A 57,530-nucleotide genomic window follows, 5' to 3' on the forward strand; every position below is an offset into this window, starting at 1 on the left:
TGCCGGCGATCGTCAGCAGCAGCGTGATGTCGTGCTCGGCCAGCTCCTGGGTGCAGCACCGGAGCAGGATGTTGAAGTTCGGGTCCTCGAAGAGCCGGTCCTGCGGTTCGGAGAGAATGAACGCCACCGAGTCCGAGCGCTGGGTAACCAGGCTCCGGGCGTGCTGGTTGAGCACGTACCCGGTCTTGCGGATCGCCCGCCGGACCGCGTCCAGGGCCGGGCCGCTGACGTTGTGCCCGCCGTTGAGCACCCGGGAGACGGTGCCCCGGGAGACCCCGGCCACCGCCGCCACGTCGTCCATGGTCGGGCGGGGCCTCGTCCGGCGGGTACGGCTGCGGTCAGGCGCGGTCACCCTGTCATTGTCCCCGCGCCGGCACCCGGCGGCGGCACCGGACCTTGTGACACAGCTCGCCCCCTTCCCCATCCGGTGGCTACGCCTTGGTCGCGCCGGAGAGCAGGTCGATCCGCCAGTAGCGTTGCAGCGACAGGAAGAGCACCACCAGCGGGATGATCGACAGCAGCGCACCGGCGATCACCAGCCGGTAGAGCGCCGGCTGGGTGTTTCCCTGGTTGAGCAGCGTGTAGAGGCCCAGCGTCACCGGGAACCTCTCGTCGTTGGCGAGCATGATGAACGGCAGCAGGAAGTTGTTCCAGATCGCCACGAACTGGAGCAGGAAGACGGTGATCAGGCCGGGCACCATCATCGGCAGCGCCACCCGGCGGAAGATGCCGAACTCGCTCGCCCCGTCCACCCGGGCCGCCTCGACCACCGAGTCCGGCACCGCCGCCGCGGCATAGATCCGGGCCAGGTAGATGCCGTACGGACTGACGATGCTGGGCAGCAGCACCGACCAGTACGTGTCGGTCAGCCCCACCTTCGCCAGCAGCAGGTACTGCGGTACGGCCAGCGTGATCTGCGGCACCAGCACCCCGGCCAGCAGTACGTTGAACACCACCGACCGGCCGGGGAACCGGAACTTCGCCAGGGTGTAACCGCTCAGCCCGGAAACCGCGGCGGAGAGTGCGGCCCCGACCCCGGCGTAGAGCAGGGTGTTCAGCATCCACCGCCAGAACAGCCCGTCCCGGTACGTCGACAGGTCGGTCAGGTTGCCGACCAGCGCGTCGCCGGGGGCGAAGGTGGAGCTGGTGAAGAGGGTGGCGGCGTCCTTGCTGGCGGCGACCAGCACCCAGGCCACCGGCAGCAGGCAGTAGAACGCCCCGATCAGCAGGATCGCGGTCGGCACCAGCCGGGCGATCCGGCCCTCGCGCGGGCCGCCCGTGCCGGCCCGCGCTGGTGGTGCCGTCCGCCCGGCGGCGGTGGCCCGGGCGGCGGTGACGGTGTCGGCCATCTCACTGCTCCTGTCCGAAGGCCCGCCGCTGCACCAGGCGCAGGAAGCCCAGCGAGAGGAGCAGGGTGATCGCGGCGATCAGCACCGAGGTGGCCGCGGCGGCGTACCGGTCGTCGGTGGCGAACGCGTCACGGTAGACCTTCATCAGCGGCGTCCAGGTCGACGAGATCGAGTTGGTCATCGGGGCGAGCGTCATCGGCTCGCTGAACACCTGCACCGTGGCGATCACGGTGAACAGCGTGGTCATCACCAGGGCCGGGGTGAGCAGCGGGATCTTGATCCGGAGCGCGACCTGGATCTCGGAGCAGCCGTCGAGCCGGGCCGACTCGTACAGCTCCGGTGGGATCGCCCGGAGCGCCGTGTAGAGCACGATCATGTTGAAGCCGACGCCGCCCCAGAGCGCGATGTTGACCACCGCGTAGAAGACCGCATCGGTGCCGAGCAGGTCCGGCTCGGGCAGGCCGAACCGGGCCAGCAGGTCGTTGAGCGGACTGGTCGCCGGCAGGTAGAGGAAGCCCCAGAGCAGGCTGGCGATCACCGCCGGCACCGCGTACGGCAGGAAGATCGCGGTACGGCTGAACTGTGCGAGCCGGGCCCGGGGCCGGTCCAGCAGCAGGGCGAAGAGCAGCGCCAGCCCCAGCATGGTCGGCACCAGCAGTGCGCCGTAGCCGAGCACCCGCAGCGCGCCGGACCAGAGTTCGGAGTCGGTCACCGCGTTGCGGTAGTTCTCCAGCCCGGCGAAGACCTCGGTCCGGGAGCCCCGGCCGAGCCCCAACCCGGAGATCCGGACCTTGCGCAGGCTCAGGTATCCGGCGTACCCGATCGGGGCGAGGAAGAAGGCGAGGAACAGGATCACCGCCGGGGCGAGGAAGACGTACGGGATGCCCGTACGCCTTCCCCGGCGGCGCACCCCGGGGGTGGCCGTTGGCATCGACTCTCCGTTCGGTCGGCCGGTCGCTGACGCCTGCCCGGTGAACCTTTTTCAACCTGGACCGCACGGCGTGTGCGCCCCGACTTCCGCCTGCGGCCACGACGGACCGCGAGGGGAGGTTGAAAAAGGTTCAGTGGTCAGCCGGCGATGGTGAAGCCGTTCTTGCGCATGTCGTCCACGGTTGCGGTCTGCATCGCGTCCACCGCCGCGCCGAAGGGTGTCTTGGCGGTGATCGCCTTGCCGAACGCGTCCTGGTAGGCCTCGTAGGTGACGTTGACGTTCGGTCCCCAGGTGACCCCGGCAGCGGTGTCGGCGATCTGCTTGGCCAGCGGATAGAAGTCGGTCTGGTTGGCGAAGAAGTCCGGCGGCGAGGCCAGTGCCGGCCCGGACTGGGCGTCCCGGGCGGCCGGATAGACCGCGCACTCCCGGACCAACATGGTGGTGGCGGCCGGGTCGGTGTTCAGCCAGGTGGCGAAGCGGACCGCCGCCGCCCTGTGCTTCGAGGCCGCGGTGACCCCGGTGGAGGAGCCGCCCCAGTTGCCGGTCCGGTTCTCCCCGGCGCTCCACTGCGGCAGCGGGGCCATCGCCCACTTGCCCTTGGTGGCCGGCGCGTTGCCGACCAGTACGCCGGGGGCCCAGACCGCGCTCGGCCAGGCCAGCAGGGTGCCGTCGTTGAGGGACTTGTTCCACTCCGGGGTGTACATCGGCTTGCCGTCGACCACGCCCTCGGCGACCAGCCCGCCCCAGTAGTCGGCGACTTTCTTCGTGCCGGCGTCGTTGACGGTGACCCGCCAGGACTCGCCGTCGATCCCCCACCAGTTCGCGCCGGCCTGCTGGGCCAGCCCGGCGAACCAGCCCGGGTCGTTCGCCGAGAAGGTGGTGAGGAAGTGTCTCTTGCTCTTGCCGCGCAGCGTACGGGCGGTCTGCGCGAACTCCTGCCAGGTCTTCGGCACGGTCAGCCCGAACTGTCCGAACAGGTCGGCGCGGTAGTAGAGCATCATCGGCGCAGCGTCCTGCGGGACCGCGTAGACCGCGTCGGTGCCGAGGGTCACCTGCCGCCAGGTACCCTCGGAGAACTTCTCCTGCAGCGGCCTGGCCTGCTCGGCGATGTCGGCCAGCACGTCGTTGCTGACCAGGGTGGGCAACGCCTGGTATTCGACCTGGGCGAGGTCGGGCGGGTTGCCCGCCTTGGCCGCGGTGAGCAGCTTGGTGACGATGTCGCCACCGCCGGCCTGCCTGCTGAGCGTCACCTTGGTCTCCGGGTTGTCGGCGTTCCACCGGTCGACCAGCTTCTCGATGTTGGGCGTCCAGGACCAGAAGGTCAATTCGACCGGGCCGGTCGGCTCCGCCGGGTCATCGTCCGATGTGGAGGTGCAGGCAGCGACCAGGCTGGCGCCGAGAGCCACCGCCAGGATCTTCGCGCCGAGCGTACGGGACATCTCAACCTCTCAGTTTCCGTGGTGTCATCGGTTGGTGATCGACCAGAAACAACTGGGAGCGCTCACAGTCTTGGACCCTCGATCGATCATGTCAAGACACGTTTTCGCACTTGTTCACCTTGTAGATCCGTGTGCAATCATGCGCACTACGGTTGGGAGCGCGCACAGTTCGGAGATCTCGCATGAGTCAGACCCCGCAACTCCTGGTGGCCGCCGAGGACTCCGCCGGTCGGGCCGGGCCGCTGCCCCGGCTGGCCCGCCTGGCGTACGGCGGCGACTACAACCCCGAGCAGTGGCCGGAATCCGTCTGGGCCGAGGACGTCGAGTTGATGCGGGTCGCCGGGGTGAACCTGGTCAGCGTCGGGATCTTCGCCTGGGCCCTGCTGGAACCGGCCGAGGGGCAGTTCGAGTTCGGCTGGTTCGACCGGCTGCTCGACCTGCTGCACGACGGCGGGATCGGCGTCGACCTGGCCACCCCGACGGCCGTACCGCCGGCCTGGTTCCGCCGCCGGCATCCGCAGGCCCGGCTCGTCGACCGGCACGGCCTAGCACTGGGCGGGGGTGCGCGGCAGTCGTTCTGCCCCAGCTCACCCGCGTACGCCGAAGCCAGCGCGCGGATCACCGAGCAGCTCGCCCGCCGCTACGCCGACCACCCGGCGCTGGTGCTCTGGCACTCGCACAACGAGTACGGCGGCGCCAACGCGCTCTGCTACTGCGCCACCTCGGCGGAGGCGTTCCGGGACTGGCTGCGCGACCGGTACGGCGACGACCTGGACCGGCTCAACACGGCCTGGGGCACCACCTTCTGGGGGCAGCGGTACGCCGACTGGGCCGAGATCGAGCCGCCGTCGCACGCACCGACCTCGGTCAACCCGACCCAGCAGCTCGACTTCCTGCGCTTCTCCTCCGACGCGCACCTGGGCAACTTCCGGCGGGAGCGGGACATCCTGCACCGGCTCTCCCCCGGCGTGCCGGTGACCACCAACTTCATGATCGCCAACTGCAAGACGATCGACTACTGGCGCTGGGCCGCCGAGGTGGACGTGGTCTCCAACGACCACTACCTGCGGGCCGAGGAGCCGGACAACCACATCGAGCTGGCGATGTGCGCCGACCTGACCCGGGCGGTCGCCGGTGGCCGCCCCTGGCTCTTGATGGAGCACGCCACCTCGGCGGTGAACTGGCAGCCCCGCAACATCGCCAAGCGCCCCGGTGAGCTGCGCCGCAACAGCCTGTCCCACCTGGCCCGCGGCGCCGAGTCGGCGCTCTTCTTCCAGTGGCGGGCGTCCCGGTTCGGCGCCGAGAAGTTCCACAGCGCGATGCTGCCGCACGGCGGCACCGACACCCGGATCTGGCGCGAGGTGGTGGCGCTCGGCGCCGACCTGCCCAGCCTCGAACCGCTGCGCGGCACCCGGGTGGTCGCCGACGTCGCGGTGCTGTGGGACTGGGAGTCCTGGTGGGCTGTGGAGCTGGACTGGCGGCCCTCGGTCGACCTGGACTACCGGGAGCGGATGGCGGCCTACTACGAGCGGCTCTGGCGGGACCGGCTCAGCGTGGACTTCGCCCACCCGGAGCGGGCGCTCGACGGCTACCGGCTGGTGGTCGTACCGAGCCTCTATCTGACGACGCCGGCCGCGGCCGAGAACCTGCGCCGGTACGTCGCGGGCGGCGGGACGCTGCTGGTCTCGTACTTCTCCGGGATCGTGGACGCGGACGACGCCATCCATCCCGGTGGGCACCCGGGGGCGCTGCGCGAGCTGCTCGGGTTGACCGTGGAGGAGTTCCTGCCACTGCGCTCGGGCGAGACTGTCCGGCTGGCGGCGGTCGACGCCGACCCGGCCCGGGCCGGCGCGGAGGTCACCGGGGACGTCTGGGCCGAGGTGGTGGTACCGCAGGGCGCCACGCCGGTACTGAGCTATCTGGACGGTCCGGCGGCCGGCGGGCCGGCGGTCACCCGGCACACCCTCGGTGCCGGCCACGCCTGGTACGTCTCCACCCGGCTCACCGCCGCCGGCCTCGCCCCGGTGCTCCGGGCGGCGTACCGGGACGCCGGTCTGGTCCCGCCGGACGGGGTGCCCGAGGGCGTCGAACTGGTCCGCCGGGCCGGTGCCGACGGCAGCCGGTTCCTGATCGCGATCAACCACACGGACCGGGAGGTGGAGTTGGCGGCCACCGGCACCGACCTGCTCGACGGCAGCTTCCAGCCGGGCGTGTGCCGGATACCGGCCGGCGGGGTACGCGCGCTGCGCGCCTGACCGGGCGGAGAGGCCTGGTGGCCTCTTGACATCCATCGACGGTGATGGTTCCGTGAGCGCTCACAACAGCCTCTCTCAAACCCGCGACGAGATCGCTTGTTATTCCAGTTCAACAAGGGCATGTCGTGCCTGTGAGCGCTCCCAGCCCGTAGCCTGGGCGACCGGTGTCGCCTCGGCGTTTGTCAAGGAGGAACGTCGACTGATGCAACACAGGAAGATCGCCCTCGGGACGCTCGCGCTCGTCGCGGTCCTGGTCGTACCCGATCTCGGTCGACCGGCGGCGGCCGGCTCCGGCACCGCACCGCCGGTGGTGAACCCGGGCTTCGAGGTCACCGGCGCCGACGGCTCGCCGACCGGCTGGTCGGTACGCGGTCAGCGCTCCGCCAGCGTCGTGGAGCCGGGCGGCCGTACCGGGGCGAACCGGCTCACCCACCGGGCCGACCAGCCGTACCGGGTCCAGACGTACCAGCGGCTCACCGGGCTGCGCCGGGGCGACCACACCCTCCGGGTCTCGGTACGCGCCAGCGGCGGCCAGCGCGACGCGTACGTCTCGCTCACCGGCTGCGGCGGACCGGGCCGGCGGGTCGACCTGCCCCGCACCGGCGCCGAGTGGTGGGTGGAGGTGTCCCTCACCACCCGGGTCAGCACCGGCCGCTGCACCGTCGCGCTCGTCTCGGACGGCAACGCCGGGGACTGGGCGCACTTCGACGACCTGACGCTGCGCCCGGCCACCCGGCCGGCCGGTGCCCCCGCGCTGCGGATCGCCGGAGCCGACGTCTCGCACCTGACCAAGAACGAGCACCACGGCGCGGTCTACCGGGATCGCACCGGGCGGCCCGGGGACGCGCTGCGGATCCTGCGGGACAACGGCGTCAACTACGCCCGGGTGAAGGTCTGGGTGGACCCGGCCGACGGGTTCAGCGACAAGGCGGACGTGCTGGCCAAGGCGCGCCGGGCCAAGGCGCTCGGCATGGGCCTGCTGGTCGACTTCCACTACTCGGACACCTGGGCCGACCCGGGCAAGCAGTTCAAGCCGGCCGCCTGGGCCGAACTGCCCTTCGACCAGCTCCGGCAGGCGCTCTACGACCACACCTACGACGTGGTGTCCAGCCTGCGCCGGCAGGGCACCCCGGCCGACATGGTGCAGGTCGGCAACGAGATCAACGGCGGGATGCTCTGGCCGGACGGGCGCTGGGACAACTGGGACGGGCTGGCGACGCTGCTCACCGCCGCCAGCACCGCGGTCACCGACGCCTCGCCGCGCAGCCGGGTCGCGCTGCACCTGGCCGAGGGCGGCGACAACGGCGCCCACCGGTGGTGGTTCGACAACGCGGTGAACCGGGGCGTGCCGTTCGACCTGATCGCCGTCTCGCACTACACGTACTGGCACGGCCCGCTCGGATCGCTCCAGGCCAACCTCCTCGACCTGACCAGCCGGTACGGCCGGCCGGTGATGGTGGTGGAGACCGGGTACGGCTTCACGCTGGCCGAGCACGACCACGAGACCAACATCTTCAACTCCTCGCTGCAACAGGTCGGCGGCTATCCGGCCACCCCTGAGGGTCAGGCCGACGCGATCCGCGACATGGTCAGCACCGTCGCCGCCGTACCCGGTGCGCTCGGCGTCTTCTACTGGGAACCGACCTGGACCGCGGTTGCCGGAGCCGGCTGGGATCCGGCCGACCCGACCTCCGGGGACGGCTGGGAGAACCAGGCGCTCTTCGACAACTCCGGTCGGGCCCTGCCCGGACTGCGGGTACTCGGCGGCGCCGCGCGATGAACTCCAGGTAGGCCGGCGTACCCGAGGCGGGACGGCGACCGACCTGGCTGGCCGGCGTACCAGCGCGGGTACGCCGGCCACCCATCCCCCCGACGGAAGGAAACCCCATGAGCGGTCCGTCCCATCCGCTCCGTACGGCAGCCGCCGCTCTCGGCGCCGTACTGCTCGCCGCCGGCCTGGTCGCCGGCCCTGCCCCGAGCCCCGTCCGCGCCGCTGCCACCATCACCAACCCGGGCTTCGAGTCGTCCGGCGCCGGCCAGAGCCCGGCGGGCTGGTCCGAGTCGTCCGGCTCCGGGCAGCAAAGCGCCAGCTTCACCGAGGCCGGCGGGCGGTCCGGCAACTACCAGTTGGCGCACTGGGCCTCCGGCGCCTACCGGGTCGAGACCTACCAGCAGCTCACCGGGCTCGGCGCCGGGTCGTACACGTTGCGGGCCTGGGTGCGCTCCGGCGGCGGCCAGGTCGCGGCGTACCTGGCGCTGCGCAACTGCGGCGGCGCCGAGCAGCGGGTCACCATCCCGGCCGCGTCGAACTGGACCCAGATCTCGGTGACCGCCCAGGTCAGCAGCGGGCAGTGCACCGCCGTGGTGGTCTCCGACGCCCGGGCCGGAAACTGGATCAACGTGGACGACGTCGAGTTCACCGGCGGTGGCACCGGCAATCCGGGTGGCAGCATCTCGATCCGCGGTGTCGACATCTCCACCCTGCTCAAGAGCCAGGACCGGGGCGGCGTCTACCGGGACGCCGCCGGCACCCAGCGGGACCCGCTGCAACTGCTCACCAGCAACGGGGTCAACTACGCCCGGCTGAAGGTCTGGGTCAACCCGGCCGACGGCTACAACAACCGGGCCCGGGTGCTGACCATGGCCAGCCGGATCAAGGCCCAGGGGATGCGGCTGCTGGTCGACTTCCACTACTCGGACAGCTGGGCCGACCCGGGCAAGCAGAACAAGCCCGCCGCCTGGAGCGGCTACAGCTTCAGCCAGCTCCGGGACGCGGTCTACAACCACACGTACGACGTGCTGAACGCACTGAAGGCGCAGGGTACGACGGCCGACATGGTGCAGGTCGGCAACGAGATCAACGACGGCATGCTCTGGCCGGACGGGCGCAGCAACAACTGGGCCAACCTGGCCGCCCTGCTCACCGCCGGCAGCAACGCGGTGAAGGCGGTGAACAGCTCGACCCAGGTGATGCTGCACCTGGCCGAGGGCGGCAACAACTCGCAGCACCGTTGGTGGTTCGACCAGGCCACCTCCCGGGGAGTGCCGTTCGACGTGATCGGGGTGTCGCACTACCTCTACTGGCACGGCTCGCTGGCCGGTCTCCAGGCCAACCTCAACGACCTGGCCTCCCGGTACGGCCGGCCGGTGGTGGTCGCCGAGACCGCGTACGGCTTCACCCTGAACGCCGACGACAGCGAGCCGAACATCTTCAACTCCTCGTTGCAGTCCGCCGGCGGCTATCCGGCCACTCCGCAGGGCCAGGCCGACGCGCTACGGGCGGTATTCGACGTGGTCCGCTCGGTGCCGAACGGGCGGGGCCTCGGCGTCTTCTACTGGGAGCCCACCTGGACGGCGGTGCCCGGCAACGGCTGGGATCCGACCAACCCGTCCTCGGGCAACGGCTGGGAGAACCAGGCGCTCTTCGACTACGGCGACCGCGCGCTGCCAGGGCTGGCGGTCTTCGGCTCGGTGTGACGCGAGGCACACCGGCCCGGCCGGGCCGGTGTGCACACCTGTGGCGGGGGGGGGGGGGGGGCCCCCCGGGGGGGGGCGCCGGGCGCGGGGCGGGCCCCGCCCACACCGGCCCGGCCGGGCCGGTGTGCACACCTGTGGCGGCTCCCGCCCGGATCACCGGGCGGGAGCCGCCGTCGTCGGCTGCGCGCACCGCCGCACCTAAGATAGACAGTTGTAAATAAAACCTGTTACAAGCTGTTAGCGATGGCGAGCACTAGGGATCGATGTCTCTCGATGTAACCTGGTAGTCGGCGTCCGTTTACCCACCGGCCACCGGATGATATCCAGGAGGACAGGACCCATGCCCCCACTCGCCCTCTTTGCGGCGGACATCGTCGCAGTGACCCTGCTCGTGTTCGGGCTCTACTTCCCACGCCACCGGCGCCGAGACCTGGTCGCCGCGTACCTCGGCGTCAACATCGGGGTGATGGCGGTGGCGAGTTCGCTCAGCACCAGCAGCGCCGGTACCGGTCTGGGTCTCGGTCTGGCGCTCTTCGGGGTGCTCTCCATCATCCGGCTCCGCTCCACCGAGCTCGACCAGCACGAGGTGGCGTACTACTTCTCGGCGCTGGCGCTCGGCATCCTCTCCGCCCTCGGCGGCGGTCCGGCGTGGCAGGTCCCGACCATGATGGCCCTGATCCTCGTGGTGATGTTCGTCGGCGACCACCCCCGGCTGTTCCGTAACTACCGGCGGCAGAGCATGTTCCTCGACTCGGCCATCACCGACCACCTCGCGCTGGTCGCCTATCTCGAACAGAAGCTCGGCGCCCGGGTGCACTCGGCCAGCGTCCAGCGCCTCGACCTGGTCAACGACACCACCCTGGTGGACGTGCGGTACTCGCACCCCTCGGTGCGGCAAGCGGTCCGGAACGTCCCGGTGGCCACCGGTGGGGTGCCGCGATGACCATCGCCGTCGACTGTGCCCCGCCCGCACACCTGAAACCGATCGGACTGGACGAACTCACCGAACGCGCCGCGTTGCAGACCCGGGTGGACCGCAAGTACGTGCTGCCAGTCACCGAGGCGCGGGCCGTCGTCGCCCAGCTCGATCTGGACACCCTGGCCCTGGAGATCGACGGACGCCGCTGCTTCAACTACCGCTCGGTCTACTTCGACACCCCGGAACTGACCAGCTATCTGCTCACCGCCCAGCGCCGGCGCCGCCGGTTCAAGGTACGCACCCGGACCTATCTCGACTCGGCGGAATGCTGGCTCGAGGTGAAGACGCGCGGCCGCAGGGGCAACACCGTGAAGGACCGGCTGCCGTACCGGCCGGACCACGAACGGAGCCTCACCCTCGGGCGGCAGTTCGTCGACGACGTACTCGCAAGGGAGTCGATCGAGGTCGGCGGCCGGGTCTTCGCCCCGGTCCTCGTCACGCGGTACCGACGCAGCACGCTCTTCCTCGCGGCCACGGTGAGCCGGGTGACCATCGACACCGAGCTGGCCTGGGAGGGCGACACCGGCCCGCTCCAGCTACCGGGGCTGGCGGTGGTCGAGACCAAGACCGGTTCGACCGCATCCTGCGTGGACCGCCTGCTCTGGGCGCGGGGCCACCGGCCGGTCAGGATCTCCAAGTACGCCACCGGGATGGCCGCGCTCCGGCCGGACCTGCCGTCGGCACCCTGGCGCCGCACGCTGCGCCGGCACTTCGCCTTCACCGGGGCCACCGACGGCCACCGGTCCCATTTCGACGTCGACCGATCCGGTCTCAGCCTCGTGGCGAGCGCGGTCCGTCCCCCGAACAGCTCTGGAACGGAGTAGGAATGCGCACACTCGGCTACTACCTGGCGGGCGTCCTGGTCGCCGCGGCGATGGGTCCGGCGGCCGGCCCCGCCCCGGGGCGGGACGACGGACCCGACCGTCCGGTCTCGGTCGCCCGGGGCACGGCGGCCCAGAACGGCGGGGCGGCCGCCGGACCGGTGCACAGCTCCACCGACGCGGCGGCGGAGGCCCAGGCGGACCCGACCGGTGACATCACCTTCTCGGTGCCGAGCGGCACCTTCCAGGGCGAGGTCTCGGTCGCGCTGGGCAGCACGGTGAGCGGGGCGGAGGTCCGGTACTCCACCGACGGCCAGCCGCCCGGCGCCAGCTCGCCGGTGTACTCCGGCACGCCGCTGAGGTTCACCCGCACCACGCAGCTCCGGGCCCAGGCGTACCTGAACGGCGCTCCCACCGGCGCACCCGGCACCGCCATGTACGTCGCCCGAGCGGTGAACACCAGCCACGACCTGCCGGTCCTGCTGCTGGACGCGTACGGGGCCGGCGCTCCGGGGCGGGAGTACCTCGACACCGCCGTCATGCAGTTCTCGCCGGTGAACGGGGCGACCTCGCTCTCCGCCGCACCGAGCCTGGTCAGCCGGGGTGGCTTCCACCTACGCGGACAGTCCAGTGCGATGTTCCCGAAGACGCCGTACCGGCTGGAGCTGCGGGACAACGCCGACGACGACGCCGATCTGCCGCTGCTGGGCATGCCGGCCGACTCCGACTGGGTGCTGCGCGGGCCGTACTCCGACAAGGCACTGATCCGGGACGCCTTCATGCACGGCCTGGGCCAGGACATGGGCCTGCACGCCCCGCGCTTCGCCTTCGCCGAGGTGTACGTGAACACCGACGCGCAGCCGGTGGCCGCGAACGACTACCTCGGGGTCTATCTGATCATCGAGACCATCAAGAACTCGAAGAACCGGCTCGACCTGAAGCAGCTCGACGAGGACGACACCACGCTGCCCAAACTGACCGGCGGATACATCTTCAAGTTCGAGTGGATGGCGGCGGAGGAGCCGACCCTGCCCTGCCAGGGCGCCGACGCCACCTGCTGGCACTACCTGGAGGTGGTCGACCCCGACCCGCTGCAACCGGCGCAGGCCGAGTGGCTGCGCCAGCACCTCCAGCAGTTTCACGATCTGTTGCGCAGTCCCGGGTTCGCCGATCCGGTGACCGGCTATTCGAGCTTCATCGACGTGGACTCCTTCGTCGACCAGCTCATCGTCAACGAGCTGAGCCGGGGCATGGACGCCTACCTGCGGAGCGCGTACTTCCACAAGGACCGGGACGGCAAGATCGTCGCCGGTCCGCTCTGGGACTTCGACCTGACCTTCGGGGTGGGCGGATACTTCCAGAACGACCAGATCGCCGGCTGGCAGCACCAGCAGACCCGCACCCCGAGCGCGAACGACTGGTTCCAGCGGCTGCTCCAGGACCCGGCCTTCGTCGACCGGGTCAGGGCCCGCTGGCAGCAGCTCCGCCAGGGGGTACTCTCCAACGCCCAACTCCAGGCCCGGATCGACCGGCTGACCGCCCCGCTGACCGCCGCCGCGCAACGAAACTTCCAGCGCTGGCCGAACCTCAGCACCCGGATGCTCGGCCCGTTCATCACCCCGACCTCGCCGACCTGGCAGGGACAGGTGCAGTTCATGCGGGACTGGATGTTCCAGCGGGCGGCGTGGCTGGACACCACCGGCGGCTGGGGCTCCGGCGGGCCGACCAACCCGCCGACGACTCCGCCGGCCACCACCAGGCCGCCGACCCCGCCGGCGACCACCCCACCGGCCTCGGGCCGGACGTGTACGGCGGCCTACAGCGTCGTCGGCCAGTGGACCGGCGGATTCCAGGCCAGCGTACGGGTCACCGCCGGCTCGGAACCGATCACCGGCTGGCGGGTCAACTGGACGTACGCCAACGGCCAGACGGTCAACCAGTCCTGGGAGGCGACCGTCAGCACCAGCGGCGCGACGGTGACCGCGACGAACGCCGCACACAACGGGGCGCTCGGCACGGGGGCCAGTACCACCTTCGGGTTCCTCGGGACCTGGAACGGCACCAACAGCCTGCCCACCCCCACCTGTACGGCGTCCTGACCGCCCGCCACCCCTAGCGTCATGGCGTACTCCTGCCGGCGCCGGCCTCTGGTCGGCGCCGGCAGTGTGTTCCGGATCACGCGCAGGAATCGACAACTGGGCTGACGCGTTGTCGCCGATAGTTTCCCGATATATCGTAGAGCTATCAACGACAATCAGAAGGAGGCCCAGATGGGTTTTCACCGAGGGTTCTACGCGATGCAGGAAGCCCGGATGCGGGGCTTCGGCTTCCCCCCGCCGGGTCACGGACACGGCCACGGCCGAGGTGGCGGCCGGGGACGCGGTGGTGGCCGCGGACGCCGACCGAACGTCCGCGCCGCGGTCTTGGCGCTGCTGACCGAGCGGCCGATGCACGGCTACGAGATGATCCAGGAGCTGGACTCGCGCACCGGCGGTGCCTGGCGGCCGAGCCCGGGTTCGATCTACCCGACCCTGCAACTCCTGGAGGACGAGGGCCTGGTCGCCGGCAGCACCGAGTCGGGCGGCGGGCGGCGCCGCTTCGGGCTCACCGAGGCCGGGCAGGAGGAGGCCGCGCAGGCGGCCGCACAGCCGCCGTGGGCCGAGTTCGCCCAGGACACCATCAACAGCTGGCACGACATCCGGGAGGCCGGCTTCCAGGCGATGAACGCACTGCGCCAGGTCATGATGACCGGTACGGACGACCAGCGTGAGCGGGCCGCCCAGGTGCTCGACGAGACCCGGCGCAAGCTGTACGCCATCCTCGCCGAGTCGGAGTAGCCGGAGTAAGCCGGCCCGCGCCGGTGACCGGGCCGGGCCGGTTGGTAGTGCGCCGCGCCCGGCGGAGACCAGTCGATCGGGGCACTGTAGAGCTGCCCCGCCCGTGCGCCCGGACGCCGCGGTCGGCATCGGACCGACGCGGCGCCCGGGCGCTCACCGCACTCGGGCGCCCACCGCGGGAAGGGCTGTGGATGCCCCGACTGTGCACCCCGCTCGACAGTCTCCGGAAAGACTTGCCCACGGCGAGCCGACTCCGGCGCCTCATCTCCTGCCGCCGCCAACCCGGACCACCGGGCCGGTGCCCGGGGCGGCGGTCAGTGCACCGTGACGGTGGGCTTGACGACCAGGTCGCGCAGCTCCTCGGGCAGCTCGGCACCCATTTCGTCGGCGAGCCGGACGGCCTCCTCGATCAGGGTCTCCACGATCTGACCCTCGGGCACAGTCTTGATCACCTGGCCCTTGACGAAGATCTGCCCCTTGCCGTTACCGGAGGCCACCCCGAGATCCGCCTCCCGCGCCTCACCGGGACCGTTGACCACGCAGCCCATCACCGCCACCCGCAGCGGCACCGGCAGCCCCTCCAGACCGGCGGTGACCTCCTCGGCCAGCTTGTAGACGTCGACCTGGGCCCGGCCGCAGGACGGGCAGGAGACGATCTCCAGGCCGCGCTCGCGCAGCCCCAGCGACTCCAGGATGGCGGCGCCGACCTTGATCTCTTCCACCGGCGGCGCGGAGAGCGAGACCCGGATGGTGTCGCCGATCCCCTCCGCGAGCAGGGCCCCGAAGGCCACCGCCGACTTGACGGTGCCCTGGAACGCCGGACCCGCCTCGGTCACCCCGAGGTGCAGCGGATAGTCGCACTGCTCGGCGAGCTGCCGGTACGCCCGGATCATCACCACCGGGTCGTTGTGCTTGACCGAGATCTTGATGTCCCGGAAGCCGTGCTCCTCGAAGAGCGAGCACTCCCAGAGCGCCGACTCGACCAGCGCCTCGGCGGTGGCCTTGCCGTACTTGGCCAGCAGGCGCTTGTCCAGTGAGCCCGCGTTGACCCCGATCCGGATCGGTACCCCGGCTGCAGAGGCCGCCGCCGCGATCTCCTTGACCTTGTCGTCGAACTGCCGGATGTTGCCCGGGTTCACCCGTACCGCCGCGCAGCCGGCGTCGATCGCCGCGAAGACGTACTTCGGCTGGAAGTGGATGTCGGCGATCACCGGGATCTGCGACTTCTTCGCGATCGCCGGCAGCGCCTCCACGTCGTCCTGGGACGGCACCGCCACCCGGACGATCTGGCAGCCGGAGGCGGTCAGCTCGGCGATCTGCTGGAGCGTCGAGTTGACGTCGGCGGTCAACGTGGTGGTCATCGACTGCACCGACACCGGCGCGCCGCCGCCGACCAGTACCGAACCGACCTTGATCTGCCGGCTGACGCGCCGGGTCGCCAGCGGTGGCGGCGGTACGGCGGGCATGCCGAGGCTGACGGCGGTCACTGTCTTCACCTCTGGATCAGGGTTATCGGATTGACCACGTCGGCGGTGATGGTGAGCAGCGTAAACGCGCCGCCGATCAGGATCAAAGCGTACGTTACGGGCATCAGCTTGAAGTAGTCGACCCGCCCGGGGTCGGGCTTGCCGAGCCGGGCGAAAAGCCAGGACCGGACCCGTTCGAACCAGGCGATGGCGATGTGCCCGCCGTCCATCGGCAGCAGTGGGAGCAGGTTGAAGACGCCGATGAAGAAGTTCAGCGAGATGAAGAGGAGGACGAAGATCTCCCAGAGGCCGTGCTGGACGGCCTCGCCACCGAGCCGGCTCGCCCCGACCACGCTGATCGGGGTGTCGATGTCGCGCTCCTCGCCGGTGATCGCCGCCCAGAGGGCGGGGATCTTCTGCGGGATCCGCTGGAGCGCCTTGACGGTGTTGACCGCCATCTCGCCGGTGAAGTCGGCGGTGGCACCGAAGGCGCCGATCGGGCCGTAGGTGACGGTCGGCGGAGTGCCGAGCCCGACGCCGAGGGCCGAGACCGGGCCGACCGGACCGTCCGCCTGGTCCTGCGGCGGGCGCTGCACCTCGGCCAGGTTGACCTGGGCGGTCTGGGTCGTGCCGTCCCGCAGGTACGTCACCTGCACCGGTCCCGGCTTGGTCGCCCGCACGGCGTCCAGCATCTGGCCCCAGTTGGCTACCGGGGTGGCGCCGATCGCGGTGATCACGTCGCCGCTGCGCAGGTTGGCCTGGGCCGCCGGGCTCGCCAAGTCGCCGGGCTGGCAGGCCCGGGCCGCGTTCTCCTGGACCACACAGGGCGCCAGCTCGATCCGGGCCGGCTCGTTGCGGATCTCGGCGGTGTTGGTCGGGTAGTCGGGGTTGGGCAACCCCATGAAGATCGCGGCGAACCAGAGGGTCACGATGGCGAGGGTGAAGTGCGCCACCGAGCCGGCGGCCATCACCGCGGTCCGCTTCCAGAGCGGGTACCGCCACATCACCCGGGGCTCGTCCGCCGGGTCGACGTCGTCGTCCTGCGGCGTCATGCCGACGATCTTGCAGAAGCCGCCCAGCGGGATCGCCTTGAGGCCGTATTCGGTCTCACCCCGCCGGAACGACCAGATGGTGGGGCCGAAGCCGACGAAGTAACGGGTGACCTTCATCCCGAACCGCTTGGCCACGAGCATGTGCCCGGCCTCGTGCAGGCTCACCGAGATCAGGATCCCCAGGGCGAACGCCACCACCCCGAGCAGATACAGCATCAGGCTCCTTCCACCGCTTCCGCGATGATCTCCTGGGCGTGCGCCCGCGCCCAGGATTCGGCGGCGAGCACCTCCTCGACGTTACCCGGTTCGGCAAAATCCGGGGCCGCCTCCAACACCCGTTCCAACGTGTCGACGATGCCGAGGAACGGCAGCCGGCCGGTCAGGAAGGCGGCGACGCACTCCTCGTTGGCCGCGTTGTAGATCGCCGGGCGGCAGCGGCCGACCGCACCGGCCTGCTTGGCCAGGCGTACGGCCGGGAACGCCGCCTCGTCCAGCGGTTCGAAGCGCCAGCTCTGGGCCGCCGTCCAGTCGACCGCGGGCGTGGCCCCGGCGACCCGGTCCGGCCAGCCGAGGGCGAGCGCGATCGGCAGCCGCATGTCCGGCGGGCTGGCCTGGGCCAGCGTCGAGCCGTCGACGAACTCGACCATCGAGTGGATCATCGACTGCGGGTGCACCACCACGTCGATCTGGTCGTACGGCACGCCGAACAGCTCGTGGGTCTCGATCACCTCCAGCGCCTTGTTCACCAGGTTGGCGCAGTTGATCGTGACGACCGGTCCCATGTTCCAGGTGGGGTGCGCGAGCGCCTGCTCGGGGGTGACGGCGATCAGCTCGTCCCGCGCCCTGCCCCGGAACGGTCCGCCGCTGGCGGTGAGGATCAGCCGGCGCACCTCGGCGCGGCTGCCGCCGCGCAGGCACTGGGCCAGCGCCGAGTGCTCGGAGTCGACCGGCACGATCTGGTCCGGCCGTTGGAGGGCGGCGCGGACCACCGGACCACCGGCCACCAGCGACTCCTTGTTGGCCAGCGCGAGGGTACGCCCGGCACGCAGCGCGGCCAGGGTGGGCGCCAACCCCAGCGAACCGACGACACCGTTGAGCACGATGTCGCAGGGCCACTCGGCCAGCTCGGCCATTGCGGCCGGCCCGGCGACGATCTTGGGAAGCTTGAAGTCGCCGCTGGCCCATCCCCGCTTGGCGGCCTCGGCGTAGAAGGCCAGTTGCAGGTCCTGCGCGGCGGACGCCTTGGCGACACCGACCGCCTCGACCCGGAGTTCCAGGGCCTGGGCGGCGAGCTGGGCCACGTTGCCGCCTCCTGCGCCGAGCGCGACCACCCGGAACCGGTCCGGGTTGCGCCGGACGATGTCGATCGCCTGGGTACCGATCGAGCCGGTCGAGCCGAGCAGGACGATCTCGCGGGGAGAACTCACCCGGCCATTCTCCCTGACCTTTGCTGGGCCTTCGCTGGGAGCCTCGGCTTTCCCGGTGTCACGCCACCGGCTCCGCTCGCGGGACCGCTCAACCAGGTCCGTACGCTGGGTGCGCTCGGCCTCGAAAGGACCTCGGTGGTTGATCTTGACCACACCCCCGCACAGGCCGTCCGGGAGGCCGGGCTCCGCGAGGTCTCCGAAGCGCTACCCGACATCGGGCAGGCGATCAAGCGGACGAAAATCTGATCACCGCAAGCCAGCGCACCCAACCTGATCCTCACCCCGGCCGCGCCGCTACGACTGCCCCTCGGCCGGACGGCCGTCGGCAGTGACACGGGCAGGCGTCGGGTCACCACCCGCCCCGCCCGGGAGCAGACCGCGGTCGATCAGGAAGCGGGTCAACTCGTCGGCCTGCCCGTCGGTCAGGCCGGCCCGTGGGATGTCCCAACTCGCCAGGCCACCGGCCTGCCAGAGCACGAAGCCGAAGGGATATGTCCGGGCCCGCGCGACCAGGTCCCAACTCAGCGCCGTCCGCGCCCGCGCCGACTGCCAGCCCAACTCGTCGTCGGTCAACCGGTAGGTCCGGTCCGCGTACCAGGTCGGGGGCAACCGGGCCACCAACTGCCGGGCCATGATGAACGGCTTGATCACCCAGCAGATTCCCAGGCCGAGCAGGACGCCGCTGCCGGCGGCTGCCCCGATCCGGTCCGGCTGGTAGGCCAGCGCCCCGGCCGAGATCAGCACCACCCCCAGCAGGCCGGTGAAGATCCGGCTGCGCAGCATGGTGACGGCGAAGAGCTGCCGGGCGTACGTCCGATCCCGGGCGGGGGTGAACTCGATATGCACGGCGAGACCCTACTCAGCCACGCCCCACGCACCGCATCGGCCCGGACGGGGGATTGATCTGGAGATCCGATCGGGTCCGGAGCGTCACGACGTCTCCGAGCCCCACCAGGCCGGCGTCGGCCCGGCCAGAGCAATTCCCGGCGTGAACCCGGCGACCCGGCCGCCGTCACCCCGGCCGCACCTGCCGTTGCGTCCATCGGACCGAGCCCGGTCCGGGCGGACCGATTCCCGTTACCGGCGGACCGGGACCGGTCAGAAACGACTGAGCCGGAACGTCTCCAACTCCGCACCGCCATACCAGTCGGTGCGCCGGCCGACCGAGGTCATGCCGAGCCGCCGGGCGACCGCCATCGACGCCTCGTTGCCCGGGGACACCACGGCGTAGATCTCCGGAACCCCGGCGGCGAAGCCCCGCTCGACCGCGCCCCGGGCCGCCTCGGTGGCGTAGCCGTGCCCCCACGAATCGGGGTGCAGGTGCCAACCGACCTCGACGTCGTCGGTCAGCTCCGCCTCGTCGCGTCCGGGCAGCGGCTTCAGCATCACCGTGCCGACCACCCGGCCGTCGTCCCGGCACTGCACCGCCCAGATGCCGTACCCCGGGCCGAACCCGGCGGTGCGGACGTGCCACCGGCGTACCGTCTCGGCGGCGTCGGACGGCTCGCGGAGCGGGAAGGTGGGCGCGCCGAGGAACCGCACCACCTCCGGCCGGGAGTACGTGTCGAAGACCCGGGCCAGGTCGTCGGGCTCCAGCGTCCAGTCCCGGACCACCAGCCGCTCGGTCTCGTATATCGTCACGCGGCCGGATGCTAGTCACCCGGCACCCGGTCGGCCAGCCATTTGCGGCGCGGCCCGGCACCGGCCCCGATGCCGGGCCGGCCGACCGCCTTCCGAGCCCCAGGCTCCCCGACCGTGGTTGTGATGGAGCAGACCGGCTCCACCAGGGCGACGGTATCTGGCCCACCGCAGGCTAAGCGTCAGCCCTCGTTGTTACCGAATGTAGTCGCCGCCCGCGCTTGCGCACGGCAACGGCACCTGACCGTGCGCTGTCTGCGGCTAGAGCAAGCACATCCTTCGATAACTCCAAGTCATACGGGCGCACAGTCCGCGCCATGAACTGGTAGAGGGCCCGCTAATCAGCCCGTTCAGGCGTCGTTGTGGCGGGTGGCTGGTTCAGCGTGGTCAGGTTTGCGTGGGCATCGTCGGCTTCGACCATGCCGAGGTCGGTATCAACTCGGCATGACCGTACGCAGCGAAGCTCACGTCCGTGTTGCTTTCGGGAATCGCCTCGTGAACAGCGACCCCACGGCCGCGATGGTGGACCCCGCCGTGCTGACTTCGGCATGGGCGCGTATCGGTACCTGCTCGCGCCGGGCAATCGGTCACGGCGCGGGCTCGGCCGGGCGGCTGCTGGTGTCGTAGGCGTTCTTCGCGGCGACCACGGCCGCCTGGACGTGTTCGGGATCGACGCCATGCACGTTGAGTGGCGGGTGCAGGCGCCGGACCAGTTCGGCCTCGATGGTCGCCGGCTCCGCGTCCTCGGCCCAGGTGAGACGCAGGTGCGCGTACATCCAGGCGGTCAGCCGTGCCTCGTCCTCGGGAACCAGGACAACGCGGTCGGTCCAGGTCGTCCGGTAGCCCTCGGACACGAGGAGCCCGGCCAGTGTGCGGCGCAGCGTCGAACTGCCCGAGCGCCGGAGATGGTTGCGCAGGATCCGGCCCCGAAGACTGGTCGCCCGACCGAGGTAGAGCAGTCGTAGCGACGGGACGTGCCCGTTCGGCGGCCCGGGGAGGTCGGGAAGGGTCGAGGGAGCGGCCCACCAGGCGTAGACACCACTGCCGCGGCTGAGTCCCTTGACGGCGACGTCGAGTCCGACCGGCGTGCCGGACAGCAGGCGCAGCGCCTCCGCGACCCGGGCCTCGTCGGTGCGGACGTCGTCGGGTCGCATTTCGGGAGTGTTCATCGGGACGATGCTAGGCGTCCCGTCCGGTCCTGTCGGTGCCACTGGGACTGGGGTGCTGGCCGCATGGGTCTGGCGGCGGCGGTCGTAGTGGCCCGAGCCACCCGAATCGCCATCCGGGGCTGAGTCGGCTGTCATCGGGGTATCACCGTGGAAGAGTCAGGCGAACCCACACCGGACGTGATCCAGGCGAACAGGGGTACGGCATGTTCCTGATCTTCGGTTTGCGTACCAAGTCGGAGCGGCTGGGGCTGGTCCCGATGGCCTGCCGGGTCTGCGGGCAGTCCGGCAGCATGCTGCTGGTGCGCGAGATCACCCGGTTCAGCCTCTTCTTCGTACCGCTGTTCCGGGTCCGGACGAAGCACGTGCTCTACTGCACCAACCCGCTCTGCGGCGCGCGCACCGACATCGGAGCGGGCGAGGCACGGCGCCTGCTTGCCGGAGCGCCGCGCTGACCGACGGACAGATCGGCTGCGGCTCCCGGGTCATCCGCTATATCTGCACGCTTTCCCTTCTCTTGGTGGATCTGCGCATGACTGTCTCGACGTCTTCGACCAGGCCCGTCACGCACCGGTATTCTGCGCCCAAGCGGCATCAGGCTGTGGTCGGCCCAGTTGTGGCCGTCTCGGTGGAGCCGAGTTCATCCGTCATAGCCACCGGCGAGGTCGGCCGTGACTCGCGGATGCCGTACCGGCGGTAGACCCGGGCCAGCGGTCCCGGCGCCCACCAGTTCCACCGGCCCAGCAGCCGCATCGTGGCCGGTACCAGCAGCGCCCGCACCAGCGTCGCGTCGACCACGATCGCCACGATCATCCCGATGCCGATCAGCTTGACGAAAACCACCCCACCGGTGGCGAACCCGGCCACCACGACGATCAGCAGCAGCGCGGCGGCGGTGATGATCCGGCCGGTGTACTGGAGCCCGGCGGTCACCGAGGCGGTGTTGTCGCCGGTTCGGTCCCACTCCTCGCGAACCCGGGAGAGCAGGAAGACCTCGTAGTCGGTGGCGAGCCCGAAGAGCACCGCCAGCATCAGGATCGGGTTGCTCGGTTCGATGAAGCCGGTCGGGGTGAAGTCGAGCCAGTCGGCGAGGTGCCCGTCCTGGAAGATCCAGACCACCACGCCGAACGACGCGCCGATCGAGACCAGGTTCATCAGCACCGCCTTGATCGGCAGCAGCACCGACCCGAAGGCGAGGAAGAGCAGCACCAGGGTTGCCGACGCCATGATCAGGGCCATCCACGGCAGCCGAGAGGTGAGGCTGTCCAGCAGGTCCACGTCGAAGGCGGGCCGCCCGCCGACCAGTACCTCCGCGCCGGCCGGTGCCGGGATGTCCCGGACCAGCCGTACCACCCGCTCCGCCACCGGGCCGGTCGGCTCGCCGGGATAGGTCAGCGACAGCAGGGTGGAATCGCCCCGGTTCGCGGTCACCTGCACCCCGGTCACCCCGGTGACCCGGGTCAGCTCGTCGGCGAACCGCTGCGTCTCGGCGACGGAGGCGCCGGAGACGAGTACCTCGACCGGGCCGACGCTGCCGCCCGGGAAGTCCGACTCGATCCGCTCGGCCACCATCCGAGGCACCGCGTCGGCCGGCAGTACCCGCTCGTCGAAGCCGCCGGCCTCCATCCGGACCGAGGGGGCGGCGAGGACCGCCAGCACCGCGACCACACCCAGCAGGTAGAGCACCGGTCGGCGCATCACGCTGCGGGCCAGCCGGGCCCAGGCGCCGGAGCCGCCGACGCCTGCCGTACCGACCGCGCCGGCCGTGTCCGGCCGACGCCGCCACGGCAGGCGTACGGCGAGCGCGTTGATCCGCGGTCCGAGCACCGCGAGCAGGGCCGGCAGCACGGTCAGCGAGGCGAGCATCGCGACCAGGACCGCGGCGATTCCGCCCAACCCCATCGAGCGGAGGAACGACTGCGGGAAGATCAGCAGGCTGGCCAGCGCGGTCGCGATGGTGAGCCCGGAGACCATCACGGTCCGGCCGGCGGTGCTCATGGTGCGCCGGAGCGCCTCGGTGCTCGGAAGGCCGGCGGCGAGTTCCTCCCGGAACCGGCTGACGACGAAGAGGGCGTAGTCGACGGCCATGCCGAGGCCGATCAGCGTGATGATGTTGATGGCGAAGACGGAGACGTCGGTGACCATGCCGAGCAGCCGGACGGCGACGAACGCGCCGAGGATGGCCAGCCCACCGACCAGCAACGGCGTCGCTGCGGCGACCAGCCCACGAAAGATCAGGACCAGCAAGACCAGCAGCACCGGCAGGGAGATCGTCTCCGCCCGGGCGATGTCCTCGGTGGTCTGTTCGTTCGCCTCGGCCAGGAAGGCGACCGTACCGCCGACCTCGGTGGTGATCCCGGGGGCGTCCAGGGTCGGCCGCAGTTCCCGGTACGCCTCGGACTGCTCGTCCGGGTCGGTCGCCCGCAACTGCACCGCCGCGTACGTGGCGTGCCGGTCCGTCGAGAGCAGCGCCGGGGCCTGGGTCTCGTACCAGCTCGTCACGCTGGCAACCTCGGGATGCTGACGCAGCCGGTCGAGGGTGCCGGTGACCGGTCCCCGGAACGCCGGCTGGTCGACGGTGCTGCTCGGGCTGGAGTAGAGGACGAGCAGGTCCGCGCCCTGGTTGCCGAGTTCGGCGCTGATCCGCTGGTCGGTGCGGGCCGACTCGCTGTCCGGGTCCTCGAAGCCCCCGCCGGTCAGCGAGCCGAACACCCCGGTCCCCCAGGTCGCCCCGACCGCGACCAGCAGCAGACCGGCGCCGAGCACCGCCCACCGGAGGCGGACCACCGCCCTACCCCACCACCCGAACATCGTCTCGTCTCCCCCGTCAGCCGTTAGACCCTGGTAAATAAGGGTTTCAGATAGCCGGTGGGCCCTGGTGGAGATCGACGATCGTGGCCGTATCCGGCGTGGCGGTGTGGCATGAGGACGGGCCTTCGGGTACGAGCGGTGGACTGTCGACGGCACCCTGACTCGGTTGCACAACAACCTGCGCGAACAAGTCCGCGAACAGGTCGAGAACCCCGGGGGCGGCAACCATGTTTAGCAGGCTCTAACAGTTGAAGCTGGACAGCAACCAGAACGCACCCGCGCACCGACCGCGCACACCGCCACCCGAACACGCCAGCACGCCCCACATGAGGCAACAGGGTCCTACCGGCCAGCAACCAGTGGAACGGGCTCGCCCGGCTTCGGCATCCATCCTCCGGACGGCAAGCACGGCGACGACTGGTTCGTGCCACGCGCAATGAACCTTTCAACCTACCCTTACGGTCCGTCGTGGCCGCAGGCAGAAGTCGGGGCACGCGCCGCGCGGTTCAGGTTGAAAAAGGTTCAATGGTCAAGCCGTTCATGGCAGTGGACCGTCGGTTTTCGCAGTCGCGCTGAGGCGACCCCGGATCAGCGCGATCACGGTGTCGGCGGTCCGGTCGAGGTGACTGCGACCGTCGGGTAGCCGGGCCTCCGGGCTGATGTAGCTGCGCGGACCGACGTGGGTGGCCGGGTCGAGCCGGTGCACCGTGATCTTCCCATCACGGTAGGCCCGGTTCCATCCGCTCCAGCGGGACAGCCGCCACCGCTGCGGGAACATCCAGGTGCCGACTCGCTCAATCCGGTCGCCAGTACTCGTGAGCCGGTCGAGGTGCTGGGCGTGGCTGATGTCGTTGGCGCCGTTGTGGAACCCGCCGAGAGTGATCAACCAGAGCGGGGGGCGCAGTTGGGACCACAGTTCCTCCACCGCGCCGGTGGCGACCTGGGCACCGCCGCTGTAACTGAGCAGAACCACGGGGATACCACTGTCAGGCCGATAGCCGGCGAACCGGAGCTGAGTGGCGATCTGCGAGCCGACGGCGCGGTTGTACAGGGGGCGGTACCGGCGGTCGGCGGCGACGAAGGTCTGCATCACGTTGTGCAGGAACAGCACCAGACCGATGTGGCGGCGCAGCCATATCCACACCGGCCGGTCGGCGAGCGGAAGGGCCAGCGGCGAGTACGGCTGCACCTGGCCCAGCACCCTGAGCTCCGGCGCTCCGTCGATCAGGGACTTGACCAGGCGGCCGCCGTCGCGGGTGTCGTGGAAGCGGCGTTTCCCGATGCCGTCCAGATAGACCAGGTAGGCGTCCGGGGGGCGGTCCGCGTCCGCGCCTCGGGCGGGGGGCATGCCCTTGGGGCGTACGACGGTGGGGGTCCGCCAGCCTGCGGCATAGACCAGCACCTCGTAGCGGGCGAGCAGAGCTTCGGCGAGCAGGACCGGTCCGACCCCGCCGAGCAGCAGCAGAAGCGCAAACTCCATCACGTGAGCGGCTCCGGTGCTCTTGTCGTGCTGAGCCGCACGACCAGGCGGCGAATACCCTCGACGGCGACGCCAAGCCCGATTCCCGCGACGGCTACGCAGCCGGCGGCATCCCACCAGCCGAGCCCGGCCACCGAGGCGAGCGCGGTGGCGAGGCCGGCCCCCACTCCCACCATGAGGACCAGGTGCAGTAGCGGCCCGAGCAGCGGGAACGCGAGGACTGCGGCGAGTAGCAGCGGGGCGGCCAGGCCTGGTGTCCAGACCAGCGCAGCCTCGTCGGCCGGTGAGGTGGACAGCACCAGTTCGGCAAGGGTCCACGCAGACAGTGGCCAGAGCGCGAATACCGCGCCGTCGACCACGGCGCCGCCCAGCACCATCCCCACCACCCTGGTGTGCGACACGCCGGACAGGCGTGCCACCACGGGCAGGAGACGCCCGACGGCCTCGGACAGCCCGGCGAACAGCAGCAGGATGGCAACGACAGGGGACATCGGTCAGCCCCGCGGTGGCAGATCCACAGAGTCCGGCTCAGTCAACGGGCCGGTCTGCCGCAGATAGCGCTCGAGTTCGTCGGCGGCGCGCGAATAGCCGCCTGCCTGACGCTGCGCGACCTGAAGGGTGCTCGCGGCGGCCCGGAATCGGGGCTCGTCGAGCAGACGTTGGGCGAGGGCGCGCACGACCTCCACGTTGACGTCCTCGGTGCGGATCGCGAGGCCGGCACCGAGTTCGACGACGCGGGAGGCCACCAACGACTGGTCGGCGCCCTGCGGGACCACCAGCATCGGGACGCCCGCGTACAGGGCCTCGTTGACGCTGTTCACCCCGCCGTGGGTGACGAACAGCGCCGCGCGGGACAGCACCTCCGGCTGCGGTACGGAGCGGTGGGCGATCACGTTGGCCGGCAGCGGGCCGAGCGCGGCGGGATCGGTGGGTCCGGTGGAGACGATCACGGTGCCACCCAGCGGGGCGAGCGCGTCGGCAAAGCTGCGCAGCAGCCGCCGGTCGGCCCCGAACACCGTGCCGAGCGAGGCGTAGAGCACCGGGTCCAGCAGCCGCTCGACCGGGAACGACGAGTCAACTGGGCGGGCGCCGATGCTCGGTCCGACGAACCGGTACGAGTAGTCGAAACTGTCGACCTCGGGGTGGAACGCTCGCGACGTGTAGACCAGGTTGAGCGGCTGACGGATGTTCGCCAGGTCGACCAGGGGCACCTCGCGCGTGTCGTACCGGCGGCGCAGCTCCCAGCGCGACTTCAGGTATCCCCCGGCCTGGCGGGGCAGGGCCGCCGCCGCGGCGAGCAGCTCCCAGGAGCCGTGGGTGGGGCTGGGCACATGCCGATTGAACGCGAACGTGGTGAACGACGACGCTGCCGGCACGTCGAGTTCCCGGGCTGCCACCGGCCCCCACAAGCAGAGGGAGTCGTGCACGATCAGGTCGGGCCGGGCGCCGCGCAGATCGGTGAGGACGGCGGGCAGCACGCGCACGGCGGTGCGGGCAAGCTGCTCCATCACCGTGACCGGCGTCGGCGGGCCGGAGAGGGGTTGGTCATCCCCGGAGTAGAGGAGCACGCGCGCGCCGGTAGCCGCGATCTCCTCGGCGTAGGCAGGCGTCGTGTGGTAGGTGACGGAGTGGCCGCGACGAACAAGCTCGGCCACGACCGGCAGCGTCGGGTTGATGTGCCCATGCATGGCGATGTTGAGGAATGCGACTGTGCTCATCGGCCGACCCCGGACAGGACTGGGGTCAGCGCCCGGCAACATGTAACGATCACGGTCCGCCTTTCTCGGTCACAGCGTAGACGCTGCCGGATGGCATAGTGCCGTGGACAAGGTACTCACCATGTTCTGGGGGCAGGTTCGAGCGGGTCGAGCCGCGTGGAGGCGCTCTTCCAGGCCGAGCTGGCGGCCTTCCTCCAGCAACTCGGCGGCGCGGGCCGCGAGTAGCATCCAGCAGCCAGGCGGCGCGGACCGCCGAGAGGCACGCACCGGCAACCGCCAAGCCCGCACCGGGGCAGCCCAACCGAACTAGGCTTCCCGAGCATGACCGCCGAGCTACCCTCCCGCGCCGACGTCGTGATCGTCGGCGCCGGCCACAACGGCCTGGTTTCCGCGATCCTGCTGGCCCGGGCCGGCCTCGACGTGGTGGTGCTGGAGGCCGCCGACACGCTCGGCGGAGCCGCCCGCACCGAGAACCCGTTCCGCAAGGTGCCGCAACTGCGGCACTCCACCGGCTCGTACCTGCTCGGCCTGATGCCGCCGGAGCTGATCCGGCTGCTCGACGTGAAGCTGCCGGTGCTGCGCCGGGACCCGCACTACTTCCTGCCCACCCCGGGCGGGCCCGGCTCGCCGTACCTGCTCTTCGGGGCCGACCGGGAGACGACCCGACAGCAGATGGAACGGTTCTTCTCCCGGGCCGACGTGGCGGCCGACGACGCGATGCAGGCCGAACTCGCCGCGCTCCGCGACGACCTGGCGCCGGCCTGGCTGGCCGAGCCGCTGCCCGTGCCGGAGACCGCCGACCGCTACATCCGGCCCGCGCTGCGCCAGGTCTTCGTCGACCTGGTACGCGGCTCGGTCGCCGACTACCTCGCCCGGTTCGACTTCCGCTCCGAACTGCTGGTCTCGATGTACGCGGTCACCGACGGGCTCTCCGGGCTGAACGCCGGTCCGGACGACCCGGGTACCGGCTACAACTTCCTGGCCCACAACATGTGCCGGCTGCCCGGAGCGGGCGGCACCTGGATGATCGTGGCCGGTGGGATGGGTACGGTCAGCCGCACCTTCGCCGACGCCGCCCGGTCCGCCGGGGCAAGGCTCTTCAGCGGTACCCCGGTCGCCGCGATCACCGTGGACGGCGGCGCCGCCAGCGGAGTCGTACTCGACGACGGGCGGAGCGTCGCCGCCGGGGTGGTGCTCGGCGCCGGTGACCCGTACCGGCTGATGGAGCTGGTGCCCGACGGCGCGCTGCCGGCCGCGCTCACCGAACGGATGGCGGCGGTCCGGCGCACCGGCACCACCCTCAAGGTCAACCTGGCCCTCGCCGGGCTGCCGGACTTCTCCTGCCTGCCCGAGGGGGCGCCGAGCCCGTTCGGCGCCACCATCCACCTGCTGCCCGGCTCCGCGGCGCTGCTGCCCGGCTCGGCCGGCGACTCGCCGATGGCGGCCCTGCGCGGCATGTGGGCGGACGTGCGGGCCGGGCGGCTGCCGGAGGAGCCGACCATCGAGTGGTACCTGCACACCACCGTCGACCCGACGCTGCAGGACTCGGCCGGGCACCACTCGTCGGCGCTCTTCGTGCAGTCCGTCCCGTACGCCCCGACCGCCGGCTCCTGGGACGAGCTGCTGCCCGGATACGTGGCCCGGCTGCTGGAGATCTGCGACCGGTACGCCCCCGGCACCACCGGGCTGGTCGCCGACGCCGTGCCCCTGACCCCACCCGGCATCGAGGCGCACTTCGGGATCACCGGCGGGCACATCCACCACGTCGACAACACCGTCTCGTTCACCGACCGGATGCCGTACGCCACCGGGATCGACGGGCTCTACGCCGGCAGTGCCGGGTGCCACCCCGCCGGCAGTGTGATCGGCGCGGCCGGGCACAACGCGGCTCGCCGCATCCTCACCGACCTCGGTCGGCTCGGCCCGGCCACCTGAGTTCCGGCCGGGCCACCGTCCCGGATCCGCCTCGCGCCCGCGGACTCCACCGTCCCGGATCCGCCTCGGCCCGGCCACCTGAGTTCCGGCCGGGCCACCGTCCCGGATCCGCCTCGCGCCCGCAGACTCCACCGTCCCGGATCCGCCTCGGCCCGGCCGCCTGAGTTCCGGCCGGGCCACCGTCCCGGATCCGCCTCGCGCCCGCGGACTCCACCGTCCCGGATCCGCCTCGGCCCGGCCGCCTGAGTTCCGGCCGGGCCACCGTCCCGGATCCGCCTCGCGCCGGCAGACTCTCCGGCTCGGGGTGGAGGACGCGTTCAGCCTGCAGCCTCGGACTCGGCGGCGGTCGCGGTCGCCGGGGTCTCGTCGACCCGGTGCGCCCGGATCGAGTGCCCGACGCTGGTCAGGCAGCGCCCGCTGGCCAGGTCGAACCGCCAGCCGTGCAACTGGCAGGTGAGCTGGTTGTCCTCGACGATGCCGAACCGGGTCAGGTCCGCCTTCAGGTGCGGGCAGCGGCGCTGCACCACCCAGTCGCCGAGGGTGATGTCCTCGGCGTCGGTGGCCCGCTCGTGCTCGTCGTACCAGCCCTCGGCGTACTGGAGGCGCTCCTCGGAGAGGCACTTGAAGAAGGCGTAGACGAACTCGTTGTACTGACCGATCCGCGCCGCCGAGAACCGGCAGGAGAGGAAGAGCGAGTTGACCCAGTCCACCTCCTCGATGTGCAGCAGGTGCTCGACCAGCGCCCGCTCGGTACGGAACCGGTAGCGCACCTTCTCGTCCGCGTACGGCCGGACCTCCTTGCCCGGGAAGTCCACCAGGATGGATTCGACGCTCTCGCCGTCGTAGCCGACCAGGTCGAACCGGACCGGCCCGCCGACCCCCTTGGCGAGATAGATCGACTCGTCCAGCAGCGGCTCGATCCGGCGCTTCATCTCGGCCAGTACGTCGATCTCCGGATGCCGCCAGGACGCCTTCGCCGCCTCGATCACCGGCCGGGAGCGCTCCTGGTACTCCCGCAGGTGCTCCTCCTTGCGCGCGAAGAACTCCCGCACGTCCGGCACCGGGTGGGTGGTGTGCACGCTGTCCGTGCCGACCTCGGAGACGCTGCCGGGGAGCAGGATCACCCCGTTGTCGTAGCCGAGCCCGGTGTAGTGGTCGAGGAAGACCTGCTGGTCGGGGAAGATGTTCCCCTCGTCGCCGTGGATGTCGTTGAACTGCCACAGCTCGTCGTCGAGGAAGCACGGCGGGCCGGCGATCGGGAAGACCCAGGACGCCTTGAGGTCGTCGATGTAGCGGATGGTCCGGTCCATCTGCCGGTCCCGCTTCTGCTTGCCGAACGCGGTCTTCGCCGCGCTGGGCAGCTCGTAGACCATCGGATACCAGATCGCGCCGGAGAACTGGAGCAGGTGCGCGTGCACGTGCCCCAACTCGGCGAAGACCCCGAGATCGGTCGGGCGGGCGTCGTTCTGGTTCAGCAGCCGTACCCCGTCGTACTCCACCCAGAGCGAGGAGTCGCCGATCGGGCCGTCGGTGGGGCTGGTCAGCGCCTGAATCATCACCTTGAGGCCGCCGTCCAGCTCGACGACCTCCTCGCTCTTCGTCTTCAGGAAGCTGGTAAAGCCGAGTTCCCGCAGCTCGTCCTCCAGCTCGGAGGTGGGGTACTCCGGCAGCAGGACGGTCGCCTTCTTCGACACGAAGCGCGTGAGGTGCCCCGCGTCGAAGTGGTCCCGGTGCAGGTGCGAGACGTAGAGGTAGTCGACGTCGCCGAGGCTCTCCCAGTCGAGCTGTGAATTGTCCGGGAAAGGGAACCATGAGGCGAAGTAGGCCGGGTTGACCCACGGGTCGCACAGGATGCTGCCCGCACCGGTGTCGATCCGCATGCTCGCGTGTCCCGTACCGGTCAAACGCACCGCGCGGTCCCCCTATCTCGTCCCTCGCCGCAGGCGATCACAGGTGTACGCCCAAACGCTACCGGAGGCCCCGTACCGGCCGACCCGCGACGCCGGGTTGCGCCACCCGATCGCGCCGAAGCCCCGCCCAGCGCGCGGAGCTTCGAGCGGGGGCGTCAGGCCGCTCCGGAGCGTGGCGTCGGGCAGCGCCAAGGGCTGTACCGGGCAGAGCCGGCTGCGGCGGAAGGCCCGGCCCGTGCGCCGTACGCCGGGCGGCACATGCCAGACTTACCAGAATCCGATCGTGAGGAAAGGACCGGAAAGTGGCTGGAAGCGAGCCGGTGACGTCACCAGACCAACGCAAGCCGGGGCACCGCAGGGCGGGCCAGATCGGCGCGATCCTCTCCGCGGCGGCGCTGGTGCTGATGATGTTCAACAACAACGAGGTCAGCGGCATCGCGAAGATCTGGCTAGGTTCGATCGCCGCCGCCCTGGTCCTCGCCGTCGTCGGCGACACGATCCTGCGCCGCAACGGCCTGCGTTCCTGACCCTCGACCGTCGGCGCTCCTCAGCACCGCCGGCTTCCTGTCCCTCGACCGTCGGCGGTCCCGACCCTCGACGCGACGCTGGGGCGGGCTGCCCGGAAGGCTCGAAAGACCCGGCCTCGACCTGGGCTGGGTAGCGGCCGGCGCTGATCGGCGCCGGCCGCGGTTTCATCCGGCCCCGGGCGGGGCCGGATGCGCGACCGGACCGGGTGTGTGACGGCGGCTGTTCGCCTCACTGGCCGAGCAGCAGGTCCTTGACCTCCTTGAGCGCGGCGTCGACCTCGGCCTCGAAGTAGCCGCCGGGGACCAGTCCGAACCGGGTGGTGTCGAGGTCGGCAGGATTGACCGGCATCGCCCCCCGCCCTGCCATGCTGCCGAGGATCCCCTCGAACAACCGGTCGACCTGGTCCGGGTCGTAGCCGCTGCCGAACCGGCGTACCTGGAAGGAGCGCCGGATGTGGTCGATCCGGGCCATCTCGCTACCGGGTGGACCCATCGGCGGCGGACCACCCACCGGTGGACCTCCCATCGGCGGCCCACCGGCCGGCCCGGGCATCGGCGGCAGGGCGTCGCCCATGCCACGCCCGGGACCACGAAGGTCCCGGTCCGGCATCCGTATCTCGGCCGTCATGTCCGCCCGGCTCGGCCGCCCCGCGTCGAAACCGTCGAAGCGCTCGTTCGCCCCGAACCCGCCGGGCGGCGCTCCCGGAGCGCCCGGGCCGCCCGGCGTACGCGGCGGAAGCGGTGCCCCCGGGCCGCGCTGCGGGTCGAACCCGCCCCGCTGCGGATCGAAGCCGCCCCGCTGCGGATCGGGCGGGCCACCGCGCTGCGGATCGAACCCGCCGCCGCGCTGCGGTGGCTCCATCCCACCCCGCGGCGGATCGAACCCGCCGCCGCGCTGCGGTGGCTCCATCCCACCCCGCGGCGGATCGAACCCGCCGCCGCGCTGCGGTGGCTCCATCCCGCCCCGCGGCGGATCGAAACCACCGCGCTGGGGCTCGAACCCGCCGCGCTGCTGCGGATCGAAACCACTCCGCTGCGGTTCCATCCCGCCGCGCTGCGGATCGAAGCCGCCCCGCTGACCGCCGAAGGTGCCAGTCGGCTCGTCGTACTGGCCATAGGGGTCGTTGGGCGGGCCGGCCTGGGCCGGCATCGGCCGCGGCGGAAGCTGGCCGGGTGGTAGACCCCGGTCGTCGCGCATCGGGGGACCCATGCGCTCGGGCGGACCCATCCGGTCCGGGGGTCCCATCCGGTCCGGGGGTCCCATCCGGTCCGGGGGTCCCATCCGGTCCGGGGGTCCCATCCGGTCCGGGGGTCCCATCCGGTCCGGGGGTCCCATCCGGTCCGGCGGACCCATCCGGTCCGAGGTCACCCGGTCGGCGAGCCGCGGGTCCCCGCCCCGACCGCCGCCGCGCTCCTCCAGCTCGGCGATCTGCCGCTCCACCCGGTCGAGGTGCAGGTCCACCTGCCACTCGTCGTAGCCACCGAAGCGCACCCGGAAGACGACGTCGTGCACCTCCTGGGAGGCGACGGGCGCGCCCAGCGACTCACCGGCGAGCGTGGCCTCGACACGATCCAGGAACGTGTCCACCTCATCGACCTTGTAGCCCCGCCGGAGCGCCTTGCGCCGGAAACGCTGACCCTGACTCGCCACTATGTCTCCTGGTTCGCTCGCTCGCTTCGCTCGCTCACGCCGCCGCCCCGCCACGCGCGTCGGCGCCGCAAGCGGCACTACTAAGCCTGTTGACCCTGTCGCTCACTGCGTCACCGCCGCGGCGGCCAGCTGGCCGCACGCCCCGTCGATCTCGCGCCCCCGGGTGTCCCGAACAGTCGTCGAGACACCGGCCGCGCGGAGCCGCCGGACGAACTCCCGCTCTACCGGCTTCGGGCTCGCGTCCCAGCGGCTCCCCGGAGTCGGGTTGAGCGGGATGAGGTTCACGTGGGTCAGTCGACCCGCCAGCAGCCGACCGAGGAGGTCGGCACGCCACGGCTGGTCGTTCACATCTCGAATCATCGCGTATTCAATGGACACGCGACGCCCCGTACGCTCCGCGTAGTGCCATGCGGCGTCCAGCACCTCGTCAACCTTCCACCGCTGGTTGACCGGAACCAGTTCGTCGCGCAGCTCATCATCGGGCGCATGCAGCGACAACGCAAGAGTCACCGAAAGTCCCTCGTCGGCCAGCCGGCGCATCGCGGGGACCAGACCGACGGTGGAGACGGTGATGTGCCGCTGCGAGAGGCCGAGCCCCTCCGGGGCGGGTGCGGTCAACCGCCGGACGGCGGCCACCACCCGGGCGTAGTTGGCCAGCGGCTCGCCCATGCCCATGAAGACCACGTGGGACAGCCGGGACGGGGAACCGGCGATCGCACCGGACGCGGCCACCCCGGCGAGGTACACGGCCTGGTCCACGATCTCGGCGGTGGAGAGGTTGCGGGTCAGCCCGGCCTGACCGGTGGCGCAGAACGGGCAGGCCATGCCGCAGCCGGCCTGGCTGGAGATGCAGACGGTGACCCGGTCCGGGTAACCCATCAGCACGCTCTCCACCAGCGATCCGTCGTGTAGCCGCCACAACGCCTTGCGGGTTGCGCCGTCGTCGGTGGCGACCTCGCGTACCGGGGTGAGCAGGTTCGGCAGCAACTCCGCCGCGATCCGGTCCCGGGCGCCGGCGGGCAGGTCGGTCATCCGCGCCGGGTCACGGACCAGCCGGCCGAAGTAGTGCGTGGAGATCTGCCGGGCCCGGAACGCGGGCTCCCCCAGCTCGGTGACGGCCGCCTTCCGTCCGGGAAGGTCGAGGTCGGCGAGGTGTCGGGGCGGCATAGCCGCGCGACGCGACGTAGACCCGGTCGGGTCGTCCGGCGCGTTCTGGATCAAGGGCAGGCTCGTCATGGCCCGTCCAGTCTCCCACGTCGGCGCGACAACGCACCTGGCCGGAGGTGCCGGCCCCGTGACCTGGCCCGCAGCTCGCGGATGTGCAGGCTCATCTCACCTCTCAGCCGGCCGGGACGAAGATCGCCAGCAGCAGGTAGGCGGTCGGCACCGCGAAGAGGATCGAGTCCAGCCGGTCCATCAGCCCACCGTGCCCCGGCAGCAGGTTGCTCATGTCCTTGACCTTGAGGTCCCTCTTGATCATGGATTCGGCGAGGTCGCCGAGGACGGCCGCGACCGAGACCGCGACCCCGAAGAGGGCCCCCCACCACAACTCCACGTCGAGCAGGTACGCCAGCAGCAGGGAGCTGCCCACGGCGGCCGCCAGCACCGAGCCGGCAAAGCCCTCCCAGGATTTCTTCGGGCTCACCGAGGGGGCCATCGGATGCTTGCCGAAGGCCACTCCGGCGGCATACCCGCCGGTGTCGGAGAGGACCACCGCGGCCAGGGTGACCAGTACCCGCAGGTCGCCGTCGGCCGGCTCGGCGGCGAGCAGCGCCGCGAACCCGCCGAGGAACGGCACGTAGACCGCGATCAGGGTGGCCGCGGTCATGTCCCGCTGGTAGCCCGCCGGCCCGTCCCCGAGCCGCCAGACCATGGTGGCCAGCACGGTCACCAGCAGTCCAAGGCTGAGCGCGTCCGGACCGGCCCACCAGGCCAGCCCGACCATCAGCAGCCCGCCGGCGACCAGCGGCACGAGCGGCGGTCGCATCCCGGCGGGGCGTACCGCCCGGGTCATCTCCCAGATGCCGACGCTGACCGCGAGCGCCACCACGACCAGGAACGCCGGGCGGAACAGGAAGAGCGGCACGACGATCGCCGCGCCGAGCACGAGTCCGACGCCTATCGCGGCCGGCAGGTTCCGGCCGGCCCGGGACTGCCCGGCGGGCTTGCCCGACCGGGTCGCCCGACGCCGGCCGCGGCCGGGCCGGGTCGAGGACGCCGGATCGGGGTTCGGTTGCGGGTCCGGGTCGACCAGTGGCCAGCCGACCGGGTTGGTGGGGGCGTCCATCGTCGGCTCGGCACCGGCCAGGGCGCCGCCGCGGAGGTGGTCGGCCCGATCGCGGTACCCCGCCACGCCGCCCTCGGGACGTGCCGGCCCACCGGCCGGCCCGGGAGAACGCCACTCCGCCGTCGGATCCGGTACGCCCTCGGCGAGCTGACCGTTGCGGTGCCCGGTCGCCCCGCCCCGTCGCCGGCCGGCGTCGGAGCCGTCGGCCGCACCCGGATGACCCTGGGGTACGGCGGGATACCTCTCCGCCACATCCGGAAAGCCGTCCGGTGCGGCCGGATACGTCTGCGCCGCACCCGGATAGCCGTCCGGTGCGGCCCGGTACCCGTCTGCCGGGCTCGGGTACGCCTCCGGAGCCGCCGGACGGGGCTCCGAGCTGACCGGGTACGCGTCTGTCGGGGCCGAATAGGCGTCGGGCGCGGCAACGCCTTGCCGCGCCCGAGCCCACGCGTCGTCGTCGCCGGCCGGCCACTGTCGGCCCGCCGGCCCGTCCTGGTGCCCCGGGCCACGGGACCACTCCGGGCCGCGTGGTTGCTCCGGCCGCTGCCAGCCACGCGGCTCCGTGGTACCGCCGTAGGGGTCGACGTGGGACATCAGACCTCGAGCAACTCGGTTTCCTTGTGTTTCACCAACTCGTCGACGTGGGAGACGTACTTGTGGGTGAGGTCGTCCAGTTCCTTCTCGGCACGCCGGCCCTCGTCCTCGCCCGCCTCGCCGTCCTTGACGATGCGGTCGAGCTCCTCCTTGCCGCGGCGGCGGATGTTCCGGATCGCCACCTTGGCTTCCTCGCCCTTGTGCCGGGCCACCTTGATCATGTCCCGGCGCCGCTCCTCGGTCATCTGCGGCAGCAGGATACGTAGCTGGTTGCCCTCGTTGTTGGGGTTGACGCCGAGGTCGGAGTCCCGGATCGCCTTCTCCATGGCCTGCAACTGCGACGCGTCGTACGGCTTGATGATCGCCATCCGCGGCTCGGGCACCCCCACGGAGGCCATCTGGGTCAGCGGGGTGGGACTGCCGTAGTAGTCAATAATGATCTTGGAGAACATCGCCGGAGTGGCCCGCCCGGTGCGAATGGCGCCAAACTCCTCCTTGGCGTGCTCGACCGCGCGCTCCATCTTCTCCTCGGCCTCGAGGAGGGTGTCGTCGATCACCTGCTCCTTCGCCTCCCTCTGCTGGCTGCTGCTCCCGAAAAACTCCACCCGGACCCCCCACCCGTCGGCCCGGGCCCCTGCCCGACTCAGGTCGTGATCAACGTGCCGATCGGCTCGCCGGCGACCGCCCGGATGATGGTGTCGTCACCCTCGGCGCCGAACACCAGCATCGGCAGGCCATTCTCCTCGCAGAGGCTGAACGCGGCGGCGTCGGCGACCCGGAGGCCGCGACGCAGCACCTCAGAGAAGGTGATCTTGTCGAGCTTGCTGGCGTCGGGGTCGGTACGCGGATCGGCGGTGTAGACGCCGTCCACCCCGTTCTTACTCATCAGCACCACGTCGGCGCGGATCTCCAGGGCCCGCTGCGCGGCGACGGTGTCGGTGGAGAAGTACGGCATGCCGGCCCCCGCGCCGAAGATCACCACTCGGCCCTTCTCCAGGTGCCGGATGGCCCGCAGCGGGATGTACGGCTCGGCAACCTGGGCCATCGTGATCGCACTCTGCACCCGGGTCTCGATCTCCTCTTTCTCCAGGAAGTCCTGGAGCGCGAGGCAGTTCATCACGGTGCCGAGCATGCCCATGTAGTCGGCCCGGGCCCGGTCCATGCCGCGCTTCTGCAACTCCGCACCACGGAAGAAGTTGCCGCCGCCGACCACCACCGAGACCTGCACACCCCGGCGTACCACGGTTGCGATCTGCCGGGCGATGGCCTGGACGACGTCCGGATCGACGCCGATCGCCCCACCGCCGAAGACCTCGCCGGAGAGCTTGAGCACCACCCGGCGGGCCCGCCCGGGCGGCGGTGCCGTCGGATCGTCCGCCGCCAGGGTCCGGTCACTCACAACCTGCGTCATCCGACCCGCCTTTCCCACGCCGGTACGCCGGCACCCAGTTCAGCCAACCTGCCGCTGCTGACCCTACGTGACGAGGAGGCCGCGGTGTCCGTCACGTACACCTGCGGCCTCCCGTCCGTCCGACTCCGCCGCACGCCCCGGTCACGGCGATCCGGGCCCGCGGTAACGACTCAGGCCTGGCCGACCTCGAACCGGACGAACCGGGTCACCTCGATACCGGCCTCGGCCAGCACCTGCTTGACCGACTTCTTGTTGTCGGCGACCGAGGCCTGCTCGATCAGGACGTAGTCCTTGAAGAACGCGTTGACCCGACCCTCGATGATCTTCGGCAGGGCGGCCTCCGGCTTACCCTCCTCGCGGGCGGTCTGCTCGGCGATGCGCCGCTCGGAGGCGACGGTCTCGGCCGGTACCTCGTCCCGGGTCAGGTACTTCGGACGCATCGCGGCGATCTGCATGGCCACACCGCGCGCGTCGGCGTCGGCCGCCTCGTCGGCCTTGCCGGCGTACTCCACCAGCACGCCGACCTGCGGCGGCAGGTCCTGCGCCTTGCGGTGCAGGTAGACCGCGACGGTCCCGTCCACCGCGGCGAAGCGGTTGAGCACCAGCTTCTCGCCGATCTTGGCGGACTGCTCCTGCACGGCGCTGGCGACGGTCCGGCCGTCCGGCAGCGTGCTGCCGAGCAGCGCCTCCGCGTCGGCGACACCGGCCTGCGCGCCGTGCTCCACCAGAAGCTGGGCGAACGCGATGAAGTCGGCGTTCTTGGCGACGAAGTCCGTCTCGCAGTTGAGTTCGAGCAACGCCTTTCCGGAGTGCGCCACCAGGCCGTTGGCGGCCGTCCGGCCGGCCCGCTTGCCGACGTCCTTGACGCCCTTGACGCGCAGGACCTCGACAGCCTTGTCGAAGTCGCCCTCGGCCTCGGTGAGGGCCTTCTTGCAGTCCATCATGCCGGCGCCGGTGAGGTCCCGGAGCTTCTTGACGTCCGCGGCGGTGAAGTTGGACATGACTCTCTCTTCGGTGTGTAACGCGGCTGATTCGTGGTCTTCTGCGGATTACCCCGATCGGGATCCGCCGTGCCTCGTACCGGGTCGGGCCCGCCGGCTGCGACGAGCAGCCGGCGAACCCGACGGAGGGGTCACTCGGCGGCGACGCCCGCCGGCTCGCCGACCTTCTGCTCCGCCTCGCCGGCCGCCTTCTTCTCGGTGTCCTCGATCAGCTCGCGCTCCCACTCGGCGAGCGGCTCGTCGGCGCCGACCACACCCGGCTCGGGCTTCTCGTCGGTGCCCCGGCGCTTGCCCGAGCGGGCGATCAGACCGTCACCGACGGCCGCCGCGATGACCTTGGTCAGCAGCTCGGCGGAGCGGATCGCGTCGTCGTTACCCGGGATCGGGAAGTCGACCTCGTCCGGGTCGCAGTTGGTGTCGAGCACGGCGATCACGGGGATGCCCAGCTTGCGGGCCTCGTCGACGGCGATGTGCTCCTTCTTGGTGTCGACCACCCAGATCGCGGCCGGGACCTTCTGCATGTCCCGCAGGCCGCCGAGGGTACGGGTCAGCTTGTCCTTCTCGCGGGAGAGCTGCAGGGTCTCCTTCTTGGTGTAGCCCTGCGCGGTGCCCGACAGGTCGCCGAGCGCCTCCAGCTCCTTCATCCGCTGCAGCCGCTTGTAGACCGTCTGGAAGTTGGTCAGCATGCCACCGAGCCAGCGGTGGTTGACGAACGGCTGGCCGACCCGGGTCGCCTGCTCGGCGATCGCCTCCTGGGCCTGCTTCTTGGTGCCCACGAAGAGGATGCTGCCGCCCTCGGCGACGGTCCCGCGGACGAACTCGTACGCCTTCTCGATGTAGTCGAGGGTCTGGCGCAGGTCGATGATGTAGATGCCGTTACGCTCGGTGAAGATGAAGCGCTTCATCTTCGGGTTCCAGCGCCGGGTCTGGTGCCCGAAGTGGACACCGCTCTCCAGCAGCTGGCGCATGGTCACTACGGCCATGGTGGGGTGCTCCTCAGTTGTCCCTGGTTGTCACGCCGGGCCGGCGGCCTGGCGTCCTGGCGCCTGATCGCCGGCCATGGCGGACCCGATCGAAATCGGGACCAGGGGGCCGTCGCTCCACGGACGGACCGTGGAGAGGGCACGCGAGGTCGACCGCACGGGGCGGTCGCCAATCGCCAAGTGTACGCCCCGCCGCACCCACCAAGCACACAAACCCCCACCCAGCACCGCTCACCGGCAGATCCGACCAAGCCGACCCGCCGGTACTCCGGGCGGTTGCCCCGGTTTCGCGACGTTCGGGCTTCCGCCGGCCGGGCCGTCACCTTCCGGGCCTGCCGTCCCGCCGGCCCGGCGCGGACGGTTGCTTCCGGCGGTCGGGCAGCGTCCAGCGGGGCAGCCGGACCGCTCAGCCGGACCGCCGGGCAGCCGGACCGCTCAGCCGGACCGCCGGGCAGCCGGACCGCTCAGCCGGACCGCCGGGCAGCCGGACCGCTCAGCCGGACCGCCGGGCAGCCGGACCGCTCAGCCGGACCGCCGGGCAGCCGGACCGCTCAGCCGGACCGCCGGGCAGCCGGACCGCTCAGCCGGGCAGCCCGTGCCCGGCAGACGCCCGCGCCCGGCAGACGGCCGGTCAGCCGGCGGCGAGTGCCGCCGCGACGAAGAGCACGAGGCCGATGCTGAGATAGCCGGTCGGTGGGCGAAGCCACGCCCGAGCCGGGTCGGCCAGCGCGGCGGCGCTGGTGACGAGGCCGTACAGCCCGGCGGCGAAGATCGGCAATCCCAGCACCAGGAAGGTCCCGGAGAGCACCGCCGACGGCAGGACCGGACCGCCGAACGCACCGTCGAGGAGCAGGCGTACCGCCGGCACCTCGAAGATCACCGCGAGCAGCGCCAGGACCACGGCCAGGGCGGGCCGGCGGGTCCGGTACACACCGTCGCCTGCCGGCAGGCCGAGTCCGCCGGGCAGTCCCGGCGCCCCCGGGGCGGTCGGCCGGTATTGCGCGGCTGGGTCGGCCGCCTCGGTGTGCTGGCTCGACGCGTCGGCACCGACCGGTACGCCACCCGCACCGGCGCGCGAACCGATCTGCGGCACCAGGTTGGTCGGCTGGTCCAGCACGCCGCCCTGGTCCGGGCCGCGCACCGGCTGCCCGGCCTCGCCACCACGGCCCGGGGAGGCGGCCTCACCACCGCCCGTTGCGACGGGATCGCCGCCACGGGCCGGCGGGACGGCCGCACCGCCACCGCCCGTTGGGACCGGATCGCCGCCACCGCCGGGCTGGACGATCGGGTACCCGGTCACTGGCGACCGGCCCTGGTCGGTGGTGATGGGCGGGCGTCCCGGATCGGCCGGTGGGGCGAGCGGCTGCCTCGGATCGGCCGGTGGGGCGCCGTGCCGTCCTGCGCCCCAGCCCTGGTCCGGCGCGAGCGGGCCGGCATCGTGCCGTCCGGCGACCCGGGTCTCGTCGTGGGGGCCGACAGCGGTTTCCTGCCCCGTCCGGACGGGGACGCGACTCGTGCTCTCCGGTGGCTGATAGCGACCCGTGGCGTCGGCGGCGCCGCCCTGCCCGGTCGGGTCCGCCGCCCACAGGCTGGATGGATACCCGGACCCGGTCGGGGCGGCGCCGAAACTCGGCAACGGCACCTCCACGGCAGGCCGGGTCGGATCGGGGGTGCCGGCCGGCACGAAGCCGGGGAATCCACCGCCGTCCGGCGGGGTGCCGCCGCGCGGGTCCGGCGGGGTGCCGCCGCGCGGGTCCGGCGAGGCGTACCGATCCGGTCCGGCGGAGCGCTCCGGCGGACCGTACCGGGTCGGATCGGCGTACCGCTCGATGCCGGTGTCGAACGGCTGACCGTACCGGCCGTCCGGTGCCGCACCGCCACGCTGGGTCGGCGCTGCCGGCTGCTCCGTACCGGAGTGACGGTCCTCGCCGACGCCGTGCCAGCGTTGGTCGGGGTAGCCACGGTCGTCGGCCCGCCAGCCGGACGCCTGCTCTTCCGGAAAATCGCGTTGCTGCTCCACGGCCACGCACCGTATGTGACCTGCCCGGGTGCCCGCCAGTCGGCCGTACCGCCGTCGCTCGTCGGCGGGGTGCCCGCCATCGGTTCGCTGCTGACCTCGGCCAATGCGTCGGCGGGGCCGCCGCTGCCTGCCCGGCCCGGCCGAGGGCACGCCGCGGATGCGGATGCCCCGCCGAAGAGCTCGCCCCGCTCCAGGAAGCCCGGCCCGCGGCGGCCTTGGCCGCAGCGGCTCACCTGGCAGCAGCGGCTCGCATAGCAGCGAAAGGGCTTGATCGTCCGACCGTCCACAGCCCCTCCCGATATCCACAGCCGGGCGCCTCGAGGGTTGTCCCGGTCGGCAGTCGGGGCCAGGGTCCAGCCATGACAGCGGCGAGACAGGCGATCGGCGCGTACGGGGAGCGGTGTGCCGTACGGCACCTGGTCGAGGCGGGGCTGCGGGTGGTGGCCCGCAACTGGCGGTGTGCCCGCGGCGAGATCGACATCATCGCCTGGGAAGGCGACGTCCTCGCGTTCTGCGAGGTCAAGACCCGGCGGGGTGACGCGTTCGGCACACCGGCGCAGGCGGTGGTGGGCAGCAAGTCGCACCGGCTGCGCCAGTTGGCCGTCGAGTGGTTGCGGACCAGCGGGGCGCATCCGGAGGAGATCCGGTTCGACGTCGTCGAGGTGTACGCGGCGCGGCGCGGCCCCGCCCGTGTCGAACATCTGCGTGCGGCGTTCTGAGTACGACGATCTCTTGTTGCCAGAGATTGGCAAAAAGATCAGACTCGTTTCATGCCGTCAGCCGAGCCCCACCCGTCCGCCGGCCCGGCCCCGTCGATCCGTCGGTCCCTGTTCCTGCACTCACCGATCCACCGGATGCCCCGAACGGTGCTGCGGCAGATGCTCGACCAGGTCGACGACGACACCCCGCCGGGCGGGCCTGACGCCCCGGTCGCCCGGCTGGAGCGGCGGATCGCCGACCTGTTCGGCACGGAGTCGGCGCTCTTCTTTCCCACCGGCACGATGGCGCAGCAGGTGGCACTGCGGATCCATGCCGAACGTCGCGGCCGGCATGCGTTCGCCGCACATCCGCAGAGCCACCTGGACGTCTGGGAGCAGCGGGGCTATCACGTGGTGCACGGGCTGCGGTTCCACCCGGTCGGGGACCGCCACCGGCTGGTGACCGGCGCCGCTCTGGCGGCGATCGGGGAGCCGCTGGCCGCGGTGGTCTGGGAACTGCCGCAACGGGACATCGGTGGGCAACTGCCCGAGTGGGACGAGCTGCGCGAGCAGGTCGCGGCCGTCCGGGCCAGGGGCGCGGCGGCACATCTGGACGGCGCCCGGATCTGGGAGGCGCAGACCTACTACCGCCGGCCGTTCGCGGAGATCGCCGGCCTGTTCGACACCGTCTACACCTCGCTCTACAAGGCCCTGCTCGGCATCCGGGGGGCCGTCCTCGCCGCCGACGCCACGACCATCGCCGAGGCGGCCGTCTGGCGGAGCCGGCTGGGCGGCGCGATCCACGATGCCTGGCCGCTGGCGCTGGCCGGCCTCGCCGGCCTGGACAACCTGCTGCCCCGGATGCCGGCGTTCCGGGAGCATGCGATCGCGATCGCCGCCGCGATCAACGCCGACGGTGCGGCACTGGCCTGGCCCGATCCGCCCCAGACGCCGATCTTCCACGTCCACCTCCCCGCGTCGGCACAGGACGTCGAACGGGCCGGTACGGAGATGATCGCCGAGCGTGGCGTCCAGCTCTTCCTACGGCTGCTCTCCGCGCCGGATCCGAGGAGATGCGGCTTCGAGGTCACGGTCGGCGAGCAGGCCATGGCGTTCTCCCCGGAGGAGGTGGTCGCGCTGCTGCACGAACTCCTCGACCGGGCGGCCACGCCCGGAGAGAACCGGAGCTGAGCCGGTCGACCGGTCAGTCGGGACGGCGGGCTCCGTCGGGGGTGGCGCGGGCAGCGGACGACGAAACGCAACCTCGACGAGGCAACTTCAGGGCGTCCTCCGGCGGGTCTTCCGGATCGACCGGGTCCGCCGTACTCAGACCACCGTCGTACGGGAGACCGCCTTCGCGTATCCGCTCGGCACAGGAGCCCGCGCCGGCCGAGCCGAAGTGACCGTATGCGCAGGTAGGTGGGAAACCGGCGGGGCACATAGCACAGTCACGGCTTGATCGTCCGGGCATCCACAGGGCCCCCGGTTGTCCACAGGCCACTGGGCCGGCCCCGCCCACCGATGCCGGTCCGGGCACGGTCGAGACCATGCCGATGCCACGAGACAGCTTTCCCGGGCCCCACCGATGAGTTACGCCAAGGTGCTCTGCGTCGGACTGGTCGGGGTGACCGGGTACGTCGTCGAGGTCGAGGCCGACCTGGCCACCGGCCTGCCCACCGTCGTGCTCTCCGGACTGCCCGACACCGCGCTCAACGAGGCCCGAGATCGGGTACGCGCCGCGATCGTCAACTCCGGTCAGCGCTGGCCGAACCGCCGGATCACTGTCAACCTGCTGCCGGCGACGCTGCCGAAGCACGGCTCGGCGTTCGACCTCGCCATCGCGGCGGCGCTGCTCGGCGGTTCGGGCGAGCTGCCACTCGCCCCGCTGGACGGGGTCGCCGTCCTCGGCGAGCTGGGGCTCGACGGGACGGTCCGCCCGGTCCGGGGCGTACTGCCGATGGTCGCGGCGGCGGCCCGGGCCGGCATCACCCGAGTGGTCGTACCACTGGACAACGCCGCGGAGGCGGCGGTCGTACCAGGGGTACGGGTCCGGGCGGTCGACACCCTGCACCGGCTGGTGGCCTTCATCCGGGACGGTGCGCCGCTGCTCGATCCGCCGTCCCCGCCAGCGGTGCCACCCCGTTCCGGACCGGATCTCGCCGACATCGCCGGGCAGGGGCTCGGGCGACGCGCCCTGGAGGTTACGGCAGCCGGCGGTCACCACCTGGCTCTGTTCGGCCCGCCCGGGGCCGGCAAGACCATGCTGGCCGAGCGCCTGCCCTCGATCCTGCCCGAACTGGACGACGAGGCCGCCCTGGAAGTGACCGCGTTGCACTCGATCGCCGGTCTGCTGCCGTCGGACGGGCAACTTCTGCGCCGACCCCCGTTCCAGGCCCCACACCACACGGCGACGATCGCTTCGCTGGTGGGCGGCGGCTCCGGGCTGGCCCGGCCCGGCGCCGTGTCGTTGGCCCATCGCGGGGTGCTCTTTCTCGACGAGGCCCCCGAATATGCCCGGGGCACGCTGGAGGCGCTGCGCCAACCGCTGGAGAGCGGACGGATCGTGCTGACCCGGGCCCGGGGCGGCACGGAATATCCCGCCCGAGTGCAACTGGTGGTGGCGGCGAACCCGTGCCCGTGTGCGAAGCCATCCGGCGACATCTCGTGCGAGTGCCCACCGCTGGCCCGCCGCCGCTACCTCGGCCGACTCTCCGGTCCGCTGCTGGACCGGCTGGACGTACAGGTCACGGTGACTCCGCTGCGTGCGGCGGAACTGATGGCCGCCGAGCAGACCGTCGAGTCGTCCGCCGTGGTCGCCGAACGGGTCGGCAAGGCCCGTGCCGCCGCCGCTGCCCGGTGGGCCGCCGGCGGTTGGCGAGTCAACGCCGAGGTGCCGGGGCCGCAACTGCGCCATCCCCGGTGGCGGTTGCCGGCCCGCGACACGTACGCGCTGCGCCGGCTGCTGGACAGCGGCGCCCTTTCCGCCCGTGGCTTCGACCGGGTGATCCGAGTGGCCTGGAGCATCGCCGACCTCGACGGTCGGCAACGGCCCGACGCCGGTGATGTGGACGAAGCGATCCAACTTCGCACCGGGAGCATCGCATGACCAGACCAGCACAACCCGCTCCGGCCGCCCCGAGCGGCGATGCCCGGCTACCGGTCGATCCGGGGCGGCGACCACCACACCCCGCCTCCGGGCCGGAGACCGAGCCCCCGACCGATCCGATTCCGGACGACCTGAGTCCGGGCCTGGACGAGCCGGTGGCGATGGACGAGGATCGACTGGCACGGATTGCTCTGACCTGGCTCTTCGAGCCCGGCACCCGAGCGGTGTTCCGCCTGGTGCGGCAGTTCGGAGCGGTCGGTGCGTTGCGTCGGCTGCTCACCGGAGAGGTCTCGGACCACCGGCTGCGGGCAACGGTCGAGTCCCGGCTGGCCGCTGGAGACCCCTGGCAGGTCGCGCTCGCCGCCGCCGAGCAGACCGGGCGGCTCGGCGCGCGAGTGGTGACTCCCACCGACCCGGAGTGGCCGGCCCGGCTGCGGAGCCTCGACCGGCTGACCCTGCCGAGTGCCGGTCGCAGGGTCGACCAGGAGACTGCACCGCCGCTCTGCTTCTGGGTACGCGGTGCCTGGTCGCTCGGGGAGGCGTTGCAACGATCGGTGGCGGTGGTCGGGTCCCGGGCCGCCACCCCGTACGGGCTGCACGTCGCCACCGAGATCGCCTTCGGGCTGGCCGAGCGGGGCTGGACCGTAGTATCCGGTGGCGCGTTCGGCATCGACGCGGCGGCGCACCGGGGCGCCCTGAACGCCGGTGGCCTGACCATCGCGATACTCGCCTGCGGCGTCGACCGGCCCTATCCGATGGGCAACACCGCCCTCTTCGACCGGATCTCCGACGCCGGCCTGCTGGTCAGCGAATGGCCCCCGGGGGCGGAGCCGCTGCGGCCCCGGTTCCTGATCCGCAACCGGGTGATCGCCGCCGCGACCGCCGGCACCCTGGTGGTCGAGGCGGCGGCCCGTAGCGGTGCCACCCAGACGCTGCGCCGGGCGCTCGCGATGAAGCGACCGTCGATGGTGGTGCCCGGGCCGGTCACCTCAGCCATGTCGGTCGGCGCGCACGAACTGCTCCGCGAATATCCCGAGGCGCGACTGGTCACCGGCGTGCCACACGTACTGGAGGAGGTGGGACGGATCGGTGCCGACCTCGCCCCGCCGGTCCGTGGTCCCGACCGGCCACAGGACGCGCTCGACGACGAGTCCGCGTTGATCCTGGAGTCGGTTCCCCGACGTGGCCCGCTCGGTCCGGACGTCCTCGCCGCGCGCACCGGCCTCGACCTGCGTACCGCCCTGCGCAAGCTCTCCCTGCTGGAACAGCTAGCTCTGGTGGTCCGCCGCGACGACGGGTACCTGCTCGCTCCGGCGGCGACCCGGTCGAGCCGCGCTCCGGCGGGCCCTCGCGGCGCGCCGGCTTGACGTGGCCGACGCCCGCGGTCCACCGTCGCGGGTGATGAGCCAGCCCAGTCGCAGTACCCGCGCCCGGCACGAGGCACTGACACCGCCGCTCCGGGAGAGCGTCGACGACTTCGCCCAGCATCTCGCCTCGGTCGAGAACCGGTCGACGCACACCGTTCGGGCCTATGTCGCGGACGTGGTCTCGCTGCTCGACCATGCCGGCCGGATGGGCTGCGCCCGGCCCCGGGATCTGGACATCACCGTGTTGCGGAGTTGGCTGGCGAAGCTGCGTACTCTCGGAGCCGCCCGCGCCTCGCTGGCCCGCCGTGCCGCGTCCGCCCGTACCTTCACCGCCTGGGCGCACCGGGCTGGCCTGCTGGGCACCGACGTCGGTGCCCAGTTGGCCAGCCCTCGGACGCACCGGGAACTGCCGACCGTGCTCCGGGCCGACCAGGCGGCCGAACTGGTGGACGCGCCCGGCGAAGCCGCGTCCCCGGAGGCGTCGCGGGATCGAGCGGTGCTCGAACTCCTCTACGCCACCGGCATCCGGGTCGGCGAACTGTGCGGTCTGGATCTCGGCGACGTCGACCCGGCCCGCCGGGTGGTCCGGGTCCTGGGCAAGGGCGCCAAGGAACGCACGGTGCCCTACGGGGTGCCGGCGCAGCGGGCAATCGACGACTGGCTCCGGACCGGCCGGCCACGCCTGGCCGGGCCGGACAGCGGTGGCGCACTGCTGCTCGGGGTACGCGGCGGGCGGCTCCAGCCCACCGTGGTACGCCGGATCGTCGCCGCCTACGCCCGGGCGACGGGGCTACCCCGGATCAGCCCGCACGGGCTGCGGCACTCCGCCGCCACCCATCTGCTGGAGGGCGGCGCGGACCTGCGTACGGTGCAGGAGCTTCTGGGGCACGCCACGCTGTCGAGCACCCAGATCTACACCCACGTCTCGGTGGAGCGGCTGCGGACGGCGTACCGCCAGGCACATCCTCGGGCCTGACTCCCGGGCCCGACGGGAGGACCACCCGAGCCGGACCGCCCCGGCCCGACGGCCCGGGCCCACCCACCCGGTCCGCCCTGTCCGCCCGTCGGCCAGGGCGCAACCATCCGAGCCCGACGACCCGAACCGACTGTCCGCCAGCCAGCCAGGGTCCGAGACACCGGAGCGGGTCACGACGATGGCGACCGACGCCGACGACGCAAACCGGGAGACCGGTTCCGCCAGCTCGACTTGCCGCCCGTCGGCGAGGTGGCCGCCGCCCGATGACTCGTTCCCGACCGGTACCCGATCGACGCCGGGCTACGATCACCGAATGAGCACCGCCGGGCCGCCGCCGCCCGTGCCGATCCCCGGCGCCCGACTGCTGTTCTCGCTGGATCCCAGCGTCGCCCACCTCAACCACGGCTCGTACGGGGCGGTGCCGATCGGCGTGCAGCGCGCCCAACAGCGGCTGCGCGACGAGACCGAGGCCAACCCGATGCGCTTTTTCAACCGCGGACTCGTCGACCGGATCACGCACGCCCGTCGACACCTGGCCGGTTTCCTCGGTGCTGATCCGGACGGGACGGCCCTGGTCGGCAACGTCACCATCGGGGCCGCCATCGTGCTCCAGTCGCTCGGCCTGGAGCCCGGCGACGAGGTGGTCGACACCGACCACGGGTACGGCTCGGTCGCCCTCTCCGTCGATCGGGAGGCGCGCCTGACCGGGGCCGTCCGGCGCACACTGACGGTGCCGCTGACCGCCACCGACGAGGAGATCGTCGAGATCGTGCGGGCCGGGATTCGGCCGGGCCGCACCAAGCTGCTCGTCATCGACCAGCTCACCTCCGCCACCGCCCGACTCTTTCCGGCGGCGGCTGTCGCAGCGGTGGCCCGGGAGCGCAACGTCCCGGTACTGGTCGACGGTGCGCACGCCCCCGGGATGCTGCCGACTCCGGTGCAGAGCATCGGCGCCGACTTCTGGGTCGGCAACCTGCACAAGTGGGGGTATGCCCCGCGGGGCAGCGCCATGCTGGTGGCGGCGCCCCGCTGGTGGCCACGGATCGAGCCGTTGGCCGTCTCCTGGCAGGAGGAGGCCGGCTTTCCCGGCCGGGTCGAATGGCAGGGGACACTCGACTACACCGCCTGGCTCGCCGCGCCGGTGGGCGTATTCACGCTTCGTACGCTCGGCCTGGACCGGGTCCGGGCGCACAACGCAGAACTGGCCGCGTACGGGCAGCGGGTGGTCGGCAGGGCTCTCGGGATCGCGCCGGCCGACCTGATCGATCCCGGCGGGCCGACGGTGTCGATGCGGATCCTTCCCCTGCCGGCCGGCGTCGCGACCTCTTTTCCGGACGCGATAGCGCTTCGGCAGCGGATCGCGGACGAGCTCGGCGCGGAGGTCAACGTCAACCCCTGGCACGACCGAGGCTGGCTGCGACTGTCCGGCCAGGTCTACAACCGGGCGGACGAGTACGACCGCCTCGCCGAGCGCCTACCTGCCCTGCTCGCCTCGCTCTCCTGATGAACCACGGATGGCGTCATCGGATGGCGACTCGACCGCGTCCGCAACCTGTGGGAAGCGGCACCTTCACCCAGGCCGGTGGTGGTGGGCCGGGACCGGTAGCAGACGGACCCGGCCGAGGCCCAGCAGGAGCAGGGGATCGAGGTAGTCGTCGCCCCGGCGCAGGCCCCAGTGCAGACAGGCCGATCCGGCGGCCGCGCAGCCCGGGTGGCCCGGCAGGAGCACGCCGAGCGGATCTCCCGCCCGAACCGAGTCTCCGGCCGCCAGTCCGGACCGCACCGGCTCGTAGGTGGTGCGCAGTCCGTCGGGATGGGCGACGCTGACCAGCGGACGATTGGCCACCATCCCGGCGAAGAACACCACTCCCGATCCGGCCGCCCGCACCGTGGCACCGGGCGGGGCCGCCAGGTCGACGCCCCGGTGCCCGGCCGCCCACGGCTCCGGCGGCGGGTCGAACCGGCGGACGACCCGGGGCACCCCGTCGAGCGGCCACCGGAATCGTCCGGGCACCGGCACCGTCCAGCGGGACACGCTGGAGGTGGATACTCGCGACCTCGCCCACGGCATGCGCGGCGTCGAGACCATGGCCCCCCGGTCCCAGGCCGAGCCGGCGATCGAGACCGGAGCTGCGCTGTCCCGGCCCGGCCCGGCGGTAGGCGCGGTGGCACTCCCGACCGACCTGCCGGTCGACGCTGCGGCACTCCCGACCGAACTGCCGGTCGAGGTGGCGTCGGACCGGGCCGGTGGCGGTGTCAGGGCCAGCAGCAACACCGGAAGCAGGATCACCGGTCCCCCGCCGTGCCATCTCCTCGTCATGGTCGTGCAGCCTCGCGGCACCGCGTGGTTCCAGCAACGTCCCGGACCCCGTCCTGTGCACAACTGCCACGGCTGTGGAAAACGCCCGCAAAGCCCGACGATCTGCTATGCCCGGCACCGGCAACGGTCCTCGCAGCAGGGCGGCGGAACCTCCCCAGCACCGCGACCTGCCCGTTGATGGTTGCCCTGGTGGGACGCGGTCTGCCCACCCAGTGCCCGGCGTCTCCGGCGGCATCTGGGCGGGAGAACGGACGGGTCGGCGATGCAGGCGGGCGGGAGCACGGCGGACGGGTCGGCGATGCAGGCGGGCAGGAGGCCCGCGGCGGCAGGGGACGACGGGATGGGGGGAGCGGGTACCCCATCGAGGGCACAAACCGGACAGCGGTCGAGGTGTGCCGACCCGGTCGAGGCGTGCCGCCCGGCCGTGACCTGGGCCGGCTCCACGTCCCTTCAGGCGGCTCGCCTAGGCTGGCCTTCAGGCGGGCTGGACGGCCGGAGACGGTTCCCGTCCGTCACCGGATCGACGGAGGAGCGGCGATGACCACAGTGGACGACGTGAGCCGGCCTTCCCGGGTGGCCGATCCCGACGAGGGCATCAGCATCGAGGAACTGGGCCTCGCCGCCCGTAACCATGCGCTACCGCTGGAGGCGCTCCGCTACGACGTCACCCCGGCGGGCCTGCACTATCTGCTCATCCACTACGACATCCCGGACCTGGACGCGGGCCGGCACCTGCTGACCGTCGACGGCCGGGTCGACCACCCGCTGGCCCTGGATCTCGCCGCCCTGCGGCAGCGGCCCAGGGTCACCCGGCGGGTCACCCTGGAGTGTGCCGGCAACGGCCGGGCCCTGTTGACGCCCCGTCCGGTCAGCCAGCCGTGGCTCTCCGAGGCGGTCGGCACCGCCGAATGGACCGGGACGCCGCTGGCTCCGCTGCTGCGGGAGGCGGGGCTCGCGGCGGACGCGGTCGACGTCGTGTTCACCGGCGCCGACCACGGCGTGGAGCGCGGCGTCGAGCAGGACTACCAGCGCGGGCTGCCGGTCTCCGAGGCGCTGCGCGAGGAGGTGCTGCTGGCGTACGAGATGAACGGCGCCCCGCTGCTCCCACAGCACGGCGCGCCACTGCGCCTGGTGGTGCCCGGCTGGTACGGCATGGCACACGTCAAGTGGCTCACCCGGATCACGGTGCTCGACCGGGAGTTCGACGGCTACCAGAACGCGGTGGCCTACCGGCTCCGCACCTCCGCCGACGATCCCGGCATTCCGGTCACCCGGATCGAACCCCGGGCCCTGGTCCAACCGCCCGGCTTTCCGGACTTCATGTCCCGGACCCGGGTGGTACGCACTGGCACGTGCACAGTGGAGGGTCGAGCCTGGTCCGGGCACGCGCCGGTGACCGCCGTCGAGGTGACCACGGATGGGGGTCTCAGCTGGGTTCCCGCCACCCTCGATCCGACCAGTGCGGTGGAACACCTGGGCAACGGCTCGGATCCGGCCTCGGCAGGGCAACGGTCACCGGAGTCCGCTCCGAACGGATCGGTCGTCGACGAGCGTTGGGCGTGGCGCCGCTGGCGGTACGAGTGGCCGGCGACCCCCGGCCGGTACACCCTCGGCGCGCGGGCCACCGACGCGTCCGGGCGTACCCAGCCGATCGAGCAGCCGTGGAACCGGGGTGGGTTCGCGAACAATCTTGTCCAGCGGGTGGAGGTCGTGGTCACCGAGGACCACTAGGCCAGGTTCGCCGGGCACCGGAGCCCTGGTCCGGCGTCGCCGGTAATCCCTGCTGAAGCTGTATAGCTGGTGACCGGATCATCCGCCCGGACCGATCCGGCAACCGGCCGCCGCCGTCCACCGGCGTCTCCGGCTCACACAGGAGCCCCGGCCGACGAATCCGACTCTGGCAGAAGCCCGCCCGACGACTCCGGTTCGGGGAGAAGGGCCCGACCGATGCCGGGACGGCAGTTCGATCTTGATTGGCGGCAAACGCGGACGCTCAGCCGCCGGATCCCGGGGCGACCGGCATGTCGATGATCAACCGCCGAATCCAGAATCAGCGGGAAGGGAGATGTCCGGCTTTTCGAGTTCTTCGACGTTGACGTCCTTGAAGGTCATTACTCGGACATTTTTCACGAAACGCGCCGGCCTGTACATATCCCAGACCCAGGCGTCGTGCATTTCCACCTCGAAGTAGACCTCACCGTCGGAGTTACGGACGTGCAGGTCAACCTGGTTCGCCAGATAGAACCGCCGCTCCGTCTCCACGACGTAGGAGAACTGGCGAACGATGTCGCGGTACTCCCGATAGAGCTGCAGCTCCATCTCGGTCTCGTACTTCTCGAGATCTTCCGCGCTCATCCCACTCCGCCTTCCATGGCCACATCTTCCCCCACGAACGTTGACGGCCGAAGCCGCTCGCCCAACGCCACGCCGACGGTACTCCCTGCCCGGCCCCCGTGCGCCATCGACTCGATCCCAGCGAGGTGCGCCGGACGCCGGGACCGAGGCGGCCGGCCCACCCGTCCGGAGACGGTCGCGACATTGACGTACGAGAAGCGATGTTCCGGGCACGGGCCGTGACGCTCCAGGGCAGCGCTGTGCTCGGCGGTGATGTATCCCTTGTGCTCGGCGAAACCGTACCCGGGGTGCCGGTCGTCCAGCTCCACCATGATCCGGTCCCGGGTGACCTTGGCCAGCACGCTCGCCGCCGCCACGCAGGCGGCGACCTGGTCGCCCTTCCAGACGGCCAACCCCGGCACGCCCAGCCCGTCCACCCCGAAACCGTCGGTGAGCACATAGTCCGGAACCAGGGCGAGGGAGGCCAGTGCCCGGCGCATCGCCGCCAGGTTGCAGACGTGCAGCCCCCGGGCGTCCACCTCGACGGCCGGAATGACCACCACGGCGTACGCCAGGGCCCGCTCCACCACCTCTGCGTAGATCCGCTCCCGGGTGGCCGGGGTGAGCAGCTTCGAGTCGGCCAGCCCCTCGATCTCGCCACGCCGGCCGTCGGGCAGCACCGCCGCGGCGGCCACCAGCGGACCGGCACAGGCGCCCCGACCGGCCTCGTCGGCCCCGGCGACGTGCGGGAAGCCGCGTCGCCGCAGTGCCCGTTCCATGGCGTAGATGCCGCCCTCGCGGCGGATCACCGTACGGGGTGGGGTCAGCACCGCTACTCGCTCTCCAGCGCCCGACGCAGCAGCTCGGGCAGGTCGGTCGGATAGAACCGCTCCGTCGTCCGGTCCAGCTCGTCGATCGACCACCAGCGGTGGGTGTCGATCGTTTCCTGCTCGACCGCGTCGAACCCGGCCGTGTCCACCGCCCAGGCGGCGACCCGGACGAGGAAGAAGTGCTGTTCCTGGCGGTACCACTGGCCGCCGAAACTGAACTCGGTGATTTCCCGCCGGACCGGTCCGCCGAACTCGGCCGGGCGCAGCCGCAGCCCGGTCTCCTCGGCCAGCTCGCGGGCGGCGCCGGCCGCCGGCGTCTCGTCCGGGTCCAGGCCGCCGCCCGGGGTGAACCAGTAGCGGTGAACGGGTCGAGCCGGATCCCAGCCGTGGAACAGCAGCACCCGGCCGTCGGCATCGACCAGGAGCACCCGGGCGGCCTGGCGGGGGGTGAACACGGTCACCGGGTCAGCCTAGCCGCGCCGGCACCGGACCCGCCGCCGGCCGCCGGGCGGCGGGGGGGGGGGCTCAGCCCGGCGGGGCGGGGGTCGCGCCGTAGGAATCGGGTACGGAGAGCCAGGTGGCCCGGCCGACCGGCCAGAAGACGGTGAAGGCCCGCCCCACCACCGACTTCTCCGGAATCGTCGCCAACTCGATGTCCTTGCGGCTCTGCTGCCAGTGCTCCAGGGAGTCGCCGGAGGCGGAGCGGTGGTCACCCATCACCCAGAGCCGTCCGGGCGGCACGGTGATGTCGAACTCCTCGTCGGCTGCCGGGTCCCGCACCCCGTTCTCGGTGAAGATGTACGGCTCGTCCAGCGACTGCCCGTTGATCACCAGTCGGTCCTGCGGGTCGCAGCAGACCACCCGGTCCCCGCCGATCCCGATCACCCGCTTGATGAAGTCCTCACCCTTCGGGTTGCCGGTCCACTGGGTGGGTGCCTTGAAGACGATGATCTCGCCTCGGTGCGGCGACCGGAAGTCGTAGACCAGCTTGTTGACGAGCACCCGGTCGTAGATGTCGAGGGTGTGCTCCATCGACGGCGACGGGATGTAGAAGGTCTGCAGGACGAACGCCCGGACCAGTACCGCGACCAGGATGGCCACGCCCACCAGGATGGGCAGTTCCCGCCAGAACGAACTGCGGGGCTTGGACTTGTCGGTCTGCTCGTCAATCACGGGTGGAGCCTACGATGCCGAGTCCCACGGAAGCGCCGGGAACGCGCGGTAACGAGCAGAGAGCCCAAGATTGGCATCGCAATTGCTGTTTCTCCCGTGTTCGCGCTGTTTTGCGGACTGTTGGCGGGCGGTTCCGCCGGGGCGGACGCCGCGGCCGGTCTCGGCAGTTTGTCAAAGGTGTCCGGCACCGGCAGCGAACTCCAGTGGCCGAACGGCCAGACGACCACGAAGGCCCGGCCGATGACGTTCTCGATCGGCACCGGACCCTGGCAGCGCGCGTCCTGCGACACCAGCCGGTGGTCGCCCAGCACGAAGATCTGCCCCGCCGGGACCACCACCTCGTCGAACCGCCGCGACCGGCATTCCTGGCGGTTCGGCGGGACGTCCAGCGGGGAGTCCTCCAGCACGTACGGCTCGTCGATCGGGACGCCGTTGACGGTGACCCGGCCCTGGTCGTCACAGCACTTCACCTTGTCGCCGGGCAGCCCCACCACCCGCTTGATGAAGTCCTTCTCGCCGGGTCGGCTCACCCCCACCAGGTCCCCGATGGTGCGGCCCAGCTTGGCCACGAACCCCGGATCGGCCTCCTCGCGCACCTCGGGCGCCCAGGCGGCCGTACCCCGGAAGACCACGATCTCGCCGCGGGCCGGGTCGCGCACGTCGTAGACGATCTTGTTGACCAGGACCCGGTCGCCGATCAGCAGAGTGTCCTCCATGGACCCCGAGGGGATGAAGAACGCCTGGAGCAGGAACGTCCGGATCAGCACCGCGAGGCAGAACGCCACGATCAGCAGTAGCGGAAGCTCCTGCCACAGTGGCATCTGCTTACGGGTGCGTCGGGAGCGTCGGGGCCGACGACGCCACGGTTCGACATCGTCCTCGTCGTCCACCCTACGCACCACGCAACTCCCCGGTCCCGAGATACCGCGCCATCACCCACCGGCTGGGCGACGGGCACCGCGAGCGGAAGCGCGGGAGTGACGGGCGACCCCGGCGGTCGCCGGGGTCGCCGTGTCTCGCGTCTGCCCGTGCGGCCAGCGTAGTCGGCGTTGGCCGGGTCGGCACCCCGCGATCGGCGTCGGTGCGGTCAGCCGGGAGGTCAGCCGACCCGCTTCTCGCGCTTCTCCTTGATCTTGGCCTTCTTGCCACGCAGCTCACGGAGGTAGTAGAGCTTGGCCCGGCGTACGTCACCACGGACGACCACCTCGATCCGGTCGATACCCGGGCTGTTGATCGGGTACGTCCGCTCCACCCCGACCCCGAAGCTGATCTTGCGTACGGTGAAGGTCTCCCGCAGGCCCGCTCCATGGCGCCGGATGACGACACCCTCGAAGACCTGGACCCGGGAGCGGCTGCCCTCGATGACTCGGGCGTGCACCTTGACCGTGTCACCGGCCCGGAAGTCGGGCACGTCGGTCCGCTGCGACTGGGCGTCGAGGGCGTCCAGGGTGTTCATCGCTGCATCCTTGAAGACTCACGGCGCACCGGGCGTCGGCGCGCGGATGGGTGATTCTGATCTCCGCGACGGGGTCCGGCACGGCAACCTCGGCGGAGATCCTCGCAGCCGTCCGTGGCACGGGCGACTGCGGCAACCCCCCTACTTTGCCATATCGTCGGCCGGAGGCTGAAATCCGGCCCCGGCCAGGGCCGCGACGTCCCGTTTGTCCAACTGCTCCGCCGGCAACGCGGCGAGCATGTCGGGCCGGCGCCGGGCCGTCCGGACCAGTGCCTGGTCGCGCCGCCACCGGGCGATCCGGCCGTGGTCACCCGAGCGCAGGATCTCCGGTACGTCCTGCCCGCGCCAGCTCGGCGGCTTGGTGTAGACCGGCGCCTCCAGCAGCCCGTGCGCGTGCGACTCCTCGGCGAGCGAGTCGGCGTTGCCGAGCACCCCGGGCAGCAGGCGGGTCACCGCCTCCATGACCACCAGAACCGCGACCTCGCCACCGAAGAGCACGTAGTCGCCGAGCGAGACCTCGGTCACCGGCATCCGGGTGGCCGCGTGGTCGAGGACCCGCTGGTCGATCCCCTCGTACCGGCCGCAGGCGAAGACGAGGTGGGACTCGGCGGCCAGCTCGTGCGCCATCACCTGACTGAACCGCATCCCCGCCGGGGTGGGCACCACCAGGCGAGTGCCGGACTCCCGGCCAGGCGGCACCAGGGCGTCCAACGCTTCTCCCCACGGCTCTGGCCGCATCACCATGCCGGGACCGCCGCCGTACGGGGTGTCGTCGACCGTACGGTGCACGTCGTGCGTCCAGGTCCGTAGGTCGTGCACGGCGACGTCGAGTACGCCGGCCGCCCGGGCCCGCCCGATCAGCGAGAGCCCCAGCGGGGTGAGGTACTCGGGAAAGATCGACACCACGTCGACGCGCATGTGCGGAGGGCCCCCTCGACGGCTCCCGGTCAGCGGGGCCTGGTCAGACGACGACAGACGCGAACCTGACTCACAGGTCCAGCAGGCCGGGCGGGGCGTCCACCACCACCCGGCCGGCGGCCAGGTCCACCTCCGGCACGATCGCCTTGACGAACGGGATCAGCGCGGTACGCCCCTCCGGGCGGCGCAGCACCAGCAGGTCGGCGGCGGGGGCGTGGTCGATCCGGGCCACCTCGCCGAGCGCCTCACCCGCCGGGGTGACCACGGCGAGACCGACCAACTGGTGGTCGTTGAACTCGTCGGGGTCGGCCGGCGGCGGCAGCTCCGCGCTGTCCACCCAGAGCAGGGTGTCACGGAGCGCCTCGGCGACGTCGCGGTCGTAGACGCCGTCGAAGGTGACCAGCAGCTTGCCCTGGTGCCACCGGGTGGCCTCGATGGTGAGCCGTTCGGGTACCCGGACCAGCTCGCCGTGCCCGGTGACCGGGGGCGGCGCCGCCGGGCCGGTGCCGGATGCCGCCGCCGGGTCGGTGCGCAACACCGTCCCGACGGCGAACCGTGCCTCGGGATCGTCGGTCCGCACCTCCACGGTCACCTCACCGCGGATGCCGTGCGGACGGCCGATCCGGCCGACGATCAGGAGCATCGGGATCCGCGGATCAGTACGAGTCGACGATGTCGACGCGTACGCCACGGCCGCCGATCGACCCGATCACCTGGCGCAGCGCCTTCGCGGTACGGCCGGAGCGACCGATCACCGTACCCAGGTCCTCGGGGTGTACCCGCACCTCCAGGCGCTTGCCACGCCGGGAGTCGACCATTCGGACCCGTACGTCGTCCGGGTGGTCGACGATGCCCTTGACCAGGTGTTCGAGCGCCGGCCGGAGCGCCACGTCAGGCCTGCTCGCCGGAGTCCGCACCGGCCTGCTCCTCGATCTTGGGTGCCTCGGCGGGCGCTTCGGCCGGGGCCTCGGCGGGCGCCGCCTTGGCCGCCTTGGCCGCCTTCTTCGCCGGCTTGGCCGACTCGGTCAGCCCGGCCGCGGCCTTCGCCTCGGCCTCGTAGGCCGCCGTGCGGTCGGCCCGCTCCGGCGCCACCAGCAGCGGCGGCGGGGCCGGCAGGCCCTTGAACTTCTGCCAGTCGCCGGTCTTCTCCAGCAGGCGCTGGACGGCCTCGCTCGGCTGGGCGCCGA

At 71.6% G+C, this 57,530-nt stretch carries 51 protein-coding genes (2 of these 51 only partly in view); 17 read left to right on the forward strand and 34 right to left on the reverse strand.

What is annotated here, in order from left to right; translation table 11 throughout:
• From R6Y94_RS09045 to R6Y94_RS09060, 4 genes are all read right to left on the reverse strand, one after another.
• Positions 1–352, reverse strand: the beginning of a protein-coding gene (locus tag R6Y94_RS09045; protein ID WP_318395339.1) for a LacI family DNA-binding transcriptional regulator. Its footprint begins 677 nt before the window's first position; only the first 352 of its 1,029 coding nucleotides appear in the window; it begins with the start codon at positions 350–352; the stop codon falls past the left edge of the window.
• A 79-nt stretch (positions 353–431) separates the two neighbouring features.
• A complete protein-coding gene (locus tag R6Y94_RS09050) occupies positions 432–1,349 on the reverse strand; it encodes a carbohydrate ABC transporter permease (protein WP_318395340.1) in 918 nt (305 codons plus the stop codon).
• A 1-nt stretch (position 1,350) separates the two neighbouring features.
• Positions 1,351–2,280 (reverse strand): sugar ABC transporter permease, encoded by a 930-nt coding sequence (locus R6Y94_RS09055; RefSeq protein WP_318395341.1) that lies wholly within the window; start codon positions 2,278–2,280, stop codon positions 1,351–1,353.
• Positions 2,281–2,417: 137 nt separating this feature from the next.
• Entirely contained in the window at positions 2,418–3,719 is a 1,302-nt protein-coding gene (locus R6Y94_RS09060; protein WP_318395342.1) for an ABC transporter substrate-binding protein, read from the reverse strand.
• Positions 3,720–3,901: 182 nt separating this feature from the next.
• Between R6Y94_RS09060 and R6Y94_RS09065 the strand changes: the two genes are divergently transcribed.
• From R6Y94_RS09065 to R6Y94_RS09095, 7 genes are all read left to right on the forward strand, one after another.
• Positions 3,902–5,974: a beta-galactosidase gene (locus R6Y94_RS09065; RefSeq protein WP_318395343.1), complete on the forward strand. Its 2,073-nt coding sequence runs from the start codon at positions 3,902–3,904 to the stop codon at positions 5,972–5,974.
• A gap of 202 nt (positions 5,975–6,176) precedes the next feature.
• Complete coding sequence (locus tag R6Y94_RS09070; protein WP_318395344.1) at positions 6,177–7,754, forward strand: arabinogalactan endo-1,4-beta-galactosidase; 1,578 nt, start codon at positions 6,177–6,179, stop codon at positions 7,752–7,754.
• 107 nt (positions 7,755–7,861) lie between these two features.
• Positions 7,862–9,451 (forward strand): arabinogalactan endo-1,4-beta-galactosidase, encoded by a 1,590-nt coding sequence (locus R6Y94_RS09075; protein ID WP_318395345.1) that lies wholly within the window; start codon positions 7,862–7,864, stop codon positions 9,449–9,451.
• Between the two features lie 340 nt (positions 9,452–9,791).
• Positions 9,792–10,394 (forward strand): DUF4956 domain-containing protein, encoded by a 603-nt coding sequence (locus R6Y94_RS09080; RefSeq protein WP_318395346.1) that lies wholly within the window; start codon positions 9,792–9,794, stop codon positions 10,392–10,394.
• Positions 10,391–11,254 carry a polyphosphate polymerase domain-containing protein gene (locus tag R6Y94_RS09085; RefSeq protein ID WP_318395347.1) on the forward strand — a complete coding sequence of 288 codons (864 nt, stop codon included), beginning with the start codon at positions 10,391–10,393 and terminating at the stop codon, positions 11,252–11,254. The genes R6Y94_RS09080 and R6Y94_RS09085 overlap by 4 nt, the downstream gene beginning before the upstream one ends.
• A 2-nt stretch (positions 11,255–11,256) precedes the next feature.
• A complete protein-coding gene (locus R6Y94_RS09090; protein ID WP_318395348.1) occupies positions 11,257–13,350 on the forward strand; it encodes a CotH kinase family protein in 2,094 nt (697 codons plus the stop codon).
• A 171-nt stretch (positions 13,351–13,521) separates the two neighbouring features.
• The gene (locus tag R6Y94_RS09095; protein WP_318395349.1) at positions 13,522–14,088 is read left to right on the forward strand and encodes a PadR family transcriptional regulator; all 567 of its coding nucleotides are present in this window, start codon (positions 13,522–13,524) and stop codon (positions 14,086–14,088) included.
• Between the two features lie 314 nt (positions 14,089–14,402).
• Here R6Y94_RS09095 and ispG read toward each other — a convergent pair whose 3' ends face one another.
• From ispG to R6Y94_RS09125, 6 genes are all read right to left on the reverse strand, one after another.
• Positions 14,403–15,575, reverse strand: a complete 1,173-nt coding sequence (ispG, locus tag R6Y94_RS09100; RefSeq protein ID WP_318395350.1) for a flavodoxin-dependent (E)-4-hydroxy-3-methylbut-2-enyl-diphosphate synthase — start codon at positions 15,573–15,575, stop codon at positions 14,403–14,405.
• 5 nt (positions 15,576–15,580) lie between these two features.
• Positions 15,581–16,822, reverse strand: a complete 1,242-nt coding sequence (locus R6Y94_RS09105; RefSeq protein WP_318395351.1) for a M50 family metallopeptidase — start codon at positions 16,820–16,822, stop codon at positions 15,581–15,583.
• A complete protein-coding gene (gene dxr, locus R6Y94_RS09110) occupies positions 16,822–18,033 on the reverse strand; it encodes a 1-deoxy-D-xylulose-5-phosphate reductoisomerase (protein ID WP_318395352.1) in 1,212 nt (403 codons plus the stop codon). Before dxr ends, R6Y94_RS09105 begins: the two co-directional genes overlap by 1 nt.
• 294 nt (positions 18,034–18,327) lie before the next feature.
• Positions 18,328–18,879 carry a YcxB family protein gene (locus R6Y94_RS09115; protein ID WP_318395353.1) on the reverse strand — a complete coding sequence of 184 codons (552 nt, stop codon included), beginning with the start codon at positions 18,877–18,879 and terminating at the stop codon, positions 18,328–18,330.
• 252 nt (positions 18,880–19,131) lie between these two features.
• Positions 19,132–19,674: a GNAT family N-acetyltransferase gene (locus R6Y94_RS09120; protein ID WP_318395354.1), complete on the reverse strand. Its 543-nt coding sequence runs from the start codon at positions 19,672–19,674 to the stop codon at positions 19,132–19,134.
• Positions 19,675–20,258: 584 nt separating this feature from the next.
• Positions 20,259–20,840 (reverse strand): GIY-YIG nuclease family protein, encoded by a 582-nt coding sequence (locus R6Y94_RS09125; RefSeq protein WP_318395355.1) that lies wholly within the window; start codon positions 20,838–20,840, stop codon positions 20,259–20,261.
• 203 nt (positions 20,841–21,043) lie between these two features.
• On the opposite strand from R6Y94_RS09125, the gene R6Y94_RS09130 reads away from it, so the two are divergent.
• Positions 21,044–21,292: a zinc-ribbon domain-containing protein gene (locus tag R6Y94_RS09130; RefSeq protein WP_318395356.1), complete on the forward strand. Its 249-nt coding sequence runs from the start codon at positions 21,044–21,046 to the stop codon at positions 21,290–21,292.
• Positions 21,293–21,431: 139 nt separating this feature from the next.
• Here R6Y94_RS09130 and R6Y94_RS09135 read toward each other — a convergent pair whose 3' ends face one another.
• From R6Y94_RS09135 to R6Y94_RS09150, 4 genes are all read right to left on the reverse strand, one after another.
• Entirely contained in the window at positions 21,432–23,648 is a 2,217-nt protein-coding gene (locus R6Y94_RS09135) for an MMPL family transporter (protein WP_318395357.1), read from the reverse strand.
• 538 nt (positions 23,649–24,186) lie between these two features.
• Positions 24,187–25,128: a hypothetical protein gene (locus tag R6Y94_RS09140; protein WP_318395358.1), complete on the reverse strand. Its 942-nt coding sequence runs from the start codon at positions 25,126–25,128 to the stop codon at positions 24,187–24,189.
• Positions 25,128–25,619, reverse strand: coding sequence for a hypothetical protein (locus R6Y94_RS09145; protein WP_318395359.1), 492 nt, complete (start codon positions 25,617–25,619; stop codon positions 25,128–25,130). The genes R6Y94_RS09140 and R6Y94_RS09145 overlap by 1 nt, the downstream gene beginning before the upstream one ends.
• A gap of 3 nt (positions 25,620–25,622) precedes the next feature.
• Positions 25,623–26,846 carry a macrolide family glycosyltransferase gene (locus R6Y94_RS09150; protein ID WP_318395360.1) on the reverse strand — a complete coding sequence of 408 codons (1,224 nt, stop codon included), beginning with the start codon at positions 26,844–26,846 and terminating at the stop codon, positions 25,623–25,625.
• A 321-nt stretch (positions 26,847–27,167) separates the two neighbouring features.
• On the opposite strand from R6Y94_RS09150, the gene R6Y94_RS09155 reads away from it, so the two are divergent.
• On the forward strand, positions 27,168–28,781 hold the full coding sequence (locus tag R6Y94_RS09155; RefSeq protein ID WP_318395361.1) for an NAD(P)/FAD-dependent oxidoreductase: 1,614 nt from the start codon (positions 27,168–27,170) through the stop codon (positions 28,779–28,781).
• 317 nt (positions 28,782–29,098) lie between these two features.
• On the opposite strand, the gene R6Y94_RS09160 is transcribed toward R6Y94_RS09155, so the two are convergent.
• Complete coding sequence (locus R6Y94_RS09160) at positions 29,099–30,691, reverse strand: Rieske 2Fe-2S domain-containing protein (RefSeq protein ID WP_318395362.1); 1,593 nt, start codon at positions 30,689–30,691, stop codon at positions 29,099–29,101.
• Positions 30,692–30,993: 302 nt separating this feature from the next.
• Here R6Y94_RS09160 and R6Y94_RS09165 point away from each other — a divergent pair, with 302 nt between their 5' ends.
• On the forward strand, positions 30,994–31,218 hold the full coding sequence (locus R6Y94_RS09165) for a hypothetical protein (RefSeq protein WP_318395363.1): 225 nt from the start codon (positions 30,994–30,996) through the stop codon (positions 31,216–31,218).
• Between the two features lie 229 nt (positions 31,219–31,447).
• On the opposite strand, the gene R6Y94_RS09170 is transcribed toward R6Y94_RS09165, so the two are convergent.
• The 8 genes from R6Y94_RS09170 to R6Y94_RS45080 all read right to left on the reverse strand — a co-directional run bounded on the left by R6Y94_RS09170 (position 31,448) and on the right by R6Y94_RS45080 (position 41,165).
• Positions 31,448–32,869 (reverse strand): DivIVA domain-containing protein, encoded by a 1,422-nt coding sequence (locus tag R6Y94_RS09170; RefSeq protein ID WP_318395364.1) that lies wholly within the window; start codon positions 32,867–32,869, stop codon positions 31,448–31,450.
• A 102-nt stretch (positions 32,870–32,971) separates the two neighbouring features.
• Positions 32,972–34,105, reverse strand: coding sequence for a 23S rRNA (adenine(2503)-C(2))-methyltransferase RlmN (gene rlmN / locus R6Y94_RS09175; RefSeq protein WP_318395365.1), 1,134 nt, complete (start codon positions 34,103–34,105; stop codon positions 32,972–32,974).
• Positions 34,106–34,208: 103 nt separating this feature from the next.
• Positions 34,209–35,750, reverse strand: coding sequence for a phosphatidate cytidylyltransferase (locus R6Y94_RS09180; protein WP_318395366.1), 1,542 nt, complete (start codon positions 35,748–35,750; stop codon positions 34,209–34,211).
• Positions 35,750–36,307: a ribosome recycling factor gene (gene frr / locus R6Y94_RS09185; RefSeq protein WP_318395474.1), complete on the reverse strand. Its 558-nt coding sequence runs from the start codon at positions 36,305–36,307 to the stop codon at positions 35,750–35,752. The genes R6Y94_RS09180 and frr overlap by 1 nt, the downstream gene beginning before the upstream one ends.
• 86 nt (positions 36,308–36,393) lie before the next feature.
• Complete coding sequence (gene pyrH, locus R6Y94_RS09190; RefSeq protein ID WP_318395367.1) at positions 36,394–37,161, reverse strand: UMP kinase; 768 nt, start codon at positions 37,159–37,161, stop codon at positions 36,394–36,396.
• A gap of 170 nt (positions 37,162–37,331) precedes the next feature.
• Positions 37,332–38,162, reverse strand: coding sequence for a translation elongation factor Ts (tsf, locus tag R6Y94_RS09195; RefSeq protein WP_318395368.1), 831 nt, complete (start codon positions 38,160–38,162; stop codon positions 37,332–37,334).
• 131 nt (positions 38,163–38,293) lie between these two features.
• Positions 38,294–39,145, reverse strand: a complete 852-nt coding sequence (gene rpsB / locus R6Y94_RS09200) for a 30S ribosomal protein S2 (protein WP_318395369.1) — start codon at positions 39,143–39,145, stop codon at positions 38,294–38,296.
• A gap of 631 nt (positions 39,146–39,776) precedes the next feature.
• Positions 39,777–41,165 carry a hypothetical protein gene (locus tag R6Y94_RS45080; protein WP_412102719.1) on the reverse strand — a complete coding sequence of 463 codons (1,389 nt, stop codon included), beginning with the start codon at positions 41,163–41,165 and terminating at the stop codon, positions 39,777–39,779.
• Between the two features lie 359 nt (positions 41,166–41,524).
• Between R6Y94_RS45080 and R6Y94_RS09210 the strand changes: the two genes are divergently transcribed.
• The 6 genes from R6Y94_RS09210 (at position 41,525) to R6Y94_RS09235 (ending at position 48,816) form a co-directional block, all read left to right on the forward strand.
• Positions 41,525–41,884, forward strand: coding sequence for a YraN family protein (locus R6Y94_RS09210; RefSeq protein ID WP_318395370.1), 360 nt, complete (start codon positions 41,525–41,527; stop codon positions 41,882–41,884).
• A 51-nt stretch (positions 41,885–41,935) separates the two neighbouring features.
• Positions 41,936–43,054 carry a threonine aldolase family protein gene (locus tag R6Y94_RS09215; protein WP_318395371.1) on the forward strand — a complete coding sequence of 373 codons (1,119 nt, stop codon included), beginning with the start codon at positions 41,936–41,938 and terminating at the stop codon, positions 43,052–43,054.
• A 394-nt stretch (positions 43,055–43,448) separates the two neighbouring features.
• On the forward strand, positions 43,449–44,969 hold the full coding sequence (locus R6Y94_RS09220) for a YifB family Mg chelatase-like AAA ATPase (protein WP_318395372.1): 1,521 nt from the start codon (positions 43,449–43,451) through the stop codon (positions 44,967–44,969).
• Between the two features lie 161 nt (positions 44,970–45,130).
• Entirely contained in the window at positions 45,131–46,336 is a 1,206-nt protein-coding gene (locus tag R6Y94_RS09225) for a DNA-processing protein DprA (RefSeq protein WP_318395475.1), read from the forward strand.
• A gap of 34 nt (positions 46,337–46,370) precedes the next feature.
• The gene (locus tag R6Y94_RS09230) at positions 46,371–47,312 is read left to right on the forward strand and encodes a tyrosine recombinase XerC (RefSeq protein WP_318395373.1); all 942 of its coding nucleotides are present in this window, start codon (positions 46,371–46,373) and stop codon (positions 47,310–47,312) included.
• A gap of 313 nt (positions 47,313–47,625) precedes the next feature.
• Entirely contained in the window at positions 47,626–48,816 is a 1,191-nt protein-coding gene (locus R6Y94_RS09235; protein ID WP_318395374.1) for an aminotransferase class V-fold PLP-dependent enzyme, read from the forward strand.
• A 66-nt stretch (positions 48,817–48,882) separates the two neighbouring features.
• On the opposite strand, the gene R6Y94_RS09240 is transcribed toward R6Y94_RS09235, so the two are convergent.
• Positions 48,883–49,383 (reverse strand): murein hydrolase activator EnvC family protein, encoded by a 501-nt coding sequence (locus R6Y94_RS09240; RefSeq protein WP_412102723.1) that lies wholly within the window; start codon positions 49,381–49,383, stop codon positions 48,883–48,885.
• Between the two features lie 786 nt (positions 49,384–50,169).
• On the opposite strand from R6Y94_RS09240, the gene R6Y94_RS09245 reads away from it, so the two are divergent.
• Positions 50,170–51,363 carry a sulfite oxidase gene (locus R6Y94_RS09245; RefSeq protein ID WP_318395376.1) on the forward strand — a complete coding sequence of 398 codons (1,194 nt, stop codon included), beginning with the start codon at positions 50,170–50,172 and terminating at the stop codon, positions 51,361–51,363.
• Between the two features lie 300 nt (positions 51,364–51,663).
• Here R6Y94_RS09245 and R6Y94_RS09250 read toward each other — a convergent pair whose 3' ends face one another.
• From R6Y94_RS09250 to rpsP, 10 genes are all read right to left on the reverse strand, one after another.
• Positions 51,664–51,987, reverse strand: coding sequence for a DUF2469 domain-containing protein (locus R6Y94_RS09250; RefSeq protein WP_007075222.1), 324 nt, complete (start codon positions 51,985–51,987; stop codon positions 51,664–51,666).
• On the reverse strand, positions 51,984–52,796 hold the full coding sequence (locus R6Y94_RS09255) for a ribonuclease HII (RefSeq protein WP_318395377.1): 813 nt from the start codon (positions 52,794–52,796) through the stop codon (positions 51,984–51,986). The genes R6Y94_RS09250 and R6Y94_RS09255 overlap by 4 nt, the downstream gene beginning before the upstream one ends.
• 2 nt (positions 52,797–52,798) lie before the next feature.
• Complete coding sequence (locus tag R6Y94_RS09260) at positions 52,799–53,257, reverse strand: NUDIX hydrolase (RefSeq protein WP_318395378.1); 459 nt, start codon at positions 53,255–53,257, stop codon at positions 52,799–52,801.
• A gap of 64 nt (positions 53,258–53,321) precedes the next feature.
• Entirely contained in the window at positions 53,322–53,969 is a 648-nt protein-coding gene (lepB, locus tag R6Y94_RS09265; RefSeq protein ID WP_318395379.1) for a signal peptidase I, read from the reverse strand.
• Positions 53,966–54,871: a signal peptidase I gene (lepB, locus tag R6Y94_RS09270; protein WP_318395380.1), complete on the reverse strand. Its 906-nt coding sequence runs from the start codon at positions 54,869–54,871 to the stop codon at positions 53,966–53,968. The genes lepB (R6Y94_RS09265) and lepB (R6Y94_RS09270) overlap by 4 nt, the downstream gene beginning before the upstream one ends.
• 197 nt (positions 54,872–55,068) lie before the next feature.
• The gene (rplS, locus tag R6Y94_RS09275; protein WP_203858388.1) at positions 55,069–55,425 is read right to left on the reverse strand and encodes a 50S ribosomal protein L19; all 357 of its coding nucleotides are present in this window, start codon (positions 55,423–55,425) and stop codon (positions 55,069–55,071) included.
• Between the two features lie 141 nt (positions 55,426–55,566).
• On the reverse strand, positions 55,567–56,343 hold the full coding sequence (gene trmD / locus R6Y94_RS09280; protein WP_318395381.1) for a tRNA (guanosine(37)-N1)-methyltransferase TrmD: 777 nt from the start codon (positions 56,341–56,343) through the stop codon (positions 55,567–55,569).
• Between the two features lie 70 nt (positions 56,344–56,413).
• A complete protein-coding gene (rimM, locus tag R6Y94_RS09285; RefSeq protein ID WP_318395382.1) occupies positions 56,414–56,986 on the reverse strand; it encodes a ribosome maturation factor RimM in 573 nt (190 codons plus the stop codon).
• A gap of 13 nt (positions 56,987–56,999) precedes the next feature.
• The gene (locus tag R6Y94_RS09290) at positions 57,000–57,260 is read right to left on the reverse strand and encodes an RNA-binding protein (RefSeq protein WP_199853371.1); all 261 of its coding nucleotides are present in this window, start codon (positions 57,258–57,260) and stop codon (positions 57,000–57,002) included.
• Positions 57,235–57,530, reverse strand: the 3' portion of a protein-coding gene (gene rpsP / locus R6Y94_RS09295) for a 30S ribosomal protein S16 (protein ID WP_318395383.1). The gene runs 184 nt beyond the window's last position; only the last 296 of its 480 coding nucleotides appear in the window; the start codon falls outside the window, past its right edge; it ends in the stop codon at positions 57,235–57,237. The genes R6Y94_RS09290 and rpsP overlap by 26 nt, the downstream gene beginning before the upstream one ends.

The sequence above is a fragment of the Plantactinospora sp. KLBMP9567 genome (genome assembly GCF_033446045.1).
GTDB lineage: Bacteria > Actinomycetota > Actinomycetes > Mycobacteriales > Micromonosporaceae > Plantactinospora.

Bases quoted from the DNA above. Each gene is read 5' to 3' on its own strand.
- R6Y94_RS09145 (WP_318395359.1), bottom strand. From the start codon at position 25,619: ATGTCCCCTGTCGTTGCCATCCTGCTGCTGTTCGCCGGGCTGTCCGAG.
- R6Y94_RS09085 (WP_318395347.1), top strand. From the start codon at position 10,391: ATGACCATCGCCGTCGACTGTGCCCCGCCCGCACACCTGAAACCGATC.
- R6Y94_RS09095 (WP_318395349.1), top strand. From the start codon at position 13,522: ATGGGTTTTCACCGAGGGTTCTACGCGATGCAGGAAGCCCGGATGCGG.
- rlmN (WP_318395365.1), bottom strand. From the start codon at position 34,105: ATGACGAGCCTGCCCTTGATCCAGAACGCGCCGGACGACCCGACCGGG.
- trmD (WP_318395381.1), bottom strand. From the start codon at position 56,343: ATGCGCGTCGACGTGGTGTCGATCTTTCCCGAGTACCTCACCCCGCTG.
- R6Y94_RS09135 (WP_318395357.1), bottom strand. From the start codon at position 23,648: ATGTTCGGGTGGTGGGGTAGGGCGGTGGTCCGCCTCCGGTGGGCGGTG.
- R6Y94_RS09070 (WP_318395344.1), top strand. From the start codon at position 6,177: ATGCAACACAGGAAGATCGCCCTCGGGACGCTCGCGCTCGTCGCGGTC.
- R6Y94_RS09250 (WP_007075222.1), bottom strand. From the start codon at position 51,987: ATGAGCGCGGAAGATCTCGAGAAGTACGAGACCGAGATGGAGCTGCAG.
- R6Y94_RS09055 (WP_318395341.1), bottom strand. From the start codon at position 2,280: ATGCCAACGGCCACCCCCGGGGTGCGCCGCCGGGGAAGGCGTACGGGC.
- R6Y94_RS09125 (WP_318395355.1), bottom strand. From the start codon at position 20,840: ATGAACACTCCCGAAATGCGACCCGACGACGTCCGCACCGACGAGGCC.
- R6Y94_RS09155 (WP_318395361.1), top strand. From the start codon at position 27,168: ATGACCGCCGAGCTACCCTCCCGCGCCGACGTCGTGATCGTCGGCGCC.
- R6Y94_RS09235 (WP_318395374.1), top strand. From the start codon at position 47,626: ATGAGCACCGCCGGGCCGCCGCCGCCCGTGCCGATCCCCGGCGCCCGA.
- rpsB (WP_318395369.1), bottom strand. From the start codon at position 39,145: ATGGCCGTAGTGACCATGCGCCAGCTGCTGGAGAGCGGTGTCCACTTC.
- R6Y94_RS09060 (WP_318395342.1), bottom strand. From the start codon at position 3,719: ATGTCCCGTACGCTCGGCGCGAAGATCCTGGCGGTGGCTCTCGGCGCC.
- R6Y94_RS09105 (WP_318395351.1), bottom strand. From the start codon at position 16,822: ATGCTGTATCTGCTCGGGGTGGTGGCGTTCGCCCTGGGGATCCTGATC.
- R6Y94_RS09220 (WP_318395372.1), top strand. From the start codon at position 43,449: ATGAGTTACGCCAAGGTGCTCTGCGTCGGACTGGTCGGGGTGACCGGG.
- R6Y94_RS09075 (WP_318395345.1), top strand. From the start codon at position 7,862: ATGAGCGGTCCGTCCCATCCGCTCCGTACGGCAGCCGCCGCTCTCGGC.
- R6Y94_RS09180 (WP_318395366.1), bottom strand. From the start codon at position 35,750: ATGTCCCACGTCGACCCCTACGGCGGTACCACGGAGCCGCGTGGCTGG.
- R6Y94_RS09215 (WP_318395371.1), top strand. From the start codon at position 41,936: ATGCCGTCAGCCGAGCCCCACCCGTCCGCCGGCCCGGCCCCGTCGATC.
- R6Y94_RS09140 (WP_318395358.1), bottom strand. From the start codon at position 25,128: ATGGAGTTTGCGCTTCTGCTGCTGCTCGGCGGGGTCGGACCGGTCCTG.
- R6Y94_RS09245 (WP_318395376.1), top strand. From the start codon at position 50,170: ATGACCACAGTGGACGACGTGAGCCGGCCTTCCCGGGTGGCCGATCCC.
- R6Y94_RS09210 (WP_318395370.1), top strand. From the start codon at position 41,525: ATGACAGCGGCGAGACAGGCGATCGGCGCGTACGGGGAGCGGTGTGCC.
- pyrH (WP_318395367.1), bottom strand. From the start codon at position 37,161: ATGACGCAGGTTGTGAGTGACCGGACCCTGGCGGCGGACGATCCGACG.
- rimM (WP_318395382.1), bottom strand. From the start codon at position 56,986: ATGCTCCTGATCGTCGGCCGGATCGGCCGTCCGCACGGCATCCGCGGT.
- R6Y94_RS09150 (WP_318395360.1), bottom strand. From the start codon at position 26,846: ATGAGCACAGTCGCATTCCTCAACATCGCCATGCATGGGCACATCAAC.
- R6Y94_RS09090 (WP_318395348.1), top strand. From the start codon at position 11,257: ATGCGCACACTCGGCTACTACCTGGCGGGCGTCCTGGTCGCCGCGGCG.
- tsf (WP_318395368.1), bottom strand. From the start codon at position 38,162: ATGTCCAACTTCACCGCCGCGGACGTCAAGAAGCTCCGGGACCTCACC.
- R6Y94_RS09225 (WP_318395475.1), top strand. From the start codon at position 45,131: ATGGACGAGGATCGACTGGCACGGATTGCTCTGACCTGGCTCTTCGAG.
- R6Y94_RS09080 (WP_318395346.1), top strand. From the start codon at position 9,792: ATGCCCCCACTCGCCCTCTTTGCGGCGGACATCGTCGCAGTGACCCTG.
- R6Y94_RS09230 (WP_318395373.1), top strand. From the start codon at position 46,371: ATGAGCCAGCCCAGTCGCAGTACCCGCGCCCGGCACGAGGCACTGACA.
- rplS (WP_203858388.1), bottom strand. From the start codon at position 55,425: ATGAACACCCTGGACGCCCTCGACGCCCAGTCGCAGCGGACCGACGTG.
- R6Y94_RS09050 (WP_318395340.1), bottom strand. From the start codon at position 1,349: ATGGCCGACACCGTCACCGCCGCCCGGGCCACCGCCGCCGGGCGGACG.
- R6Y94_RS09065 (WP_318395343.1), top strand. From the start codon at position 3,902: ATGAGTCAGACCCCGCAACTCCTGGTGGCCGCCGAGGACTCCGCCGGT.
- R6Y94_RS09240 (WP_412102723.1), bottom strand. From the start codon at position 49,383: ATGCCGTGGGCGAGGTCGCGAGTATCCACCTCCAGCGTGTCCCGCTGG.
- R6Y94_RS09130 (WP_318395356.1), top strand. From the start codon at position 21,044: ATGTTCCTGATCTTCGGTTTGCGTACCAAGTCGGAGCGGCTGGGGCTG.